Origin of the sequence: Halovibrio salipaludis, assembly GCF_002286965.1 — a bacterium.
Lineage (GTDB): Bacteria > Pseudomonadota > Gammaproteobacteria > Pseudomonadales > Oleiphilaceae > Halospina > Halospina salipaludis.
This window is the reverse complement of record NZ_NSKD01000002.1, coordinates 570875-626504: the sequence shown is the minus strand read 5'-3', so window position 1 is coordinate 626504 and position 55630 is coordinate 570875. Positions and strand designations below refer to the sequence as shown.

Sequence of the window (55630 nt, the reverse complement as noted above, 5' to 3'; positions counted from 1 at the left end):
CGCTGAAAGCTATGATAGGGAACTGAACGCCGTTAAAGGCCTGATTGCGGAAGACCCCGCACGGGTGGCGCAGGTGGTCCGTCAGTGGGTGAACGCGGATGAGTGAGGAAGAGAACACAGCCGGCCGCGCCCAGCCCTCGCGCAAACTGGGCCGCATCGAGCAGGCCGCGATACTGCTGATGACCCTGGGCGAGGAGGATGCTGCGCAGATCCTCAAGCACATGGGGCCCAAGGAGGTCCAGCGGGTGGGGATGGCCATGTCCCAGCTGCAGGACGTGCCCAAGAACGACGTGAGCTACGTTGTGGGTGAGTTCTTCGAGGCGGTGGGCGGCCAGACCGGTCTGGGCGTGGGCGCCGATGACTACATCCGGTCGGTGCTCACCAATGCCCTGGGCGAGGAGAAGGCCGGCAGCCTCATTGACCGGATACTGATCGGCGGCAACACCACTGGCCTGGATACCCTCAAGTGGATGGAACCCCGGGCGGTGGCGGACATCATCCGGTATGAACATCCCCAGATCCAGGCGATCGTGGTCTCCTACCTGGACCCGGACCAGTCCGCCGAGATCCTGGCATCGCTGGATGACAAGGTGCGCCTCGATGTGATGATGCGTGTGGCTTCGCTGGAATCCATCCAGCCCCAGGCCCTGCAGGAACTCAACAACATCCTCGAGAAACAGTTCTCCGGCGGTGCCGGTGGGCAGGCGAGCCGCATCGGCGGCATCCAGCGCGCCGCGGACATCATGAACTACATGGATCGCAGTATCGAAGGTCAGCTCATGGATTCGGTGAAGGATATGGATCCGGATCTGGGCAGCGAGATCGAGGACCTGATGTTCGTCTTCGACAACCTCAAGGACGTGGACGACCGGGGCATCCAGGCGCTGCTCCGCGAGGTTTCCTCGGACGTCCTGGTGGTGGCGCTCAAGGGCGCGGAGGACGAAGTGAAGGAGAAGATCTTCAAGAACATGTCCAAGCGTGCCGGCGAACTCCTGAAGGACGACCTGGAGGCCAAGGGGCCGGTCAAGGTCTCCGAGGTGGAAGCGGCGCAGAAGGAAATCATCACCGTTGCCCGGCGCATGGCCGAAAGCGGCGACATCGTGCTGGGTGGCTCCGGCGAGGAAATGCTCTAGATGACCCGCCACTCGCATCGCGACCGGATCCCTTCCGGCGACCTTACTGCCTATGAGCGCTGGGAAATGCCGCTGCTCGACGAGAACGGGCAGCGCCGAGCGGGCGTTGAGGACGTGGAGCAGGAAACGGTCCAGCCGCTGACCGCGGAACAGCTGGAAGCCATCCACAACGAAGCGCGTGACGAGGGCTACAATGCCGGCTTTGAGGCCGGCAAGACCGAAGGCATGGACCAGGGCGCCCGTGAGGGCTACCGGGTCGGCTATGACGAGGGGCAGGCCGCCGGGCGCGAGGCCGGGGAACAGCAGGGTCTGGAGGAAGGCCGCGACCGGGTCCGGCAGCAGGAACAGCGGCTGCAGGAGCTGATGGAGGCGCTGACCCACCCGCTGCGCCAGGAGGAGGACGCCACCGAGGCGGCAGTGCTCAACCTGGTCATGGCCCTGAGCCGGTCCGTGATCCATCGGGAACTCCAGCTCGACAGCTCCCAGATTGGCAGCATCGTGCGCCGGGCCATCCAGACCCTGCCTGACAGCGACAGTGACATGCGTATCCGTGTGCATGCGGACGACGCGGAGATGGTGCGCCAGGCGATTGACGGTGTCGCCGGTCATGCCACGGTGGCGCCGGATGAACAGATTCTGCCGGGGGGCTGTATCGTTGCCAGCAGTCGCAGCCTGGTGGATTACACCGTGGAGAAGCGTTTCCAGAAGCAGGTCCAGCGGATGCTCGAAGCCCAGCTCAGTGACGGCGGGGATGGGGATCACGCGGAACTGGACGCGGTCATGGGCGAAATGAGCGATTACCACCGGGACGTGCTGGAATCAGGCGGGGAGCCTGACGACGGAAACGGTGACGGCGATGACACTCTCTGATCGGCTGGGCCGGTTTGCGCAGGCCCTGCCTGAAGCCAGTGCTCCTGAGCTGAGCGGGCGTCTCACGCGCATGGTGGGGCTGACCCTGGAATGCGTGGGCTGCCCCATGGAAGTCGGCGACCGCTGCCTGATCCAGGCCGAGGACGGCAACCAGGTGGAGGCCGAGGTGGTGGGCTTCGAGAACGACCGGCTCTACCTCATGCCTCTGACCGCCATCAGTGGTCTGCGGCCCGGCGCCCTGGTCACGCCCATGGAAAGCGCCAGCCGCGTGCCCGTGGGAGAAGGGCTTCTGGGCCGCGTTGTGGACGGCGCCGGAGAACCCCTGGACGGCCAGGGCCCGCTGGAGGCCACGCACTATGTGCCCTTTACCGGCGCCGTTATCAATCCCCTCAACCGCACGCCCATCCGCCAGCGCATGGACGTCGGCATCCGAGCGATCAACGGGCTTCTGACCGTGGGCGAGGGCCAGCGCCTGGGGCTCTTTGCCGGCAGTGGCGTGGGCAAGTCCGTGCTGCTGGGCATGATGACCCGCTTCACGGAAGCGGACATCATCGTGGTCGGCCTCATCGGTGAGCGGGGCCGTGAGGTCAAGGAGTTCATCGAGGAGATCCTCGGTGAAGAGGGGATAGCGCGCTCCGTGGTGGTCGCTGCCCCGGCGGACGATTCGCCGCTGATGCGCCTGCGTGCGGCCATGCTGACCACCCGCATCGCCGAGTACTTCCGGGACCGTGGCCGCAAGGTGCTGCTGCTGATGGATTCACTCACCCGCTATGCCCAGGCGCAGCGGGAGATCGCACTGGCGGTGGGCGAGCCGCCTGCGACCAAGGGCTATCCGCCGTCGGTGTTCGCGCGTATTCCCCAGCTGGTGGAGCGCGCCGGCAATGGCGAGCGTGAGGGGGGCTCGATCACAGCCTTCTATACCGTATTGACCGAAGGCGATGACCAGCAGGACCCGATTGCGGACGCGGCCCGAGCCATTCTGGATGGCCATATGGTGCTTTCCCGGGAGCTGGCCGAGGAAGGCCACTATCCGGCGATTGACGTGGAAGGCTCCGTGAGCCGGGTCATGCCCCACGTGGTCTCCGCGGACCATCTGCGCCAGGCGCAGCGCTTCAAACAGCTTTATTCACGCTACCAGCAGTCCCGGGATCTGATCAGTGTCGGTGCCTACCAGAAGGGCGCGGACCCGGAGACGGATCTGGCTATCGACAAAATGCCGGAAATGCGTCAGTTTCTACAGCAGGGACTGGATGAAAGTGCGGGCTTCACGGAAGCCGCACAGGCTCTGGAGGCGATTGTTGGCGGGCAGGGGAATGGCAACGGTGATGCGGCAACAGGTACGCAGTAATGGGTGATTCATGAAGCGGCGTTCGCAGCGGCTGCAGGTGGTGCTCGATATGGAGGACCGGCAGGAGCAGGCGGCCCGGGAGCGGTTCCAGGCGGCGCAGCAGGCGCTGGCTGAGCAGCAGCAGCGGCTCGACGAGCTGGAACGCTACCATGAGGAGTACCAGCACCAGATCCGTGCCGAGGCCTCGGGAACCACTTCCGCGGCCAGGCTCCAGGCGGGGCAGCAGTTCATCAGCCAGCTGGTGGCGGCGATTGCCCAGCAGCAACAGCAGGTGGACCGTTACCGGGCCACGGCTGAGGAGGCCCGGGAGCAGTGGCAGGCGGCGCGCCAGCGGCGTGAGGGCATGGCGCGCTACATTGAAACCTGTCGCCGGCGTGAGGCGCGCGAGGACGAGCGCCGGGAACAGAAGGCGCTGGACGAGGCCGCCAACCAGCGCTTTGCCCGTGCCATGCAGCGTCAGGGATAGTGGCAATCGGTCACGTGACATCAGGGTATGTTGATCTATGCTCTGATGGATGACGTGGTCGTGCACGACAGGGGGAACAATGTCGATTACCACAGAACGTTCCGGGGATGGTTCCGAGCTGACCATCCGGATTGAAGGGCGGTTTGATTTCAGCTCACATCAGGCGTTCCGTCATGCTTACGAGGGCGAGGGGCAGGGCGTTTCCCGGTACGTGATCGATATGCGGGACACCACCTACCTGGACAGCTCGGCCCTGGGCATGCTCCTGCTGCTCCGGGACTATGCCGGTGGTGAGAAGGCCGATGTCCGGATCATCAACTGCAACGGGGATGTGCGCCGTATCCTGACGGTTTCCAACTTCGAGCAGCTTTTCCAGATTGACGACTGATGCCGGTTCCGTAACGCCGCTCAGGATACTGATCGCGGACGACAACCAGACGGATCGCATGATCCTCAACGCCATCCTGACCCGGCAGGGCCATGAGGTGATCATGGCCGAGGATGGTGCCCAGGCGGTTGAAGCCTTTGAGCAGCAGCGGCCGCAGATGGTGCTTCTGGATGTGCTCATGCCCAACATGGACGGTCTGGAAGCCGCGCGGCGGATCAAGGCGGCTGCCGGTGAGGATCTGGTTCCCATCATTTTCCTGACCTCCCTCAGTGACGCCGAATCACTGGCTTCCTGTCTCGAGGTCGGGGGCGACGACTTCCTTTCCAAGCCCTACAACCGCGTGATCCTCCGGGCCAAGATCAATGCCTTCCAGCGCATGCGGGATCTGCACCAGAGTCTGCAGCAGGAGCGTGACCGGACCGATCAGCGTAACCGCCAGATGATGCGCGAGCAGGCACTGGCCCGCCGTGTGTTCGATAACATTGCCGATCGCGGCTGCCTGGGAGCGGACAACATCCGGTTCGAGGCCTCCCCCATGTCCATCTTCAACGGGGATGTGCTTTTCGCCTCGCCCAAGCCGTCCGGTGGTATGCACCTCTTCGTGGGGGATTTCACCGGTCATGGTCTGCCGGCGGCCATCGGCGCCCTGCCCATGTCCGAGATCTTCTACGGCATGACCGCCAAGGGGTTCGCCATCGGCGACATCCTGAAGGAGATCAATCGCAAGCTCTGCAACATCCTGCCGACCGGTTTCTTCTGCTGTGCGGCAATGGTGGATCTCAACCTGCGGTCGGGCCACGCGGAAGTCTGGAACGGAGGCCTGCCCACGGCCTGGATACTGCGCCATGATGGCACCCGGGATGAGCTCCGGTCGCGCCATCTGCCGCTCGGGATTCTTTCGGCGGAACGCTTCTCCGCGGCCTGTGAGCGCCACACCCTGGCGCTGGGTGAACACATGCTCCTGGCCACGGATGGAGTTATTGAGAGCTCCAACCGCGAGGGAGAGCTGTTCGGGGAAGAACGGGCGATTGCAGCCATCAACCAGCGTTCCGGGCCACACGGCGGCTTTGAGTGCCTGCGTGAGGCGGTGCACCGTTTCGGGGAAGGGGTGGTGAGCGAGGACGATATCACCATCCTCGATCTGGCGATGGTCCCGGAGTCGGCGCTGAACACGGTGGAACACGAGGTGCTTCCGGACACCGGTGCCGGCCCGGAACAGTGGCGACTCCAGTATGACCTTGAGGATCGGACGCTGGCCCGGTTCAACCCCGTGCCCCTGCTGCTTCATGTGTGCATGGACGTGCCGGGGCTGCGCCTTTGCAGTGGGGATGTCTATACCATTATCGCGGAGCTTTTCACCAACGCCCTGGAGCACGGCGTCCTGCGCCTGCCGTCGGGGCTCAAGGATTCGCCCAGTGGTTTCTCGCGCTACTACAGCGAACGGGAACGGCTCCTGGGGCAGCTTGCCAGCGGCTGGGTCTCCATCACCCTCTCCCACAGGCCCCATGATGACGGTGCCGGCGGTACCCTGCTGGTCACGGTTGCCGACAGCGGCCCCGGGTTTGATCCGGGTGAGACCGCTTCCTCGCTCGATCATGAGCGCCTTTCCGGGCGCGGCATCGCGCTTGTGCAGACGCTCTGCCATGACGTACGCTGGAACAGTACCGGCAACCGCGTGGAAGCGGAATACATCTGGCGTGCCGGGTAGGTCCCTGGCAGAAGCTGATCACGGTAGCCGCAATGAGTGAACACCAGCACATTGACCATGATGCCCTCGCGGAGCTGCGGGATGTCATGGAGGATGAATTCGTCATCCTCGTGAACACCTTCCTTCAGGATGCGGATGACCGCCTGGAGCAGCTGCGTGCGGGGGCCGCCTCGGAGGATGCCGAGGAGGTCCGGAAGATGGCGCACAGTTTCAAGGGCAGCTGCATCAATATAGGCGCGCCGGAACTGGCCGAGCGCTGCCGGACTGCGGAGCAGCGTGGCCGTTATGGCGATCTCTCCGACATCCATGACTGCATCAGTGCGATTGAGGCGGAACTGGGAGCAGTCCGCCAGGAACTGGCGCATTTCCGGGATGGATAATACCCCCGCATTTCCAATCTGGCCTCCAAATTGCTTGCATGGCGTTAAGTCTTGAACTGATCCATTCAGGAGGCAAGGTTCTGCCATGCAAATGCCCGATATTCTCTCCCCCGAGACCGCGTCCGTTTCCGGCCGCTCCGGTAATGGTGCCGATGGCAAGGGTGCTGACGCATCCGCCTTCGGCGAACTCCACCGTGACCTCATGGGCAGCGGCGGCAGTGAGGGCCTGAAGCCCGGCGACGTGCTGCGCAACGCGGAAGGCAATGTTGTGGGCCGTATTGTCAGGGGCGACGGTGGCGACCTGCGCCTGGCACTTGAGGGCCGCGAAGGGGAAGGGATTCCCCTGGAGAAGCTGTCGAGCCTTCTGGAGAATCAGGAGGGCAGTGGCCTGGAAGCGCTGCAGGCGCTGTTCTCGGGCGAACTGGACGTCAGCCCCGATTCCGGGGGGGAGGCGGATTGGCTGCAACAGCTTGAGAATCTGACCAGCGGCGAGCAGCAGGGCATTCTGGCGGCGCTGGCCGGGGTCAATGGTCTGCAGGGCGGTAACCAGGCCAAAGGCGGGGGCAATGCTCCGGGCAATGGGGGAGGCAATGGGTTGCCGCTGGGTGAGCTCCTGGGGCAGGGGACCGGTGCACCCGGCTCCGGTGATGGCAGTCCCCGCAACAGCACCAGCAATTTCCTGCAGAACCTGCTGTCCGGCATGGCACTGAACGGCCAGAATACGCAGGGCCCTGAGTCCGGCAGCACCGATCTGCGTTTTGAGGGGCTGCGCCTGGTGGCCGTGGAGAACAGTGGTGGCCAGGAGTCAGGGAGCCGCGGCAGTGAGACGGCGGGGCTGACCCAGCAGACCTTTACCCGTGCCGAGGCGGCCCGTGATGCCACCCTGCGGCAATACACCACAACCGTGGAAACCCCGGTGCAGAACCAGAAGCAGTGGAGTGAGCAGGTTGCCGGCAAAATCGCCTGGCTGGCCGGGCGCAGCATCCAGTCCGCGGATATCCAGCTGAATCCGCCGGACATGGGGCCGATCGAGGTCCGGGTCTCGGTCCAGAACGATCAGGCCCAGGTGACCGTCAATGCCCAGAACGCCCAGGTACGGGAGATGCTGGAACTCAACAGCAGCCGGCTCCGGGACATGCTTGAACAGGAAGGGCTTAATCTGGCCGACTTTGATGTCTCCGGCGAGGCCGCAGGGGGTGACGGTGAAGAAGCCACGGAAAGGGAGTCCGGTGAGGGCGACGGCTCCGGTCCGGCCAGCGGCACGGATGAGAATGTTGTCACCGGTGAGTCCACCATCACCCTCGACGACGGCATTGATACCTATGCGTGAGACCGGGGCTGGCCCTGACCCGACCCGGTCAACTATATTGATGGCACACGAATTGCTGCCCCTGGGCAGCTGTCACTGAGCGACGGGATTACGGCATGGCCGGGAACGGTAAAGGCGGCAAGCTCAAAACCATTATCATCGCAGTTCTGGCTGTGATTCTGGCGGTTGGTGTGTCGGTAGCCGGTACCCTCTGGTTTCTGGGTGAATCCAGCTTCGGGGGCGCCAACGGTGAGCAGGAGCAGGAAGAAGTCCATACGCCGGCCAGCTATTTTGAGCTTGAGGATCCGCTGGTGGTGTCGGTCAGCGGGAATCAGCAGCGTTATCTGCAGCTGCACCTGGCGTTTGTCATGCGTGGGGAGGATGTATCGGACGCGCTTGAACGCCATCGCGCGACCGTACGCAGCCGGCTCAGGGGGCTGCTGCAGGAGCAGTCCTTCGAACAGCTCCGGACCCGCGAGGGCAAGCAGGCACTGCTCGAGGATATGCGCGATGCCGTGAACGGGGTGCTTGAGGCTGAGAACGCGTCCTCGATCGAGCGGGTACTGTTCACCAACTTTGTCATGCAGTGACCCGGGGATACGGACCCGGGCTGGGGAATAATCATGCAGGATCTGCTGTCGCAGGATGAAATCGACGCGCTGCTCCACGGTGTTGACGACGGCGACGTGGACACCGATGACGAAGAGGATACGGGGGAAGCCAAGACCTTTGATCTGGCGACCCAGGACCGCATCGTCCGCGGTCGCATGCCGACCCTGGAGATGATCAACGAACGGTTTGCGCGCTACACCCGGATCAGTCTGTTCAATCTTCTGCGGCGCAATGCGGATGTGGCGGCCGCCGGCATCCAGATCATGAAGTTCGGGGAATACATCCACACCCTGTTCGTGCCCACGAGCCTCAACCTGGTCAAGATGCGCCCCCTGCGCGGGACGGCGCTCTACATCATGGACGCCAAACTGGTGTTCAAGCTGGTGGACAACTTCTTCGGCGGTGAAGGGCGCCACGCCAAGATCGAGGGCAGGGAGTTCACGCCCACCGAGACACGCATTGTGCAGATGGTGCTGGAGCAGGTATTCCAGGACATGAAGGAAGCCTGGAGCGCGGTGTTCAAGGTGGACTTCGAGTACCTGTCGTCGGAGGTGAACCCCTCCATGGCGAACATCGTCAGCCCCAGTGAGGTGGTGATTGTCAGCACCTTCCAGATCGAGCTGGATGGCGGCGGTGGCGAGATGGATATCGCCATTCCGTATTCAATGGTCGAGCCCATTCGTGAGCTTCTGGACGCCGGCGTTCAGAGTGATGTGGACGAGGTTGATGAACGCTGGGTCAACGCCCTGCAGGAGGACATCAAGGAAGTCGAGGTGCCGGTGAACGTGACCGTGGCCGAGCGCCAGATTTCCCTGCGTGAGGTCGCGCAGTTCGAGGCGGGGGATATCATCCCCATCGACATGCCCGAGGACGCCACTATGACCGCCAACGGTATTCCCATCTACAAGGGGAATCTGGGCACCCGTGACGGCAATTTGGCGCTGCGGGTCACGGAACAGATCAAACGGCCCGAGACCACCAACAAGCTGAAGGTTCAGGACAATGGCTGAAGACGAACACAACGGCAACGGCGAGGAAATGACCGAGGATGAGAAGCTCGCCGCCGAATGGGAGCAGGCCATGGGTGACGCCGGTGAAGGCGAGGCCGCAGGCGGTGAGGATGACCGGGGCGATGAGTGGGCGGCCGCCATGGCGGAAGCCGGTGGCAGTGACGAGGGCGGTGCCAGTGGCCGCGGAGAGGATGTGCGTCAGGCGCCCATGCAGGACTTTACCCATGAACCCGAGCCCGGTGGGGAGCAGCACCCGGATCTGGATGTGATCCTGGATATTCCGGTGACCATCTCCATGGAAGTGGGTAATACCAGCATCCCGATCCGAAATCTTCTCCAGCTCAACCAGGGCTCGGTGATCGAGCTGGACCGGCTGGCCGGGGAGCCGTTGGATGTGCTGGTCAACGGCATGCTGATCGCCCATGGTGAGGTGGTGATGGTGAACGAGAAGTTCGGTATCCGCCTCACGGATGTGATCAGCCCCTCCGAACGCATCCGCAAGCTGTCCAAATGAAGGGCATCCCTGTTCCCGGTCGCTGGGCACTGGTGCCGCCTGGTCTGATGCCACTGCTGGTTTCGGCCCAGGAGGCCCAGCAGGAGAACGGTGGTGGCATCGGCGCCAGCACGCCGGACACCATGACCACCGCGCTCACCCTGGGGGCCGGGTTGATCGTGGTGCTTGCGTTCATTCTCTTCAGCGGCTGGATCGCCCGTCGCGTCCAGGGGCTGGGCGGCGTCAATACTCAGGCGCTGAAGGTGGTCGCGGTCCTGTCCGTCGGCCAGAAAGAGCGTGTGGCGCTTGTTGAAGTTGGCGATAAACAGATACTTATAGGCATTACGCCACAATCGGTACGAACCCTGCATGTCTTTGATGAACCCGTTGTCACCGGGTCGCAATCCGCGGCCAGTGGTGACTTCGCCCGTAAGCTCCAGCAGGTGATGGGGCGCGGCGCAACGGGAGGTTCCAATGACGTGTAGGGGGATCATCCATGACATCGAGGTACGCCTGGATAACGGGGGCACTGCTGCTGTTCGCCCCCTTACTGGCTCAGGCCGCGCCTGAGGGCATCCCGGCGCTCTCGCTCACCACCACCGAGGACGGCGAACAGCAGTACTCCGTAACCCTGCAGATCGTGGCGCTGATGACGGCGCTGAGCTTTCTGCCGGCGGCGCTGATGATGATGACGTCGTTCACCCGCATCATTGTCACCTTCGCCATTCTGCGCCAGGCCATCGGGCTCCAGCAGACCCCCTCCAACCAGATCCTGATCGGGCTCGCGCTCTTTCTCTCGATCTTCATCATGTCGCCGGTTTTCGAGCGCGCCAATCAGGAGGCGCTGCAGCCCTATCTCAGTGGGGACATGGCCGCGATCGAGGCGGTTGAGAGCGCCAGCCAGCCCTTCCGTGAGTTCATGATCGGCCAGACCCGGAAGACGGACCTGAATATGTTCGTCCGGATCGCGGGGGAGGAGGACAGCTACGAAGGGCCCGAGGACGTCTCCTTCTGGATCCTGATGCCGGCCTTCGTGACCAGTGAGCTCAAGACCGCGTTCCAGATCGGGTTCATGCTGTTCATTCCCTTCCTGATCATCGACATGGTGGTCGCGAGCGTGCTCATGGCCATGGGCATGATGATGCTCTCGCCGATCATCATTTCGCTGCCGTTCAAGATCATGCTGTTCGTGCTGGTGGACGGGTGGGCCATGGTGATGGGCACGCTGGCGGCCAGCTACGGGCTATAGAGGGGAGGCGCTGATGACACCGGAACTGGTTATAGAACTGATGCGGGATGCCCTCTGGCTGATCGTGACCATGGCACTGGCCATTATTGGCCCCGGCCTGCTGGTGGGGCTGGTCGTGTCCACCTTCCAGGCCGCGACCCAGATCAACGAGCAGACCCTGAGTTTCCTGCCGCGGCTGATCGTGACCCTGCTGGTGCTGATCGTGTGGGGGCCCTGGCTGCTGACCCTGTTACTTGATCACACCAATGAGTTGATCAAGAACATTCCGAACATGATCGGGTAGGGCCATGCCGATAGAACTGGGACCGGATGCAATCGGGCAGTGGCTGGGGCAGTTTCTCTGGCCGCTGTTCCGCATTGGAAGCTTCCTGATGGTGATCCCCATCTTCGGGACCCAGCTGGTCACCGCCCGCATCCGGGTCGGGCTCGCGATCGTCATGACCATTCTGGTGATGCCCATGCTGGGGGACGTACCGGTCCTTGATTCCATTTCTCCGGAAATGGCGGTGATCTCGATCCAGCAGGTGCTGATCGGCAGCGCCATGGGGTTTGCGGTCTACATGCTGTTTCAGCTGTTTGTGGTCGCGGGCCAGATGATCGCGATGCAGATGGGTTTGGGGTTCGCTTCCATGGTGGACCCCGCCAATGGCGTGAACGTGCCGGTGCTCTCCCAGTTCTATCTCAACGGCATCACACTGCTTTTCCTGGCGATGAACGGGCACCTGGTGCTGTTTGATGTGCTGGTCGAGAGTTTCAACACCATACCCATCGCAACGGACGGCCTGGCCATCGAGTCCTTCCGCCAGCTCGCCCATCGCATGACCTGGCTGTTCGCCAGCGCCATGCTGCTGGCACTGCCGGCGATGGCAGCAGTGCTGATCGTCTATATCTCGTTCGGCGTGATGACACGTGCGGCACCCCAGATGAACATCTTCGCCATCGGCTTCCCGATCGCGCTGCTGTTCGGGCTCTTTGCCAACTGGGTCCTGGTGCGGGATCTGGCCCCGCATTTCCAGGAATTCAGCCGCGAGACATTCATCTTCCTGCGTGAGATGCAGCAGACCTGATCCGGAGGGCACGCCATGGCGGAAGGTGGTGGCGACGACAGCCAGGAAAAAACGGAAGACCCGACGCCCAGGCGGCTTGAGAAAGCCCGGGAAGAAGGGCAGGTTCCCCAGTCCAAGGACCTGGGCACCGCACTGGTTCTGATGGCCGGGGCCACCGGGCTGCTGCTGTTCGGTGGTGCCATCGGCGGGGAACTCAAGCAGATGTTCGAGTTCAATTTCGCGCTGGAGCGGGGTCAGATTTTTGACACCTCCCAGATGCTCCAGCACCTGGGGCAGTCCGCCACCACCGCCGCGGTCGCACTCACGCCGCTGCTCCTCGCCCTGGGCGTTGCCGCCTTTCTGGGCCCGATCATGCTCAGTGGCTTTCTTCTCTCCGGCAAGGCGGTGGCGCCGCAGCTCAGCCGCATGAGCCCGATCAAGGGGCTGGGGCGGATGTTCGGCATCCGCTCCCTGGTGGAGCTGGGCAAGAGTGTGGCCAAGGTCTCGCTGGTGATTCTCATTGCCGTGGCGATCCTGGACCTCCGCACGGAGGACCTGCTCGCCATCTCCAGCGAATCCCCGAACCGCGCCACCGAGCACACGCTCTGGACGCTGGCATGGAGCTTCTTTCTGCTGTCCTGCTCGACCATCATCATCGCCGTGATTGACGTGCCCTTCCAGATCCACGACCACCAGAAGAAGATGCGCATGTCCAAACAGGAGGTGAAGGACGAATTCAAGGAGACCGAGGGCAAACCCGAGGTCAAGCAGAAGGTCCGCCAGCTGCAGCAGGAGATGACCCAGCGGCGCATGATGGAGGATGTGCCGAGCGCGGACGTGGTGATCACCAACCCGGAACACTACGCCGTGGCCCTGAAGTACGACGGCAAGAGCATGGCGGCGCCAGTGGTCGTGGCCAAGGGGGCGGACGAGATCGCCACCAAGATCATGGAGATCGCGCGGGAACACCGGGTGGATGTGCTGCGCACACCGCCGCTGGCGCGGGCCGTTTACCACAATACGGAGATTGGCGATAACATTCCCGAAGGCCTCTACATGGCCGTGGCCCAGGTTCTGGCCTACCTCTTCCAGCTCCGCCAGTACCGTCGCAATGGTGGTAAGAAACCGGTCATGCCGAAACTGCCGATTCCCGATGACCTCAAACGCGATGAATGACCGATGTGGTATGGCGCTTGCACTAACCATTCTGTAACCCGGTTTGGCGCCAGAAAAACGGCGCCCTGATCATTCATCAGTGCTTGGAGGTACCGGACGGTCATGGATCGGGCGGTGGCAATCGACCAACTCAGGGGCCTGAAGGGCATTCTGGACGGGAACGTCGCGATCCCGTTCATGCTCATGGTGCTTCTGGGCATGATGACCCTGCCCATTCCGGTCTTCCTGCTGGACGTGGCCTTCACCTTCAATATCGCCCTGTCGCTGGTGATCATCCTGGTGGCGATCTACGCCATGCGGCCCATGGATTTCGCGGCCTTCCCAACGGTGCTGCTGGTCGCCACACTGCTGCGGCTGGCGCTGAACGTGGCCTCCACCCGGATCGTGCTGCTGCACGGGCACGAGGGCGGTGCAGCCGCGGGCAAGGTCATCGAATCCTTCGGTGAAGTGCTGATCGGCGGCAACTACGCCGTGGGCCTGGTGGTGTTCGCCATCCTGATGATCATCAACTTCATTGTGGTGACCAAGGGCGCCGGCCGGGTCTCCGAGGTCAGCGCCCGCTTCACCCTGGACGCCATGCCCGGCAAACAGATGGCCATCGACGCCGACCTCAACGCCGGCCTGATCAGCCAGGACGAAGCCCGGGACCGCCGGGCCGAGGTGGCCGGTGAGGCGGATTTCTACGGTTCCATGGACGGCGCGTCCAAGTTTGTGCGTGGCGACGCCATTGCCGGTCTTCTGATCCTGTTCATCAACATCGTCGGTGGCGTCAGCATCGGCATGTTCCAGCACGGGCTGGTTTTCGGTCAGGCGGTTGAGAACTACGCGCTGCTGACCATTGGTGACGGCCTGGTCGCCCAGATTCCCTCGCTGCTGCTCTCCGCCGCTGCCGCCATCATCGTGACGCGGGTGGGCAAGTCCCAGGAGATGAGCTCCCAGGTCGTCGAGCAGATGTTCTCCTCTCCGAATGCCATCGGCATTGCCGGCGGCATCCTGATTGGGCTCAGTCTGATCCCGGGCATGCCCACGGTGGCGTTCATGGGCCTGGGGGGCATGGCGGTGGCTGTCGCCTGGTTCATCTGGAAACGCGGCCAGCAGGTTGTTGAGGAAGGTGCCGGCGCCGCGCCGGTGGCCCGTCAGGCCGCCGGCGGCGAGGGTGGCGGCGCCCAGCAGCGGACCATCACCGAGGACCAGCAGCAGGCACTGCCCGGTGGTGGAACCGGGGAAACCAAGGAGCTGGCCTGGGAGGATGTGGTCAGCGTGGACATTGTTGGCCTTGAGGTGGGCTACCGGCTGATTCCGCTGGTGGACAAGAACCAGGGTGGTCAGCTGCTGGCGCGGATCAAGGGCGTGCGCAAGAAGCTTTCCCAGGATCTGGGCTTTCTCATGCCCTCGGTGCACATCCGCGACAACCTGGATCTGATGCCCAATGTCTATCGCATCACCCTGATGGGTGTGACGCTGGCGGAGGCCGAGATCCACCCGGACCGGGAGCTGGCCATCGACCCCGGCCAGGTGTTCGGCAAGGTCGAGGGGATTGCCGGCAAGGATCCGGCGTTCGGCCTGGACGCCACCTGGATTGAGCCCGCCCAGCGCGATCAGGCGCAGACGCTTGGTTACACCGTTGTGGATGCTTCCACCGTGGTCGCAACCCACCTGAACCAGGTGCTGCAGGAGCATGCCCATGAGCTGCTGGGCCACGAAGAGGTCCAGAAGTGGCTGGATCAGCTCGAGAAGGCTTCTCCGAAGCTGGCCGAGGAACTGGTGCCCAACACCGTCTCCATCAGCCTGCTGCTCAAGGTGCTGCAGAACCTGCTGCTGGAGGAGGTGCCAATCCGGGATATGCGCAGTATCGCCGAGGCCATCGTCAATGTTCAGCCACGCAGTCAGGACCCGAGCGTTCTGACCACGGCGGCGCGCAAGTCGCTCAAGCGCATGATCGTGCAGAAGCTGGTTGGCAATGAAAACGAGGTGCCGGTGATCACGCTGGATCCGCAACTGGAACAGATGTTGCTTAAGTCTGTACAGCAGGGTCAGCAATCCGGCACGGCCGATGACATCGGCATGATCCTGGAGCCCAACATGGTCGAGAAGCTCCAGCGCTCACTCTCGGATGCGGCCCAGAAACAGGAGGCGGTCGGCAAGCCCGCCATCCTGCTGGTATCGGCTCCCCTGCGGCCGGTGCTGGCAAGGTTTGTCCGGTACGGGGTGGAACGGCTGCACGTTCTTTCCTACCAGGAGATACCGGAGAACAAGCAGGTCACGATTGTGTCGTCCATAGGCCAATAAACTGACGGCGGCGGAGGTTCCCTGCCATGCAAGTCAAACGCTTTTTTGCTCCCACCATGCCCGAGGCGCTGCGGATGGTCCGCAGTGAAATGGGTGATGACGCGGTGATCCTCTCGAGCAAGCGGGTGGAAGACGGCGTCGAAATCGTGACGGCACTGGATTACGACGAGGGTGAGGTCCGAAGCCAGCTGGGCGTGGCCGACGAGGACAAGGCCAATGCCGCGCGCCTGGCCGAGCTGCAGGCGGAGAAACACCGCAAGCTGGAGGAGGCCATGGCGAAATCCCGGGCCCACATCAGCGAGGTGCAGCAGCGCTCGCACCACGGCCAGGAGCCGGTCGGGCCGGCGGCTGTTGGCAGTGCCGAGCCCGAGGGGGAGCCGGAAAACACTCCATCGCCGGGCGGGGAGGGCGATGCGTTGAGCTCCATGCGGGCCGAGATCCATTCCCTCAGGGATATGCTTCAGCAGATGAACGGCCAGCAGGGCACCACGAATCCCGGTGAAAAGACCCAGGGCGTGGTCGAGCAGCGGCTGTCGGACCGGCTCCAGGATCTCGGGCTGCCGCGCGATCAGGGCCGCGAACTGGCGGCTGAACATGGCCAGGGGCGGCTGGACGCCGGATGGAAGAGCGCGCTCAAGGCTCTGGCGGCCCGGGTGGAAACCGTGCGGGAGAACCCCCTGGAGCGTGGCGGGGTCTATGCCCTTCTTGGGCCCACGGGCTCCGGCAAAACCACTACCATTGGCAAGATGGCGGCGCAGTTTGTACTGCGTCACGGTGCGGAACAGCTGGCGTTGGTGACCACGGACCGCTATCGTGTGGCTGCCCATGAGCAGCTTTTCGTGTTCGGGCGCATTCTGAATGTGCCGGTGCGGGTGGTGGACGAGGCCAACAGCCTGGATGCCATTCTGGATGATCTGTCGGACCGCAAGCTGATCCTGATCGATACGGCCGGGCTCACGGCGGCGGACCGTGGCTGGCAGGAGCAGATCGAAGAGCTGGTCAGCAGCCGCCACCCGGTGCGGCCCTACCTGCTGATTTCGGCGACAAGCCAGCCGCGCATTATGCAATCCACGTGGCATTGCTATAATGCCGTTGGGCTGGCGGGCTGCATCCTGACCAAGACGGACGAGGCCCTGACTCTTGGCGAAGTGGTGGGCTTTGCGGCGCAGAGCCGGCTGCCGGTCGCGTTCTACACCAATGGTCAGAAGATTCCCGACGACCTGCACCGCGCGGGCGCCGGGGATCTGGTCAAGCAGGCGGTGCGCCGTCACCAGGCGCTCAATCGCGGTGAAAGCGCCATGGCCGAAGGCGCCTGACATGGGATCGGGCGTCTCCTCACAATGCAACAGCAACAGGACGGGAGAGCCCATTCCGCATGAGTAAACCGGTACAGGTGATCGCAGTCACCGGGGGCAAGGGCGGTGTCGGCAAAAGCAACGTCTCGGTCAACCTTGGTATAGCCCTCTGTGAGATGGGCCAGCGGGTTGTGGTACTGGATGCCGACCTCGGCCTGGCCAACATCGATGTGCTGCTGGGCATCAGTGCCACCTACAATATTTCCGATGTGCTCGCCGGGGAGTGCGAACTCAGTGACATTCTCGTCGACGGCCCCGGTGGGATCCGTATCGTACCCGCCTCTTCCGGCACCCAGCGCATGACCAACCTCAGCCACATGGAGCATGCCGGTCTCATTTCCGCCTTCAGTGAACTCGGTGACGATGTCGACGTACTTATTGTGGACACTGCAGCGGGAATCTCGGAGGCAGTGGTCAGCTTTCTGAGGGCGTCCCAGGAAATCATGCTGGTGGTGAATGATGAGCCCACTTCCATCACGGACACCTATGCCCTGATCAAGCTGATGAACCGGGACTATGACACCCACCGGTTCCGGGTACTGGCAAACATGGTGCGCACAGAGCAGGATGGAAAGGCTCTGTACGACAAGCTTTACCGGGTCACCGAGCGCTTTCTGGACGTTGCCCTGCAGTATGTCGGCAGCATTCCCCTGGATGAACAGGTGAAGAAGGCGGTGCGACGGCAGAAGGCGGTCATGGAACTGTACCCGAATGCCAAGGCATCCCAGGCATTCCGGGATCTGGCGAAGAAGGTGGACCAGTGGCCGCTGCCCTCATCGCCAAGGGGGCATCTTGAATTTTTTGTTGAACGGCTTGTGCAGGACTGACAGGGCGTTCCATCCTTTGAGCAGGGGCTTACGGGAGTGGCCAAACCATGACGCAGTCCGGGCCGCTGGATCTCTACACACAGACGCGCCGGGCGGATGTGGATGAGCTCGTCGAGACCCACATGCCGCTGGTCAAGAAGATCGCGCTGCACCTGATGGCGCGCCTGCCGGATCATATCCAGCTTGAGGATCTGATGCAGGCGGGCATGATCGGGCTGCTGGAGGCGGCACGTCGCTATGAGTCCGGCCAGGGCGCGACCTTCGAGACCTATGCGGGCATCCGGATCCGGGGCGCGATTGTGGATGAGATCCGGCGTGGCGACTGGGTGCCGCGCTCAGTCCACCGCAATGCCCGCCGTATTTCCGAGGCCATCCAGACGGTTGAGGCCCGGGAAGGACGCGATGCGAAGGACGCCGAGATTGCCGATGAGCTGGGCGTGTCCCTGGACGATTACCACAGCCGTGCCAGTGACGCGACCACAGGCCGCCTGTTCAGCCTGGATGAGCTGACGGAGAAGAACGAACACATCAATGACCAGGCCCCGCAGGAAGGACCCGAGGGCGAGCTCCAGGATGCGGATTTCCGCCGTGCCCTGGCCGGTGAGATTGATCAGTTGCCGGAGCGCGAGCGGCTGGTACTGTCGCTCTACTATCAGGACGAGCTCAACCTGAAGGAGATCGGTGCCGTGCTGGAGGTCAGCGAGTCACGGGTGAGCCAGATCCACGGCCAGGCCGCGGCCCGCTTGCGGGCCCGTATGCTCGAGCGTACCGGTGGCTGACTGGTGAGATGGGAACAAACGTCTAGACTGTGGAAGTAAGTGTTGGTGCACGGGCCGGTCAGGCAGACGTGACAACAACCGGAGTGTTTGGAGGCTGTTTTGGACAAGAACATGAAGATTCTTGTTGTGGATGATTTCTCCACGATGAGACGGATCGTGAGGAACCTGCTGCGCGACCTCGGCTTCAACAACATCGAGGAGGCGGATGACGGTAATACCGCGCTGCCGATGCTGCGCAATGGCAAATTCGACTTCCTGGTAACCGACTGGAACATGCCGGGAATGAGTGGCATGGAGCTGCTCCAGGCGGTCAGAGCGGATGAGAACCTCAAGCACCTGCCCATTCTGATGGTGACCGCTGAGGCGAAGCGGGACCAGATCGTGGCCGCCGCCCAGGCGGGGGTGAACGGCTATGTGGTCAAGCCGTTCACGGCCGCGGTGCTCAAGGACAAGATCGAGAAAATATTTGAACGCGTCGAGTGAACCAGGTGCAGACGGCATGAGTGAGCTCAACCGGGAAGACATTACCGAGGAAGTGGCCGAGGAGCTCAAAGCGCACGCCACTGGCCTCAAGGAAGCCCTCGATCAGGGCAACATCAGTGATGCCATGCAGCGCATCGCTGAGCTGGGCGAAGTGCGTGACCGCAGCCTGTACCGCGAGGTTGGCCGCCTGACACGCAGCCTCCATGAAGCCCTGCGCAATTTCGAGATCAAGGCGGAGAACCGCGAGCAGCAGGAAGAGCTCTCCAAAATGGCGGATGCGTCGGACCGCCTGGATTACGTGGTTCAGCTGACCAGCCGCTCGGCCAACAGGACCATGGACCTGGTTGAGGACACCATGCCGGTGGCCTCCAACCTGCGCGAAGAGGCCAATGCCATCCGCGAGGACTGGGGAAGGCTGCGCCGCCGTGAGATGAAGCCGTCCGAGTTCCGGGAACTCTACCAGCGGATCGATGCCTTTCTGGATCGCATTGTCTCGGACTCGGACCGGCTGCATGGCAATCTTTCCGAGATTCTTCTGGCACAGGATTTCCAGGACCTCACCGGCCAGGTGATACAGCGCGTGACCTCGCTGGTGAAGGAAGTGGAGGATCACCTGGTGAAGCTGATGGTCATGGCCAGTGATGTGGACCGGATTACCGGTGTGGTCCACGATCAGGGCGAGGGCAGTCAGGAAGATGGTGTGAGCAGCAGAGGCGAGGGTCCCCAGATCGACGACTCGCAGCAGGATGTGGTTTCCGGACAGGACGAGGTTGACGACCTGCTGTCCAGTCTCGGCTTTTAAGGAGACGTTGCATGGCGTTGGATGCGGACGAAGAGATCCTCCAGGACTTCCTGGTTGAGTCCGGTGAGATACTGGAGCAGCTCTCTGAACAGCTGGTTCAGCTTGAGAACAACCCCCATGATATGGATCTGCTCAATGCCATTTTCCGGGGGTTCCATACCGTCAAGGGCGGCGCGGGCTTTATGCAGCTGGACGCCCTGGTGGACTGCTGTCACAAGGCCGAGAACGTCTTTGACACACTGCGTAACGGCGAGCGCACCGTCGATTCGAACCTGATGGATGTGGTGCTCAAGGCGCTGGACGTGGTCAATACCCAGTTTGACGAGGTCCGCAGCCGCGAGGCGCCAACACCCGCCGATCCACAGCTTCTTGAGCAGCTGGCCCGGCTGGCGAAACCGGAAAGCGAGGATACTGGTGGTACCGGATCCGCCCAGCCGACCGGGGGGCAGCAGGCAGGCCAGCAGGCCGAGGGCCAGGAAGGGGATATCACCGACGCTGAGTTCGAGCAACTGCTTGATGCCATTAACCCCGGGGACCAGGAGGCTTCCGGCGATGCCCCTGCGGGTGAGTCCCGCGGGGCGGGAGATCCAGGCTCATCGGACGATGATGACGAGATCAGCGAGGATGAATTCGAGGCCCTGCTGGATCAGCTTCACGGTGAGGGTAAACATGCGGGGGCGCCGCCGGACCCGGAGGCTGTCAGCAGCACCGGGGGTGGCGGTGCTGAGGCCGGCGGGGAGTCAGGAGCGGTAGACTCGGCCCGGTCCAGCGGCGATGACGATGAAATCAGTGAGGATGAATTTGAATCCCTGCTGGATGAGCTGCACGGTCCCGGCCAGTTCAAGCCGGATACGGCGGAAACCGCCGGCCAGGGTGGCGCCTCTGGAAGCGAACCGGAAGCGCCCGCCTCGGCGGCTCCCGAGAGAGCGAACGCCGCCCCTTCAGCTGATAATCGCCAGCCGGCCAATGCCGGGAGCGCTGAGCCGGCGGCACCGCCGGATGAACCGGCCCGGTCCGCGGGCGGTGGCGCCGGCGGGGGGCAGAAAGGCGGAGACCAGAAGCCCGCTTCCGGCGGTGGTGGGGGTGGCGGCAAGGACCAGGCCGCTGTTGCCGCCGAGTCCACTGTCAGGGTTGATACCCGCCGTCTCGATGACATCATGAACATGGTGGGTGAGCTGGTGCTCATCCGTAACCGGCTCAAGCGCCTCAGTGATGAACTGGAAGACGGGCGCGTTCAGAAGACCGTGTCCAATCTGGATGTGGTTACCGGGGACCTGCAGTCCTCCGTGATGCAGACCCGGATGCAGCCGATCAAGAAGGTGTTCGGGCGCTTCCCCCGCGTTGTCCGGGACCTGGCGCGCAGCCTCGAGAAGGAAGTGAACCTCAGCATGAGCGGCGAGGACACCGATCTCGACAAGAACCTTGTCGAAGCCCTTTCCGACCCGCTGGTGCACCTGGTCCGCAACGCCGTGGACCATGGCGTCGAGATGCCGGATGAGCGCGAGCGCAACGGCAAGCCGCGCGTCGGTCGAGTGGCGCTGTCCGCGGAGCAGGAGGGCGATCACATCCAGCTGGTGATCGAGGATGATGGCGGTGGCATGGACCCCGAGGCCCTGCGCCGCAAGGCGGTCGAGAAGGGCGTGTACGAGCAGGAAGCGGCTGACCGCCTGACGGAGAACGAATGCTACCAGCTGATCTTCGCCCCGGGTTTTTCCACCAAGACCGAGATTTCAGACGTCTCCGGGCGTGGTGTGGGCATGGATGTGGTCAAGACCAAGATCAACCAGCTCAACGGCTCCATCGATATTGACTCGGAGCTGGGCCGGGGGTCGCGCATCGTGATCAAGGTGCCCCTGACCCTGGCGATCATGCCGACGCTGATGGTCAAGCTCGAGGATCAGCCGTTCGCGCTGCCCCTTGTGAACGTGGTGGAGATCTTCCATCTGGACCTGAGCAAGAAGAACATCGTGGACGGGCGTGAGTGCATCGTGGTCCGGGATCACGTATACCCGCTGTTCTACATCAAGAAATGGCTGGTCGAGGGCGCCTCCGTGGAGGCCGACGATACCGATGCCCATGTGGTGGTGGTTGCGGTCGGTACCAAGCGAGTGGGCTTTGTGGTTGATCAGCTCATCGGTCAGGAGGAAGTGGTCATCAAGCCGCTGGGCAAGATGCTCCAGGGAACGGCGGGTATGGCCGGGGCCACCATCACCGGGGATGGTACGATCGCGCTGATTCTTGACGTGCCCAGCCTCCTCCAGCATTACGCCTGACAACCGGTCCGCCTCACCGGCGCAGCAGCACCGCGGGCCGGACCCAGTGATTGGAGTCTTGGATGACGGTTTCCGTCCTTGTTGTTGATGATTCCGGGTTTTTCCGAAAACGCCTGAGCGAGATCCTCTCCGCCACCGGAGAGCTTGAGGTCGTGGCCACTGCCACCAATGGGCAGGAAGCCCTGACCCTGGTTGAGAAGCACCGCCCGGATGTGATCACCATGGACTACGAGATGCCGGTCATGGACGGCATCACCGCAGTCCGCAAGATCATGGAAAGCCGTCCCACCCCGGTTCTGATGTTCTCCTCGCTGACCTACGAGGGCGCGCGCGTGACCCTGGACGCGCTTGAGGCGGGGGCGGTGGATTTCCTGCCCAAGAACTTCGAGGAGATCGCCCGTTCCTCGAGCCGTCTCCAGGAGATTCTGCGCAAGCGTCTGCTTGAGGTGGCCCGGAGTCACCCCGGCCGCGGGGGACGTCCGAGTACCGGTTCGGCACCGGCGAGCGGGAGCAGCGGTACCACCGCCCCCGCGGCCCGCGAACAGGCCCCCAGCCGGCCGGCGGCGCCGGAACGGCGGGAGCGGCCTGAGTCCCGCCAGTCAGGTACCGGGGCTGGCGAGCCCGCCGAAAGCAGTGGTGGCAGCCAGCGTCGCACGTCGGCACGTCATTACGACGTTGTGGCCATAGGCACCTCCACGGGTGGCCCCATTGCCCTCCAGAAAGTGCTGGCCGAGCTGCCCGCCAGTTTTCCGGCGCCCATCATCCTGGTCCAGCACATGCCGGCCAGCTTTACGCTGGCTTTTGCGGACCGGCTGGACAAGCTCTGCCGCATCAAGGTGCGCCAGGCTCAGGATGGCGATACGCTTGAGCCCGGCGTGGCGCTGCTTGCGCCGGGCGGCCAGCAGATGCTGGTCGAGAAGAAGGGGGGAACCGGCCGCATCCGGGTGATACCGGACGATGGCCGCCTCAACTACAGGCCATGCGTGGATGTCACTTTCGGTTCCATCGCGCGTGGCTATCCCGGAAAGACCCTGGCAGTGATCCTGACGGGCATGGGCGCGGACGGTAAGGAGGGCTGCCGTCTGATGAAGCAGTCCGGCTCCGTGGTGTGGTCCCAGGATGAGAAAACCTCGGTGATCTACGGGATGCCCATGGCCGTGGCCAAGGCGGGGCTGACCGATGAGGTGCTGCCGCTGGACCGGATCGCGGCGCGGCTGATCGAGGGTGTCACCTGATGGATCCGCTCAGCCTGCTTGGGGTCATACTGGCCTTTGCCGCGCTGCTCGGGGGGACTGTCCTCGAGGGTGGCACCCTGGGCTCGCTGATCAACCTGCCCGCCGTGGTGATTGTCATTGGCGGCACGCTGGCGGCCATCACCCTGCAGACGCCGAGCGGTGTGCTGCGCCGGGCCACGGTGCTGCTGCGCTGGGTCTTTTCGCCCCCGGACGTCAGTATGGGCGACGGCGTCGAGAAAGTGGTCGGCTGGAGCATGAAATCGCGCAAGGACGGCATTCTCGGCCTTGAGTCGGTGGCCGAGCAGGAAACCGAGCCCTTTGCCCGCAAGGGGCTGCAGCTGCTGGTTGATGGCCTTGAGCCGGAAACCATCCGCTCCATGCTTGAGACCGACCTGGAATCCCGGGAACAGGGCGACCTGGAAGCCGCACGGGTGTTTGAGTCCATGGGGGGATATGCGCCTACCATCGGCATCATCGGCGCGGTCATGGGCCTGATCCAGGTCATGACGCACCTCGAGGATCCGGCCCAGGTGGGAACGGGGATCGCCACCGCCTTTGTGGCCACCATCTACGGCATCGCACTGGCAAACCTGCTGTGCTTTCCGGTGGCCAGCAAGCTCCGGAGCCTGGTCCATTACCGCAGCCGCTATCAGGAGATGATGATCGACGGCCTTCTCAGTGTGCTGGAGGGAGAGAACCCGAACACCATCGAACTGCGGCTGCAGGGCTTCATGCACCGCTGAGGAGCCCACCATGAGACGCCGCCGCAGTGACAGCGAGGGACCAAGCAACGACCGCTGGCTGGTGTCCTATGCCGACTTCGTCACGGTGCTTTTCGGTTTCTTTGTCTTTCTCTATGCCATTTCCACCGCCGAGCAGGACCAGGTCCGGAAGCTCTCTGATGCGGTCCAGGGTGTATTCACGGGAACGCCACGGACCGTGAAGCCTATTCCCATCGGTGAACCCATCACCGCCCCGGCTGGATCGGACAGCACTGACCAGGGGTTCTCCGACCCGGGGCTGCGCGAGGAGCTGGGCAGTGCGCTGGAAGGGCTGGTGGGAAGCGACCAGATCCGTTTCCGGGAAGGCGCGAAGTGGATGGAAGTGACACTGCCCGGGGATCTGGTGTTCCGCAGCGGCGGCGTGTTGCCCGGCCCCGAGGCGCAGACCGCAATTGTGCGTATCGCCGGCGTGCTGGCATCGCAGGATAATGCCATTGTGGTTGAGGGCCATACCGACAACTTGCCGATCCGAACCGGCCGGTTCCCCTCCAACTGGGAACTCTCCGCAGCGCGTGCGGGGGCCGTGGTGCGCCTGCTCGAGGACAGCGGGATCGACGGCGAACGGCTGGCAGCGCTCGGTTATGGCGACAATCATCCGGTGGCGCGCAATGACACTGAACGCGGGCGGGCGCGTAACCGCCGTGTCACCCTGGTTATTGGCGCGGAGGGGAGTATCCCGGCGGCACCGGGGCAGCGCTGAAGCTGGCATGGAATCTGCTTTTACGTCGTCAGCAGTCAAATGGACGGCGACGCCCGGTAATGAAGGGGCGGCGTCGGCACGGAGCCGCCGCAGCGGGTTTCCGGCGGCAAGGGTTGGCCGCGGCAGGACCATGAACGTCAGGGGAGTAAAGGGTGCGAATCTGGACAGTGGCGAATCAGAAGGGTGGCGTGGGCAAGACCACCACCGTGGTTGCACTGAGTGGATTGCTTGCCGATGCGGGGCATCGCGTCCTGATGGTGGATCTGGATCCCCATGGCTCGGTGACCACCTATTTCGGCCATGATCCGGATGCGATTGAGCATTCGGTCTACGACCTTTTCCAGAACGAGGGTAAGGTCGCGCCGGGGCTGCCAGCGCAGCTGATCACCGAGACCGCCCACCCGGGGCTGCACCTGATGCCGGCCTCCAGTGCCCTGGCCACGCTCGAGCGCCGCAGTGTTGGCGTTTCGGGCATGGGGCTGGTGATCTCCCGCTCGCTGTCCACACTCTGGGACGATTACGACTATGTTCTGCTCGACAACTCCCCCTCACTGGGGGTACTGATGATCAATGCGCTGGCGGCGGCCCAGCACCTGCTGATGCCGGTGCAGACCGAGTTCCTGGCGCTCAAGGGGCTGGACCGGATGCTGCATACGCTGCAGATGGTGATGAAGAGCCAGAAGAACGAACTGGGCTATACCATCATTCCAACCATGTACGACCGGCGGACCCAGGCCTCGGTTCAGAGCCTGAACCAGCTGCGACGGGATTATGGCGACGAGCTGTGGCGGTTCGCCATTCCGGTGGACACACGCTTGCGGGATGCCAGCCAGAAAGGCGTGGTGCCGACGGCTGTCTCCCGGGATTCCCAGGGGATACGCGCGTATCGCCGCCTGCTTTCCGATCTGCAGGAGAAGCTGGGCGATGACGGGCGTAGCCGCCAGAGCGCGGAGGCGCGGTAGATCCGCGGAGGAGACCGGACAGTGGCAGGGCATGGCAGTAACAGACCGGATTCCATCATCGGGGATTACCTTGATGAACTCCTGTCGCCCGGTGATGACAGCCCCTGGGCAGAGGAGGGTGATGGGGGTGCCCCGGAGCGGCGGCGGGCCCGTGCGCGCCGCGCCCAGCCCAGCTCCCGGCAGTTGGCCGAGGCGGAGAGACCGGTTCTCAACCAGGCGCTGGTGAGTCCGGTCATCCGGAGTCTTGAGCAGACGCCCGAGGACCCCCCGGAGCCAGAACCGGAACCGGACGTTGAAGCACTGTCCGAACCTGATACGCTTCCCGAGCCCGAGCCCGAGCCCGAGCCCGAGCCCGAGCCCGAGCCCGAGCCCGAGCCCGAGCGGCAGCAGGTCGTTTCCGAGGCGGTGGAGGCCCCCTCTGAACCCGTGGCGGAGACGGGGGCATGGCGTAATGGCCGTCCGCCCTGGGCCCAGGAAGGGTTTGAATGCCTGATTTTCCGGGTGGCAGGGCTTCAGCTGGCGGTGCCGCTGGTGCTGCTGGGGCAGGTACACCGTCTTGAGCGGGAACTCACCCCGTTGTTCGGCCGGCCGGACTGGTTCATGGGGTTGCTGCGCGTGGGCGGGCATACCATCAGGGTTGCGGATACAGCACGCTGGGTCATGCCGGAACGCTACCGGGATGAGTTCCGGGACGGCTACCGCTTCGTGATCCAGCTCGGGGACAGCGCCTGGGGGCTGGCCTGCGACGACGTGGCCCAGTCCTTCCACGTCCAGCCGGACGAGGTGAAGTGGCGCAGTGAGGGTGGCCGTCGGCAGTGGCTGGCAGGCACCATAAAGAAGGAAATGTGCGCCCTGTTGGATGTGTCCCGGATGGCGGCACTCCTGCAGAAAGCGGAAACCGAACGCAATCCGGATCTCGACCGCTGAGATCAGCGGGGAGTGGCACAGTTTGTGCTCTGTTCTATAGTGCAGGGTGCGCAGTGATGAAATATTGACAGTTGCCCGGACAGAGAGGCGGATATGGCGACCCAGAGCATTCAGAACGCGGCCCAGCAGAGCAGTGATGACCCGGTGCTGCAGTATGTAACCTTCCGGCTGGCGGATGAGACCTATGGCCTTAACGTCATGCAGATCCAGGAAGTGCTGCGGTATACAGAAATCGCGCCGGTGCCCGGGGCGCCCGATTACGTGCTTGGCATCATCAACCTGCGCGGCAATGTCGTGACGGTGATCGATACCCGGCGCCGCTTCGGCCTGCCGGACGGTGAAGTCACGGATTCAACGCGCATTGTGGTGCTCGAAGCCGAGGAGCAGGTGATCGGCATCATGGTGGATGCGGTGGCCGAGGTCATCTACATCCGCCAGAGCGAAATCGAGAGCGCACCCAATGTGGGTAACGAGGAGAGTGCCCGCTTCATTCACGGTGTCTGCAACCGTGAGGGTGAACTGGTGATTCTGGTGGCATTCGAGAAAATGCTGACCGACGAGGAGTGGGCCGAGATCGAGGCGCTCTAGGCGGTCAGCGACAGGAGGCTGGCATGGACATGATCGACACACTTCTTCCCTGGGCTGTTACGGCTCTGGCCATTGCACTGGTGGCGGCGCAGGGCGTCGCCAACCGGGTCCGGATGAATCGTATGGAGGCACACTGGCGTCAGCGCTGCGATGACCTGGGCCGGGAGCTGCACGCAGTCAGCAGTGGCAGCATGGGGGTAGGGCGTCGTCTGGTGGCCTGTGAGCAGTCTCTGCACCGCCTCAGTGGTGCCCTGGAGGAAATGCGGCTTAATGACCCTCTGCGGGTGCCCTATGACGAAGCCTCCAAGCTGGTGGAGCTGGGTGCCGGTACCGAGGACCTGATGAACTCCTGCGGCATTTCCCGCCCGGAGGCGGAGCTGGTGTCGGCTCTGCGCAAGGGCCAGACACGGGGCCATGAGCATGCCGGGACAGACGAGATCGTCTAGCCTTTCCGCCTCCCATCCTGGAAATCCTCCGGGGTGAATCCCTGGAGGTAGAAGCTGTAGGCCAGGATTTCGGCAATGACCCGATAGAGGGTTTCGGGAATCGCCTCACCGAGATCCAGCCGGCTGAGCAGTGCCGCCAGGTCCGGATCCTCATAGAGCGGAACCCCATTCTCCTGCGCGACGCGGATCATCTCCCGGGCGAGTTCGTCCTGGCCGGTGGCCGAGACCGTAGGGGCGTTCGCACCGTCATAGGTCAGGGCGATGGCCGCCTCGTGATCGCTGTTGTCAGGCATGTTCGTCCACCAGTTGCTGTGTCAGTCGGGTGATCCGGGCCGGCGGTTGCCCCTCCCTGCATTCCACCGGTGCCACGTCCAGATCCAGTTTCGAAAGCGCTGTTTCCAGCCGCTCCCGGGTGTTTTCGATCAGCTCAGCGGTGGCCGGTTTCTCGGCCCAGACCTGGGTTCTGAGCTGGCGCCCACGGAGGTTGATCTCAAAGTACAGCGGGCCCGTGGTCTCGAAGGACAGGGCCAGCGTCAGCTGCCATTCCCGCTCCAGGGATCGGCTGTCGCTGGCCTCGTCCGGGTCCGTATCCCGTGGCCCGTACTCCTCCAGCCGCCCCTGAAGGATCCGCACTTCCTGGTTGCCTGAAACCCAGGGCAGTTCCAGTATCCAGGTCTGGTTGGGCGCATTGGCATCGGCCCCGGTGCTGGCGGCCTGCGAGTGGAGCTGGTTCACCGTAAGCCGATTGATCATGCCCGCCAGAAGCCGGAGCATCTCCCCGGCTCCCATGGAGCTGCTGTTGCCTGCGTTGCCCGCACTGGCGCTGGAGGTGGAGCTGGTGGGCGGCGAAGTCGGGAAGCGCAGGGTCCCGGTGTCGTCCGTTGACGAAGTGGTCATGGCCCCGAACCGGCTGACCAGGCGGTGAAGGCTGTCGCCGCTCTGTTCGGACGAGGCGCCGGTCACCCGTGGCAGAAGCTGGGCGGCCAGCTGGATCAGCTGGCTCTTGAGGTCGGCGCGGGGTTGGTTGGGGTTTTCCGTGGCACCTGATGGGGGCTGGCGCAGCATGCCGGCCTCCCGGAAGAGCCCGCTCTGGCTTATCCATTCACGGACCTGGGCGCCGCTCATGCTGTCCAGGGCCGGGGGCGGTGCTGAGGGGACATTCAGACCGCTGCTGCTGTTCGGGGCGGAGGTGATGGAACCGTTGGGCTGAGCCAGTCCGGCTGGCGTTGGGGATGGGGTCGCCGGTGTCGGGGCGGCGGGCATCAAGCGTGTCAGCTGGGCCAGCCCCTGACGGATCTGCTGGGGCAGGGCCGGGTCATTGGTCTGGGCGGCGAGCCGGCTGAGGCCCTGCCCCAGGTCATGCTGGAACGGAATCCGGTTGGCCAGTGACTGGCTCAGGGTGCTGCGGGAGGGCTGTTGAAGGCTCTCCAAAAGGCGCAGTTCATTGCCAGCCCGCATGACCTTCACCATGGTGCCCGTATCCAGCGGCTGGTCGCTGCGCACGGGCAGCTTCTGGCCTCCCACCTCCAGCAGCAGGCGGGTGCCGGGGGCCGTCCGGGTGCCGTCACCGGCGGCCCGGCTGCCACCCTCGGCCTGCAGCAGCCGGGCAAGTCGGGGCTCGCCCTCGCGCAGCCCCGCGCGCTCGAGCTGTGTCGCCAGACGGGCGGGGTCGGCTCCGGTGGGCTGACTGCTGCTGGTTCGAGTGAGCAGCGAAAGAACAGGCACTTTCACGACGGTATTCCCCGTGGCCGTTGAAGGCGGCAAAAGCCGGCCGTTTTCTATATAATAGGCGCCCGCCGGGGGCAGACCCAACCCGCAGAACCCACCGGCCGGATGGACCATGACCAGTACCCTGCTCGAAGCCCGGCAGATCCACTGTGAACGCGATGATCGCCCGCTGTTCAGCGGCCTTGACTTCAGGGTCGGCAGCGGTGAGCTGTGGCGGATCGCCGGCCCCAATGGTGCGGGCAAGACCACGCTGCTGCGGATACTGGCAGGCCTGAATCCCGCTTTCGAGGGGGAGCTGCTCTGGCAGGGTGAGCCCGTGCACCGGGTCAGGACCCAGTACCAGGCGAATCTGCTGTTCCTGGGGCACAGTGCCGGCGTTTCATCTTCCCTGACTGCCTATGAGAATCTCGCCGGATGGCAGGCCATGCGCACGCCCGCGGTGCCCGAACAGGTGATGGCGGCGCTGGCGGATGCGGGGCTTGGCGGGTACGAGGATCTCCCGGCGGCGCAGCTCTCCGCGGGGCAGCAGCGGCGGGTGGCACTGGCGCGCCTGTATCTTTCCAGTGCCCCTCTTTGGATCCTGGACGAGGCCTTCACGGCCGTGGACCGGGAGGCCGTGGCCCAGCTCGAGGCCCTGCTCGCCAACCGGGTGCGGGCCGGGGGGGCGGTCATCCTGACAACCCATCACAGCCTGGCGCTGGAGGGGGTTCGGGTACTGACACTGGGGGAGGGCCATGATGCGCTCTGAACCCAGAGTTCCGGTAAGTTTCCAGGAGCAGGAGGGCGGCGGCTGGCTGCGCGCGGCTGTCGAGACCGTGCGCCGGGAGTGGCTCATTGCATTCCGCAACCGCCAGGATCTGATCAATCCGCTGGTGTTCTTCGTGCTCATTGTCTCGCTGTTCCCGCTGGGGGTAAGCCCGGAGCCGGAGTTCCTGCGGCAGGCCGGGCCGGGCATCATCTGGGTGGCGGCGCTGCTGTCCATCCTGCTGTCGCTGAACTTGTTGTTCCGCAATGACTATGCGGATGGGCATCTGGAACAATGGGTGCTGTCACCCCAGCCGCTGGCGCTGCTGGCTCTCGCGCGGGTTGGCGCCGTATGGGTTACCACGGTGCTGCCGCTGGTACTGCTGGTGCCCGTTCTGGCCGTCATGCTGCACCTGCGCCCGGGCACCGGGCTGGTTCTGGTTCTGACGCTGCTGGCGGGCACGCCCGTTCTGGTTCTGGTCGGGGCCATCGGTGCCGCGCTGACGGTGAGCCTGCGTGGCAGTGGCGTGCTGCTGGTGCTGATCATGACCCCCTTCTATGTGCCGGTCCTGATCTTCGGCACCGGCGCGGTGACGGCCGCCGTGGAAGGCGCTTCCATCACCGGGCATCTGGCGCTGCTTGGGGCCATGCTGTCGCTGGCGGTGGTGCTGGCACCGCTGGCCATCGCCGGAGCGCTGCGCATCAGCGTTTCCAATGGGTGAAATGAACTGAGGATCGCCACATGTGGCAATGGTTTCACAAGCTGGGCTCCCCCAAGTGGTTTTTCGGCATCGCCGGCCGGCTGATGCCCTGGCTGGGGTGGTCGGCACTGATTGTCCTGACAGTGGGCGTGGTCTGGGGGCTGCTGTTCGCGCCCGCCGACTACCAGCAGGGTGACAGTTACCGCATCATCTTCATCCATGTGCCCTCGGCCTATCTCGGGCAGTCACTCTATGTGGCCATGGCTGTCGCCGGGGTGGTGGGGCTCGTCTGGCGGATGAAGATGGCGGACACCTTCATCGCCTCCGCCACGGCGGTGGGCGCGGCCATGACATTTCTTGCGCTTCTCACCGGGGCGGTCTGGGGCAAGCCCACCTGGGGCACCTGGTGGGTCTGGGATGCGCGCCTGACCTCCATGCTGCTGCTGCTGTTCCTGTACCTGGGGGTGATGGCGCTGCGTGGTGCCATGGAGGATCCGGACGTGCGTGCGCGCGCCAGCGCCATCCTGGTGATCGTGGGGGTGGTGAACATCCCCATCATCAAGTACTCGGTGGAGTGGTGGAACACGCTGCACCAGCCGGCAACCATCAAGGTGACGGAGGCGCCCTCCATGCCGGCCAGCATGTGGGTGCCGCTGCTGATCTGCCTGCTGGGATTCCACCTGCTTGTGGCCTGGCTGATTCTCTGGCGGATGCGTAATGACATTCTGTTAAGAGAGCGGCGCGCACGCTGGGTTCGGGACTGGGTTCTGGCACAATAGGGGCCTCGGAGGCGATATATGCAGTTCGATTCATTCCAGGCACTGATCACGATGGGAGGCCACGGGGCCTACGTCTGGTTCAGCTATGGTGCCTTCCTGCTGGTGACCCTGGGGCTGGTTCTTGCCACCGTGATCCAGCGTCGGCAGGTCATCGCCCATCATCGCCGCCTCATGCGCAGTGAGGCACAACGCCATGGCAGTGGAGGAAAGACACACAATGCATCCGGTGCGTAAACGCCGTCTCGCCATCATTCTGGCCCTGTTCGCGGGCTTTGCCGTGGCCGTATCGCTGGCGATGGTCGCCCTGCAGGAGAACATGAACCTTTTCTACAGCCCTGCCGAGATTGAAACCGGCAAGGCGCCGGTTCAGCAGCGGATCCGGGCCGGGGGCCTGGTGGCGGAGGGGAGTCTGGAACGGGATCCGGACTCGCTGAAGGTCCGCTTTGTCATCACGGACAACCAGGGTCGGGTACCGGTTGAATACAAGGGCATCCTGCCGGATCTGTTCCGCGAGGGGCAGGGCGTGGTGGCCCTGGGCGAGCTGAACCAGGATGGCATGCTCAGGGCGGACCAGGTGCTTGCAAAACATGACGAGGATTACATGCCGCCAGAGGTCAAGAAGGCCCTGGAGAAGTCCGGACGCCTTAAGGAAGGAGGCGATTACCCGAATGAAGGCATTGATCACGGTAACGGTGACAGCGGCACCTGAGGTGCTGGTGGCAGTGACTCTGACGCAGGAGAGATAATGGTTCCTGAACTCGGCAATTTCGCGCTGATCCTGGCGCTGCTTCTGGCAGTGGCACTGGTGGTGGTGCCCATGATGGGGGCCACCATCCGTCACCCGGGCCTGATGGCCTTCGACCGGCCACTGGTGGCGGGCATGTTCGTGATGCTCGTGCTCAGCTACGCCTGCCTTACCTGGTCCTTCATGGTCGATGATTTCTCTGTGGGCTATGTGGCCAACAACAGCAACAGCATGCTGCCCTGGTACTACAAGTTCAGCGCCGTCTGGGGCGGCCACGAGGGCTCGATGCTGCTCTGGGTGCTGATCCTGGGAGCATGGACGCTGGCGGTCGCCCTGTTCAGCCGCAATCTCCCGGACGAGATGCGGGCCCGCGTGCTGTCCATCATGGGGTTGATCGGGGTCGGCTTTATGCTGTTCACCCTGCTCACCTCCAATCCCTTTGAGCGCATGTTGCCGAATGTGCCGCAGGATGGCGCTGACCTGAACCCGCTGCTGCAGGATTTCGGTCTGATCGTCCATCCGCCGATGCTCTACATGGGCTATGTGGGCTTCTCGGTGGTATTCGCCTTTGCCATCGCCTCGCTGCTGGGCGGTCGCCTGGATGCCGTCTGGGCCCGCTGGTCCCGGCCCTGGACCACCGTGGCATGGGCCTTTCTCACCCTGGGCATTGCCCTGGGCAGCTGGTGGGCCTACTACGAGCTGGGCTGGGGCGGCTGGTGGTTCTGGGACCCGGTCGAGAACGCCTCGTTCATGCCCTGGCTTGTGGGCACGGCCCTGATCCATTCACTGGCGGTGACCGAGAAGCGTGGTGTCTTCAAGAGCTGGACGGTGCTGCTGGCCATCATGACCTTCGCGCTGAGCATACTGGGGACCTTCCTGGTGCGCTCCGGGGTGCTGACGTCGGTGCATGCGTTCGCCACCGACCCGGAGCGGGGTTTCTTCATACTGATGATGCTGGCGGTCACCGTGGTCGGCTCGCTGTCCCTCTACGCGATCCGGGCGCCGGCGGTGCAGGGCCGTACGGGCTTCACCCTGTTCTCCCGGGAGGCGCTGCTGCTGCTGAACAACGTCTTCCTGGTGGTGGCGACCTTTGTGGTTCTGCTCGGGACGATTTTCCCGCTGATCCAGGATTACATGGGAGGCGGGACCCTGTCCGTGGGGGAACCCTACTTCAACATCACGTTCGTACCCATTGCCCTGATGACGGGGGTCATTCTGGGCTTCGGGGTGGTGACACGCTGGAAACGCACGCCCGTGGACACGGTGCTGCGCAAGCTGCTGGTGCCGGCCGTGCTGAGTGCCATCGTTGCGGTGGTCACGCCCCTGCTGATGGTGGGGGAGCTCAGTGCCCTCAGCGTCATTGGCCTGATGGTGGCGGCCTGGGTTGCCTTCACCACGCTCAGGGACGTCTGGGACAAGACCGCCAGCCGCCAGGGCCGCTGGCATGGCCTGCGCCGGCTCTCGCGCAGCTACAACGGCATGGTCCTGGGCCACGTGGGCCTGGCCATGTCGATCGCGGGCGCCACCATGGTCTCCATCCACGGGGTGGAGCAGGACCGGCGGATGGCTCCCGGGGACCGGCTCGAGATAGCCGGCTATGAGTGGCATTTTGCGGACCTGGGGGAACGCCAGGGGCCGAACTTCACGGCACAGCGGGCAACCTTCGACATCTACCGGGAGGGTGAGAAGGTGACCACCGTCTACCCGGAGAAGCGCCACTATCCGGTTCGTGACAGTGTCATGACCAATGCCGGCATCAGTGCCGGGGTCCTGAAGGATCTGTTCGTGGCTCTGGGCGAGAATGTTGAGGGGCAGACGGCCTGGAGCGTGCGCATCCAGTACAAGCCCATGGTGCGCTGGATCTGGGGCGGCGCCATTTTCATGGCGCTCGGTGGTGCCTTTGCGGTCAGTGATCGGCGTTACCGCGTGCGCCAGAGGCAGACGGTCACCGTGGCCGAAAAGCCCAGGGCCAGCCAGCCCGTGGCTGAAGGAGCGGCGTCATGAACCGGATCTGGCTTTTCCTGCCGCTGGTGCTCGCGGTCACACTGGGCGTGGTTTTCTATTGGGGCCTCGGTGAGGATCCCAGTGAGCTGGATTCCGCGCTGGTAGGCCGGGAGGTGCCGTCCTTCGATCTGCCGATGCTGGGTGATAAGGAGGCCTCTGGCGGGCCGGAGATCCTGAAGGGCAAGGTGCAGCTGCTGAATGTCTGGGGCACCTGGTGTGCCGCCTGCCGGGTGGAGCATCCCCACCTCAACCGGCTCGCGGAGCAGGGTGTTCCCATCGTCGGGCTCAACTACAAGGATGAGCGTGGCGCCGCCCTGGAATGGCTGGAAGAACGTGGCGACCCCTACACCCGGGTGATCTATGACCCGGAAGGCAGCCTGGGGTTTGATCTGGGCGTCTACGGGGCGCCGGAGACCTACCTGATCGATGCCGAGGGCATCGTCCGCCATCGCCATGTGGGCGTGGTGGATCAAGACGTCTGGGAGTCTGATTTTGAGCCGCTCTATGAACGCTATCGTAAAGACGGCTGAGGCCGTACTGGTGCTGTTGGCGGTGGCGCTGTTTGCCATGCCGGCTACGGCCCAGGAGCGCTTTGAGGACCCGCAGCTGCGTGAGCGTTTCAGTGAACTCACGCGGGAGCTGCGGTGTCCGAAGTGCCAGAATGAATCCATCGCCGAATCCGGGGCTCCCATCTCTGCGGATATGCGCGAGCGCGTCCGGAAGATGATGCGTGAAGGCGCCACGGACGAGGAGATCCGCCAGGCCATGGTGGATCGTTTCGGCAGTTTCGTGAGCTACCGGCCGGTGTTCGCCCCGCACACCTGGGCACTCTGGATCGGGCCCTTTGTGGTGCTGGTGATCGGCGTCGGGGTGGTGCTTGCCCTGGTGGCGCGTAATCGCGCGCGCCGGGAACTTGATTCAACCCCGCTGTCCGAGGAAGAGCGTCGCCGTGCGGAGCAGTGGCTGCGCGATGAATGAATCCCAACCCGAGTGAGCTTTCATGCCCCTGAATTTCTGGCTTGCCGTCCTACTTCTGATCATCCTCGCGCTGGTCTTTGTCATCTATCCAATGCTGTTCGCCCGCCGCTCCAGGCCCGTGGTGCAGTACCGTGAGCAGAACCTGGCCACCTACCGGGCCCGCCTTGCCGAGCTGGAACGTGAGCGGGATGAGGGTGCCCTGGATGAGTCAGGTTTCGAGTCCCTTAAGGATGAGCTGGAAATGCGTCTCCTGCGCGATGTTGAGTCGGAAGACACAGCAGGTGAGGCCAGCTCCGGAGGGCGCGCAGGTATTGTGGTCACAACGCTGGCTCTGGTTCTGGCGCTGCCGGTGGGGGCTTTCCTGCTCTATGATTCGCTGGGCGCCAGCGATGAGGTGGCGCAGTTCCGTGAGCGTCAGCAGATGATGCAGGACGGTATGGATGCGTCCGATGTGGATGCCATGGTCCAGCGCCTTCAGACCCGACTGGAAGCGGACCCGGATAATCCCCAGGGGTGGGCCATGCTGGGGCGCAGCTACATGCAGCTCGAGCGCTTCCGGGAGGCTGCGGAAGCCTATGGCGAACTGGCCCGCGCCATTGAGCGTGCCGGTGATGGGAACCCGGCGTCGGCCCTGGGGCTGCGTGCCCAGGCCCTGTTCATGGCCAACCGCGGGGAGGTGACCGCTGAAGTGGATAACGCCATCAGCCGCGCCCGCGAGGGTAACCCGGATGAGGTCAACAGCCTGGGCCTTCTCGGCGTTGAGGCGTTCCGCAATGGGGACTACCGCGAGGCGCTGGATTACTGGGAACGCATTCTGGAAATCGCCCCGGATCACCCGCAGGCCGAAAGCATCCGGCGGGGGGTGGCGGCAGCCTACTCCGAGCTCGGAGAGCCGGTGCCCGACGACCTCCTTGAGGAGGGCGGCGGCCAGAGCGGCGAATCCGGCAGCTAGGATCCGTTGCGGGGGCGGCCGGCGAGCCGCCTCAGTACGCCCACCAGTTCATCCCCTTCCCACACCTCGCGTTCATCCGGATTGGCAAACAGGTGGCGCTCCAGTGCCTGGAGCTCCCGGGTGAGCTGAGGGTCATTCAGGTAGGCGGTGACATCGCCCACGGTTCGCAGAGAGGGGCGGTTGAAATGCACTGCCGCCCAGTGGGGCAGCAGTGTCAGGGTATCCGCTTCACCCCTGCGGGCGTGCTCGCACAGGGCGTGGAAACGCTCCCGGTTGGCTCTTTCCTCGGTGCTCAGTGCCAGCGTTTCGCTCCTGGTGTGGCGGTTGCGCCACCAGGCGATGCCCGTGATCAGCCACCCGGAGGCGAGCACCACCGCCAGCCAGAACCACAGCGGCGGCAGGGTGGTACTGCCGGGGCGGGAGAGGTTGATCCTGGAGAGCGCCTCCCTGACGTCCTTCTCGGCACTTTCGTTGCCTTCGGCGCCGGCAGCGGGCTCAACCTTCATTTCATGGGCCTGCAGCACAGCCTCGCGCTGCTCATTCGCCTCCACGTCCCACCAGGGAATGCGGACTTCCGGCAGGGTGATCCGACCCGGCTCAATGGGAACCAGGCTGGAGCGCTTGCGCAGCCGTCCCTCGATGCTGTCTCCGGTGAGCCGTGATTCCGATTTCCAGGGGCTGGGGTACTCCCTCAGGCTGTCCGGGTAACCGATGGTGAGCCGGGGCAGGGACTCGGGAGCCACGCCCACGGCCCGGATCTGGATGTCACGGCGTATGCTGTCGCCGGCGCGCACCGAATCCGGGGAGTCTGACCACTCCTCGGTGAGCTCCAGGTTGCGCGCGGGCAGCCAGATGTCGCCGCTGAAGGATTCCGGTGGTGGATTCACCTTGATGCGCTGGGAGGGCGCGGTGGCGATCACGGGCACCAGGTCGCCGCCTTCGGTCTGTTTGCGTGCCTCAAAGCGCTGTTCGGGAAGGATCAGGGTGCCTGCGGACTGGGGAACGATCACAAAGCGCCGTTCCGCCACCTGCCATTCACGGCCGTCCCTTTCGGCCCGGTATTCGCGCTGCTCACCCAGGGGCTTGACCATGGCATCGGGAATCGTGGGCGAGGACAGGTTCGCCTGCGCCAGGGGCGGCTCATAGTAGACGCGCTGGGTCAGGATGATCTGTTGCTGTACATAGACTTCATCCTCACTAAGGCTGACGTCCAGCCGGGCTTCCGGTTCGGCGCGTTCCGCGGGCGCTACGCCGGGCATGACGGTGACATCGATGGCGCTGCTCTGCATGTCCTGGAACCGCAGCGCGGGAATGGTCAGTTCGCCGGCTCTTCGGGGAGCCAGGAGAAAGGTCCAGGTGACCTGGCCCCGGTTGACGCCGTTCTTGGACTGGATGGCCATGCGCTGGTGGCGGTCCAGAATCCGGAAGTCATCCTCCAGCGGGTCTGTATCAGGATGGGGGATGTCCATCTCCGTGGGATTGAGCAGCGAGCCCAGACTGAAGTCGAGTTCGGTTTCGGTGTCGAGGGTGAGGGTGATCAGTTCATTGGCATAGAGGCGTTTGGGATTGGCCGAGGCGGTAAGGTCCGCCAGCGCGGTACTGCTCCAGCCGCCCAGCATCGCCAGCAGGGCAAGGGTGCACAGGGTAATCCGACAGATCCGCATGACAGCGCAGTTGCTCCTGGTCCGGGTGGGCAATCCGTGTGACATCCTCGCGCACCCGGCGGCGCGGCTCAAGCCACGGAACGGGACACAGTTCCGTATCAGGCGGGTTATTTCCAAATCGTAATTGAATGCGGCCATCCATAAGGAGTTACCGCAAATCCATGGGCCATAGGGCGTGGTTTTGTCTATGCTGAGGGAACGCAGACCGACGGCCACAGGATGCCATCATGAATGAGGAAACCTTCTCCACCATGGCGGAGTTCCAGCAGAAGCTCGACGGGGCGCTGAGAGAGCGTCTTCCAGCAGACCAGGCGGATCGTATCAGCGACTTCGCCCAGCGCTATTTTGAACACATGCCCTTCGCTGAGCTCGTCCAGCAGCGCTTCCTGGATGCCTACGGAGCTGTGCTCTCAGCCTGGGAGTTCGTCCAGCAGGGTCCCGGCCAGGAGTCGCGGGTCTGGGTCTTCAATCCGGATCTCGAGAAGGATGGCTGGGAGTCCAGCCATACGGTGATGTTCGTGCTGCATCCGAACATCCCCTTCCTGATCGACTCCATGCGCATGGAGGTCAATGCCCGGGAATTGAATATCCATACCATCCATTACACCATCCTCAATCCCGAACGTGATGGGAAAGGCGATCTGGTGCGGCTCAACGAGGCCGTGAAGAAGCCGCTCGAGCCGGGCGAGGAAGCCCTGATCGTGATGGAAGTGGATCGCCACTCGGACAGCGCCGCCCTGAGTGCCCTGCGTGCCGACGTGGAGCAGGTACTGGGAGAGGTCCGGATTGCGGTGTCGGACTTCCCCCATATGCGCGACAAGGCAACGGCGATACTGGATGAGCTGGCGGACCCGCCGAAAACGCTGTCGTCGGAGGAGGTCAGCGAGGCCAGGGCCTTTCTGGAATGGCTGGTGGATGACCGTTTCACCTTCCTGGGCTATGACGAGTACGACTTCGTGCGTGAGAACCGGCGCACGGAGATCCGGCAGGTGCCGGATTCCGAGCTGGGGATTCTGCGGACCTACAACGAACGGCCCAGCAGCATCCGCATGAAGGACATGCCGCGCCAGACGCGCGAGGCCATGACCGACAGCAGCAGTCTGTTCATTTTCGGCAAGTCCGCCCAGCGCTCACGTATCCACAGGCCGGCGTATCCGGACTACATCGCCATCAAGAAACTGGATGAGAAAGGGCGTGTCGTGGGGGAGCGGCGCTTCCTCGGTCTCTATACCTCGCGGGTTTACCACGAGCGCCCGGATGAGATTCCGCTGCTGCGGCGCAAGATCGAATACGTGCTCAGCCAGTCAGGGTTCCCGCGTGAGGACTACGCGGGCAAGGAACTGGATCAGATCCTGACGGTCTATCCCCGGGACCAGCTGTTCCAGATCGGGGGGGATGAATTGGTGGATGTGGCCAAGGCCATCCTCTATATCCAGGAACGGCGCAAGATCCGGTTGTTCATGCGCGAGGACGTCTATGGCCAGTTCGTGACCTGTCTGGCATTCGTGCCGCGCGAACTGTATTCAACCCAGCTGCGGGTGAGCATGCAGAATGCCATCGTGCGGGCGCTGGATGCCGAGGGCATTGATTTCACCACCTATTTCTCGGAATCCGTGCTGGCGCGCACCCAGTTCACGGTACGGGTTCAGCCCCAGGAGAACCGGGTTCTGCCGGTGGAGGAACTGCAGCAGAAACTGGTGGAACTGGCGCGCTCCTGGCAGGACACCCTGCAGGAGGCTCTGGTCGAGCACCACGGTGAAGAGATCGGGACCCGGCTCTCCGCCTGCTATGAGAATGCCTTCCCGGCGGGCTACCGGGACATGTTCTCGGCACGGCGTGCCGCGATTGACGTGGAATACCTGGACCGGATCCATGAAACCGGCCGGATGGCCATGAGCTTCTACCGGGATCCGGAGGAGAGCGCCAACACGCTGCACTTCAAGCTGTTCCATCCGCATCAGCAGCTGCCGCTGTCCGACGTGATTCCGGTGTTCGAGAACATCGGTTTCCGGGTGATCGGCGAGCATCCGTTCGAGATCACGGACCGCAGCGGCAATACCCACTGGATCCATGATTTCGCGCTGCGCTCACGCTCCGGCGAGCCCATCGACATCGAACGCATCAGGCCCATCTTTGAATCGCTGTTCACCCGCGTCTGGCATGGCGAGGGGGAGAACGACCACTTCAACCAGCTGCTGCTGGCCGGCTACCTGGACTGGCGTTCCATCTCGCTGCTGCGGGCCTATGCGCGCTACATGCAGCAGATCCGCATCAGCAACAGCCAGACCTTCATCGCCGGAACCCTGGCACGACATGACAAGCTGGTATCACTGCTTCTGCAGTTCTTCGATGTGCGCTTCAACCCGGAGCGTTACCAGAGCGAACGCCAGTGCGAGGCGGCCCAGAAAAAGATCGCCATTGAGTTCGGCAGTGGCCTGGATGAGGTGCCGAACCTGAGCGAGGATCGGGTTCTGCGACTGTTCCTTGAGCTGATGCAGGCCACAACCCGGACCAATTTCTACCAGGAGGGGAGCAACGGGGACGGCAACTGCATCAGCCTGAAATTTGATCCTTCCCAGCTTGCCGACCTGCCGCGCCCGCGGCCGGTCTATGAGATTTTTGTGTACTCGCCCCAGGTGGAAGGCGTTCACCTGCGCGGTGGCAAGGTGGCACGCGGGGGGCTGCGGTGGTCGGACCGGTTCGAGGATTACCGCACCGAGATCCTGGGGCTGGTGAAGGCCCAGCAGGTCAAGAACGCGGTGATTGTGCCCGTGGGGGCCAAGGGCGGTTTCGTCGCCAAACAGATTCACCGGGACGCTGACCGCCAGGAGGTGCAGGCCGCCGGGCGTGCCGCCTACAGCTGCTTCATCCGGGGGCTTCTGGATGTGACGGACAACTTTGTTGATGGCGAAGTGATCCCGCCCAAAGGTGTCATCCGTCACGATGAGGACGACTACTACCTGGTGGTGGCGCCGGACAAGGGAACGGCGACCTTCTCGGATCTGGCCAACGAGATCTCCAACGAATACGGCTTCTGGATGGAGGACGGCTTCGCTTCCGGGGGCAGCTATGGGTATGACCACAAGAAGATGGGGATTACCGCCAAAGGGGCCTGGGTGTCCGTGGAACGCCACTTCCGCGAACTGGGCGTGAACACCGATACCGATGAGTTCAGCGTCGTCGGGATCGGTGACATGGCCGGCGACGTGTTCGGTAACGGCATGCTGCTGTCCAGAAAGATCCGTCTGGTGGCGGCCTTCAATCACCAGCACATCTTCCTGGACCCGGATCCGGACACCGAGGCGAGCTTCCGTGAGCGTGAGCGCCTGTTCGCACTGCCGGGCTCCTCGTGGGAGGAGTACGATACCGGGGTGATTTCCGAAGGCGGTGGCGTGTTCAGCCGGGCCTCCAAGTCGATTCCGCTGAGCCAGCCGGTCAAGGAGATGCTCGGCACCCGTTCCGATCACATGCCGCCGAACATGCTGATTTCCCACCTGTTGCAGATGCGGCATGACCTGCTCTGGCTTGGTGGTATCGGCACCTTCGTCAAGAGCCGCCAGGAATCCCATGGTGATGTGGGCGACAAGGCCAACGACGGACTGCGTGTGGACGGGGCCGAACTGGGCTCGCGTGTTGTGGGCGAGGGCGGCAATCTGGGCATGTCCCAGGCCGGGCGCGTGGAGTTCGCGCGCCATGGCGGTCGCTGCAACACTGATTTCATTGACAACTCCGGTGGGGTGGACTGCTCCGACCGGGAGGTCAATATGAAGATCCTGCTCAACCGGCTGGTGGCCCAGGGAGACCTGACCTTCAAGCAGCGCAATGAGTTCCTCACCAGCATGACCGAGGATGTCTCCCGCCTGGTGCTGGAGAACAACTACCGCCAGACCCAGGCGATTTCCATCGCTAACTCGGAGGGGGCCGAAAGGCTTGAGGAGTACCGGCGCCTGATGGTCCGTTACGAGAACCGGGGCCTGCTCGATCGTGGGCTCGAGAATCTGCCCGACGAAGAGGCGCTGAGTGAGCGCCAGCTTAACGGCCAGGGGCTGACCCGCCCGGAGCTGTCGGTGCTGATCGCGGTGGTCAAGGCGGACCTCAAGCAGGTGCTGGTCGCCAGCGATCTTCCGGAGGATCCCGGGATCAAGCCCATGATCCGGGAGATGTTCCCTTCACAGCTGGTGGAGCGTTTCGACCAGGCGCTTGAGCAGCATCAGCTGCGGCGCGAGATCATTGCCACGCGGGTGGCCAATGACCTGGTCAATCACATGGGCATGACCTTTGTGGAACGGCTCCAGCAGTCCACCGGCGCGGCGCTGCCGTCCATTGCCAGGGCCTATCTGATCTCCAAGAGGATCTATCGCCTGGATTACTGGTGGCAGCAGGTGGAAGCGCTGGACTACCGTATTCCGAGCGGCCTCCAGATTGAGCTCCAGAGCGAGCTGATGCGGCTCGTGCGGCGGGGCGCGCGCTGGCTGCTGCGCAACCGGCGGAGTGAAATCGACATGCCGACCCAGGTCGAGCGCTTCCAGACCCGCCTGGATGCCATGGCCGCTGACCTGAAGTCCTACATTGGTGAACGGGCGCTGGATGTCTGGCAGCAGGAGCGCGACCGGCTCACAGGCGAGGGCGTTCCCGAGCCACTGGCCGGGGTTGTCGCCGGCTCCGGCCACCTGCTCTCCGGGCTTGGGATCATCGATGCCCGCGAGGAAACCGGTCTGGACCTCAAGGAGGTGGCGCATCTCTATTTCGCCGTGGGCGACGAACTGGAACTGGACTGGTTTGCCAATGCCATATCCGCGCTGGTGCCACGCAGCCACTGGGAGGCACTGGCCCGGGAAAGTTTCCGCGAGGACCTGAACTGGCAGCAGCGGGCGCTGACCACGGGGATACTGCGGTCACGCACAGCGGATACGGATCTTCAGACCACACTCCAGGCCTGGGCCAGTGAGCATGCCGGTCTGATCGAGCGCTGGCACGGCATCATGGGTGAGCTGCGCAGCCAGAGCACGCCGGAATACGCCATGTTCTCAGTGGCCCTGCGGGAACTGCTGGACCTGGCGCAGAGCACCGTGCACGTGGGCGTCAGTGGCTGACCGGGTGCGGGTTCTGTGCAAGAGCGATCTGATTGCGGCCATTGTCCTTGGCCGCATAGAGTGCTTTATCGACCTGTGACAGCCACTGGTGGTGATCGGCCATGGTGCTGCTCACCTGGGCGACGCCGAGGCTGATCGTGCATTGAACAATGCCGGCCTCGGTTGTCACCTCCATGGTGCTGATCGACTGGCGCAGCCGTTCGCCCAGTATCTCCCCGCCCCCGATATCCGTTTCCGGCAGTATCACGACGAATTCCTCGCCTCCGTAGCGACCCGCGATGTCCGTCTGTCTTAGGCGCTCCGATATCATGGCCGAAACGGCACGGATCACATCGTCACCGACCTGGTGTCCCCAAGTATCGTTAATGGGCTTGAAATGATCAATGTCGAGCATCAGCAGCGTTCCGATGCTTCCGTAGCGGCGGAATCGTTCAAATTCGCTGGCCAGCAGTGACTCCCAGGCACCGCGGTTGAGCAGCCCGGTCAGGCCGTCGCTCTGGCTCTGCTGCTGCAGGCGGGCGTTGGCGCGTTCCATCCGGAGGCGTGCCGTAGCACTGTCCGTCACGTCGTAAACCACCAGGCAGACATGGTCCACCGCCCCTGACGCACTGGTGAGGGGGCTGAAGGTGATGTTCTGGTACATATAGGGCTCGGTGCCCGTAATCGGTCGCGCGTTGCGGAACGGGAAGGGATGGGGACGCTGCTCCCAGGTCGAGAAGGTGCGCATGTTCAGGGTCAGTGCCGTTTCCACCTTGCGCCGGAGCCAGCCTTCGGGAATATCCGGGAAAACCTCGAACAGGGAGCGACCCTGGAGGCGGGTGGCACTGAGCCCGCTGTGGTTTTCCATGAAGCCGTTCCAGAGCTGAATGCCAAACCCGCTGTCCAGAACAACCAGACCGACCTCGATGGTCTGGAGCATGTCCATGATCCAGTGGAACTCATGCAGTTCATTCCGTGATTCCGTCATGCTGAAACTCCTGGTGTGGCGTCGGAAAGCCAGCTCAGGGCTTCGCGCAATGGGGGGATGGACTCCTCACTGAACAGCAGGAGCAGGTCGCACTCGATATCATGGGACTCAATGGTGTAGGTGAGCTCAATGGCCAGGATCTGCTGCCAGGTATACTGGCTTCCGTCCAGAAGGTCGCTGATGTCGAGGTGCGTGCCCAGAACAACCGGGTGGCTCAGTCCGAACTGCCTGTCCATCTGCTGCCCGAAGCCGCGCAGGAACGCGCCCACCATGATGCTGGACAGATCCATTAGAGGTTCGGTGTTGTTGCGGGTGCTGGCCTCCTCCGGCTCACCCAGCAGTTGGGACAGTGTCTCCACGCGGGCATTATTGAAAAGCAGCAGGGCCTCACCGGCGATACCCGCCCCGTTGAACCCCTGGCACACGCCCGACCAGCTGGAAGTGGAGTCCGTGATGTTCAGCGCCATCCGCAGCTCCGATACCGCCAGCGTGTTGACGCGTGGCACGGGAAGTCTGATGAAGACATTCAGCAGCCGTGCCAGAAGGTCACCGGCCTGGCCCATGGCGATATTGGCGATCTCCTGAAGCGCGTCCTGCCAGGGCACTTCCTGATCGGAGCCAGCCGCAGCCGGCGCTGGCTCCACTTCCGGCTGATGCTCCGAGGGACTGTAAAGTCCATACGCCTTCAGGGTCTGCGCCAGAACCTGCGGATCAATGGGTTTGCGGATGAAGTTGAGAGCGCCCAGCCGGAGGACCCGCCGGTAAGCCTCGGGCTGGATGTCCCCGGAAACAACAAGAACAAGTGCGGGCAATTCTTCCCGGTGCACCTGCTCGAGCACCGTGTATCCATCGGAGCCGGGCATGTTGAGGTCCAGGAAGACGACGGACCCCCTGCCGTCACGGATGGCCTCAAGGCAGGCATCGCCGTCCTCGACAAAGGTCAGCGTGGTGTCCCAGTCCGCGGGCAGGGCCCGGGCCATCTGTTTGCGTGCCATGGAGGAGTCGTCGCAGATGATCACGCCTGTGGACATCGATGCTCCGGAAAGTTGTGTTGGAGAGGTATCAAGCCTGAACCAGTGACATATCCCAGAAAGGTAGCAGGCGCAACGGATTTTTCACGTGGATGGGGGCGGGGAAGTCAGCAGGGCCTGTTCGTGATAGTATGGCCATACGTGATTGCGCGGGAGAACCGCAGATGGCGGATGCCGACAGGTGTTCACTGATTCGGGAAAAACTGACCCTGGCGGGCCAGCTGGTGCGTCTCTCGGAGGACTCCGGTTCTCCGAAAACAGTGGTAACGGGCGAGGCACTGCTTCAGGGCGCTGTGGCTCTGCTTGCCGAGGCCAGGGGCATCCTTCTGAAGCTGGTGGCTGAAAGCGCCAGTGATGAGGCGGGTGATGTCGATTCCCTGGCGACCCTGCGCGCTAGGGTTGGCGACCAACCCGGTGAGGTTCAGGTGCTGTCAGCTGCTGCCGCGGACGGTAACAGCTGGTGGTCGAGGCTGGAAGTACTGCTGACGCGTCAGCAGGAGCCCGGCAGGCGTGCATCGCGACCGCGTGACGAAGCACTGATCGCTGTTGCAGCGGCAGGGCCGGACTGCTCTCCCGACGCCCTTCGATCACTGATCAGTGACTTCAGGGATTATTTTGAGACGTTCGTGGAACGTCATGACCAATGGTAAAAGGCGTTGTCTATGCCCACATCCTTTCTGGAAATCATTCAGCTGCCCACCGGTGAGTACGCGCTGCGCCGGGCGGATGATGAAAGTACCCCCCTAGTGCGGATCCGTTTCTCAGACGAAGCCAAGGAGATGCTCCAGGACAATGACCTGAACGTGGCCAAGGCTATGATCACCGCCGGCCTGGAGGCAGCGGGGTCCACCACCGATGACATCGGTGACATGGAGATGGAAGAAGAAGACACCATGCCCCCCGCCTACAACCAGACCGTTCACTGAGAACGCGTCTGTCTCTGCCGCAGTATGACTCCATGGCTGTGACCGCGTACGGAGGCGTTCTCCAGGCGGCCATAGCTGTGGCGGCTCAGCCCCGAGGTCCACAGCACCACGGCATGGCAGGTTCCCGCTGACAGCGCTTTTTCCGCCAGCGTCTCGGCGCTGTGCTGGGCCGAGGAGCGCAGGATCAGCAGCTGGTGCTGGATGATGCCGTGATGCTGCTGCCACTTGCCGACCAGTCCTGCCGGTGGATCGATCCAGGCCAGCCAGCGTTCCTCCTGGTTGAGCTGGGTCAGCATCGGCAGAAGCAGCTGGAAATTCTCGATCTGCTCCTCCGGCAGGATGATCTCCGTCACGTTGGCCTCCGGGGCAGGACTCCCGCCGCCTTCGCCGGTCCCCGAGACGGTCTCGGTGGCAGGGGTAGTCCTCTGTTCCTGTGGGGTGAGATCCAGTTGTTCCATGATGGGGCTCCTGTCAGCTTCTGTGGGGTGGGTCAGTGCAGATCACCGCGGCGGATGACGCCCACGCCCAGCCCTTCGATATCCAGCGGTGTGTCAGTTAGATCCACCTGGATGGGGTCGAACTCATCATTCTCGGCAATGAGCCAGACGGTACTGCCCTCCCGGCGGAAGCGCTTGACGGTGACCTCATCCTCCAGCCGTGCCACAACGATCTGGCCATTGTGGACGTCCGTGGTGCGGTGAACGGCCAGCAGGTCGCCATCGAGGATGCCCACATTCTCCATGCTGGTCCCGCGCACCCGCAGGAAATAGTCTGCTGCCGGGGTGAAGAATCCGGGCTCCAGAGTGCAGTGATCCTCGATGTTCTCCTCGGCGAGGATGGGGTTGCCGGCGGCAACCTGACCGACGATGGGAATGCCGGGGCTTTCCTCGACTTCCGGGAGCCGGATGCCGCGGCTGGCGCCCTTGACCATCTCAATGGCGCCCTTGCGGGCCAGGGCCCGGAGGTGTTCCTCCGCCGCGTTGGCGGACTTGAAACCCAGGGTGCTGGCGATTTCAGCCCGAGTGGGCGGGTAGCCCGTGGAATGCACGTGCTCGCGGATCAGGTCGAGAATCTGTTGCTGTCTTGGCGTCAGGTTCATAGTCAGGGCCACTGTTGTTCCGTACAGGTACTGTTAATGTATACAGTCTGCGTGGCCCTGTCAAAGGGGATCAGCCGATGGTGAAAGTGCCCGGGGGCTGGGCGTCACTGGGGTGGGTTTCAACACGGCTTACGGAGGCGGCGGGTGGGCCCTGGTGGAGCCAGTCCACGAGCTGGTTGACGGCGTTCTCGCCGCCGCAGGCAAGTACTTCCACACTGCCGTCAGGCTGGTTGCGGGCGTAGCCGGTGACGCCCAGCCGCTGCGCCTGGGCGCGGGTGTTGTCACGGAAGCTTACGCCCTGAACGCGACCCTCCACCCGGGCCAGGATACAGGTCTCTGCCATAGCGTTGTCCTCCTACCAGCGGGCCTTGTCCCACATCTCGGGATTGGCCCAGTTCTCCGGATTATTCCATTCGCGCACGTAATTGTAGGTATCCAGGTCATAGGCGAACAGTGTGGCATTCACGGGATCGGTGTAGTGGTAGAGGCGGGTGAACCCCATGCCGATGAAATCCTGGAATCGCCAGGGGCTGCCGTCGCGGACATAGACGGCGATCCGGGTAGCGCCCATGTTCCGGAGCTGGCCGAGCAGCTTCTGGCCCTGCTGCTGGGGTAGTTCCTCCAGTGTGTCGGTGACCAGGGCCAGGTCGAACAGCCTTGGCAGCGGAAAGGCACTGTTGGGGTCTTCGAAGGGAAGACGCAGGCACTCGGCCTCTGCCGGTCGCTCCGGCCATTCCTGCAGGCACTGTTCGGCCAGACCGGCGCTGTGTACGACGGACGTGGGCTGGTAATGCGCCAGGATCATGGTCAGGTCCTGTTCGGGATTGTAGCCGTTGGCGTCGGTGGCCATGGGCGCCTCGCGGAAGTCGGGAATTACTGGAAGTCTCGGCTTCTGACGTTGAGCCTGTCAATGAGATGGCTGAGGTCATCCAGGCGCCCGGCAATCACGTGGATAACCCCTTCCTGACGCTCCAGGGTGCCACGGACCTGCAACAGCCGGGCGTTGAGCAGGGGGCGGCGCTGACAGCGGGCGGTGTCCCGCCAGACGATCACATTGATGTTGCCGGTCTCGTCCTCAAGGGTCACGAAAGTAACGCCGGCGGCGGAACCGGGGCGCTGTCGGCCGGTGACAAGTCCTGATACAGCCACGGGCCGGCTGCTTTCGGCGTTCTCCAGATCCACGGCCCGAAGGCAGTGACGGAGTCGGCCCCGGTCCCGCAGCTGGGCCAGTGGATGGCGTTCCAGTGTGAGCCCGAGACTGGTGCAGTCCTCGAGCGTCCGCTGGGCCTCGTCGGGGGCCGGCATGCGGGAGCGGGAATCCCGCGGCGGTTGCCCTCCATCCCCCGCCAGTGGCAGGGGATGATCCGGTTCCAGCAGGTCCCAGCGGGCCTGGTGGCGGTTGCCGCTCAGTGGCTGCAGGGCACCGCTGGCGGCCAGGGCTTCCAGATCGGGGCTGGCGAGCCCCGTACGCCGCCGCAGCTCCTGCAGGCTGGTGTAACCGCCACAGGGGCGGCATTCAACCACGCGCAGGGCGGCGTCCCGGCCGAGGCTGTCGATCAGCCTCAGGCCCAGACGCACGGCGGGGGTGTCGCCGTCGTCCTCCAGGCGGTGTGCCTCATGGCTCTGGTTGATGTCCACGGGCCGCACCTCGACGCCTTCCCGCCGGGCGTTCTGGACCAGCTGCGATGGCGAGTAGAACCCCATGGGCTGGCTGTTGAGCAGGGCGCACAGAAAGGCCGCCGGGTGATGGCACTTGAGCCAGGCGCTGACGTAGACCAGCAGGGCGAAGCTGGCGGCGTGGGATTCCGGAAAGCCATAACCGCCAAAGCCCTTCATCTGACGGTAGAGATTTTCCGCGAATTCAGTGCTGTAATCGTTACTGTTCATACCATCGATGAGCTTTTCCCGGAACCGGGAGAGGTCGCCGTGACGCTTCCAGGCGGCCATGGCCCGGCGCAGCTGGTCAGCCTCACCGGCGCTGAAGCCGGCTGCCACCATGGCGAGCCGGATGACCTGTTCCTGGAAGATGGGCACCCCCAGAGTGGGCTTGAGCACCTCGCGGATGCGGTCGTCCGCGTAGGGCACGTTGTCCGGCGCATTCCGGCGCTGCAGGTAGGGGTGCACCATGTTCCCCTGTATGGGGCCGGGGCGGACGATGGCGACCTGTACCACCAGGTCGTAATACTCGCGGGGCTTCAGGCGCGGCAGCATGCTCATCTGGGCCCGGGATTCCACCTGGAATACACCCATGCTGTGCCCTCTCTGGAGCATGCGGTAGACCGCCGGGCATTCCGGCGGGACGTCGGCCAGGCTGGCCGGGCCGCCACGCTCGCCCACCATCGCCAGGGCCTTGCGGATAACCGTGAGCATACCCAGGGACAGCACATCCACCTTGAGCAGGCCCAGGGCTTCCAGGTCGTCCTTGTCCCACTGGATGACGGTGCGCCCGGCCATGGCGGCGTTCTCCACCGGGACCAGATCGGCGACCCGTTCCGAGGCGATGACGAATCCCCCTACATGCTGGGAGAGGTGGCGCGGGAAGCCGATGAGTTCGCGCGCCAGTGGCAGCAGGTGACGGGCAGGGCCCTGATCGTCCAGCAGGCCCTTGCGGCGCAGCTGCTGCTCCCAGTCATCCTCGCCGTCGCGCCAGTCGATACCCTGGACCAGCTGTTCGATGTGCACCGGATCCAGTCCCAGGGCCTTACCGGCATCGCGCAGGGCGCTGCGCGGGCGGTAGCAGATGACGGTAGCGGCCAGGGCGGCGCGTTCGCGCCCGTACTTGCGGTAGATGTACTGGATGACCTCCTCGCGGCGCTCATGCTCGAAGTCCACGTCAATGTCCGGGGGCTCGTCGCGCTCTTTCGAGATGAAGCGTTCCAGCAGCAGGTTGATCTGCCGGGGGTCCACCTCGGTGATGCCCAGACAGTAGCAGACCACGGAGTTCGCGGCCGAGCCCCGTCCCTGGCAGAGAATGCCGCGCTCGCGGGCGAACCGGACGATGTCATGGATGGTCAGGAAGAAGGGCTCGTAGGCCAGTGACTCGATCAGCTCAAGCTCATGGCTGAGCTGGCGCTCAATGGTATCCGGAACGCCGTCCGGGAAGCGCCAGTGACGGCCCTGTTCAACCAGTTCCCGCAGCCAGGTGGTGGGTGTATGGCCCTCGGGCACCAGCTCGCCGGGGTATTCGTAGCGCAGTTCGTCCAGACCGAAACGACACTCCCGGACCAGGTTCAGGGTTTCACGGATCCAGGCAGGGGGGAACAGGCGCGCGAGTCGCTCGCGTGGGCGCAGGTAGGCTTCGGCATTGCCCTGCAGGTGGTCGGCGGCCTCCGGCAGGGGGCGGCCCAGGCGGATGGCGGTGACCAGGTCCTGCAGGGGTTTGCGCCGGCGCCGGTGCATCAGGACATTACCCGTGGCCACCACCGCACACCCCAGTCTCACCGAGAGCTGTTCCAGCCAGTGCAGGCGCTGGCGGTCGTTCTGGGCCAGGGGGCGTTCGGCCATCAGCCGCAGGCCGGGAAACAGCGCCATGAGCTGGCGGCCGTGCTCGTCGTCCGCCTGGTTGAAGCCGGGGCGCCACAGGGCCAGGCACTGGTTCCGGCAGAGTTCCAGGTCATCGGACCAGAGCCGGTAATGGCCCTTGTTGCTGCGCCGGCGCCCGCGGGTGATGAGCTGGCTGAGCGCGGCGTAGCCCTGGCGGTCCGGGGCGATCAGCACCAGGGTGCCGGGCAGGTCCTGCAGCTGTATCTCGCTGCCGACCAACAGGGTCAGCGCCAGTGAACGGGCCCTGGCATGGGCCCGGACAACGCCGGCCAGTGAGCATTCATCGGTCAGCGCCAGGGCCTGATAGCCCAGCCGGTCGGCTTCCTCGACCAGTTCCTCCGGATGGGAGGCGCCGCGCAGGAAGCTGAAATTGCTGAGGCAGTGGAGTTCAGCGTAATCAACCGTCATCCGAACCAGCCGTGAATGAACCACTGATCCTGCTGGTTGCGGAACAGCCAGGCGCGCTGACCGTTGTCCAGCAGGGCGATGTAGTAGTCGCGGCGTACATAGTCGCCGTCCCACCAGCCGCCCTGGATGCGCTCGGGGCCGTTGAGCCAGCGGACCGGGGGGTGCTGCAGGGGTTTTGGTGGCTGCTGGAGCCAGAAGGGGCGTGCTGGGCCTGAACGCGGGGGTGTGCTGGTGCCCCGTTCCCGGGCGGGCTGCCAGTGGGCGCAGCGTTCCGGGCGCGGGTCCGGGTTCCGGCCAGGGGACTGGATGCTGTCCCGCCCCAGCCGGGCCCGCAGCCGGTAGAGCAGGGTTTCACGGGCGCTCTGATGGCCTCCACCGCTGTCGAACAGGTCACGGCTTTCGGTGGCATCCAGGGCAACAGTGCGTTCTGTCGCCAGCGACAGGGCATTGACGTCGTCGGGCAGGCGGGTCGCGGCCAGTCGCAGCAGGGCCAGCTCCAGGAAGGCCTCTGCCCTGATCTCTCCCCGGCTGGTTTCCAGCTCCAGGGAGGTGGGTGCCCGGTCGGGGTGGTGAAGGGTGAGGCTGAGCCGGTCACAGCGGCACTGGCGCTGGCGCAGAAAGGCCTCGAGGGCTTCCAGAAGATGCGACAGTGGGGCCTTCAGATGGTCGGTATTCCGGGTTTCCCGGGTCAGCGCCAGGCTCTGATGGAATGTTGCCGGGGGATGGAACTCCTGAACGGGATCGCCGGATCGCCCGAGTATCCGCTGCAGGTCCTCGTACAGTTCCGGTCCCAGGCGGGTGGTCAGCTCCGCGGGGCAGCACGCGAGCAGATCCTCCAGGTGCTGCAGGCCCATTCGGGTCAGCCTCTGGCGGACCCTGGCCGGCCAGTCCGTGGCCGTGACCGGCAGGCGGCGCAGGGCATGGTGCATGGTTTCCGGATCGTCCGTGCATACAGCGCTGCCGTGGCGAGCCAGAAGCCGGGCCATGCGCGGACTGGTGCCGGTGGCCATGTGGCCGTTCAGTCCATGCTGTGACAGGTGCTGTGCAAGGACTGTCGCCAGATCCTGTGGTTGCGGGTAGAGGTGGCGCAGCCGGTCGGCGTGGATCAGAAGGCCATCCGGTGGCCACAGGGCCAAGGGGGAGGCCAGCTGGTAGAGTGCCGTTGCCAGCTGCTCCAGCAGTTCCGCCTGGCGGGCGTCGCTGAAGGGGATCAGAGCGAGTTGCGGGCACAGAGCACGGGCTGTGGCCATGGACTGGCCTGCCTGGATACCCGCCTGTCGGGCCTGTTCGTCCGGCTGCTGGATCACCGGGGGTGTGCCTGTGCTCAGTGCCACCGGCACATCGTCGCTTCGGTGGTGATCCAGCAACAGCGAGGGCAGATGGAGATACAGCCACAGCACTGGATCACACCGTCTGACGGGGGATGACGGGAGGCAGTGTCAGGGTCCGGCTTCCCGCCTGACCGCCGCGCTGGCGCAGCAGTGTCACCCGCAGCTGGTTTGCCCCGGGCACCGCTTCAAGGCTCAGGCGCATGGGGGCGGGGGAGGCCTGGCTGGTGCCTGTTTCCGGGGTGATCAGGACGCCCAGGGTGCGGCGTTCTTCCAGAGCCAGCTGAAGTCGCCGGAGTGCGGCGGGATCACGCCGCCGGCTCCACCCCATCACCATACCCACCGCATTGTTGCCCAGGAGCTGCTCCAGGGCCCAGAGGTGGTCCGAGCGGCTGCCGGTGCGCACCAGAAAGCAGTGCTCCGGAGGCAGCCCCATGCCTTCCAGGGCCGGCGGGTAGGGCGCATGGGGAGGATCCACCCAGAACAGGGCTGTTTCATTGCGCACGCACTGGCGCATGGCATGGGCAAACAGCTGCAGTTCGCCAATGCCGTTGAGGGCGCTGTGGCATTCAATCAGAGCTCCCTGTGGCCAGCCGCTGGTGGCCAGCAGCTGGTCGAGGGCTTCAAAACCGCTGGCAACCCCCTGGGAGTGGCCGGTCTTCTGCTGGCTTGCCCGCCACAGGCGGGGATCCTGTTCAAGCTGTGTGCGGGGATGAACGGACATCGCCACCTCGTAACTGTTTATATATACAGTATAGGAGCTGTGGCGATGCCCGGCAATGCGTGGGCTGTATCAGCCCGGGACAGGAATCGATGGATCCCCTGAGGGCTGGACGTAATCCGGGCTTCCCAGGATCCCGGTGCCGCGCAGCAGGCTCCAGGCCACCTTGAGGGTGCTGGTCTCTCGGGTGGCCAGATACCACCGGGATTCCTCACCGCGATACCGGGTCTTGTGGTAGGCCAGCGACCGGAAGGCATAGAGGCGGTTGCCATGTTGGTACAGATACTGGGCCACACGCCGTATCAGCGGATTGTCGCCGGGGACGGCCTCGATGTTGTGCAGGGGGGATATCCCAAGGGACAGGTACTCGATACCTTCCCGGTGAAAGCACTCCATGGCCTCCAGGATGATGAAATCGAGCAGACCGCTGGGGCTCTGCTCCATGTCCTGGCGCAGGATGTTGGCGGTGTATCCAACGACGTTACCGTTCTCGAAGAAGGGATCAAAGAAGACGTAACCAAGCAGCCGGTCGTCCCTGTCGTAGGCGTAGAAGCGGCGCACCCCCCATTCGTCACTGAACACCGGCGGTCGCGTGAGCAGCCGGAGCTCGTGGTTGCGCACCCGCTTGTGCTGGCGCCAGTGCCGGGAGATGCGTTCCATCTGCCGGGTGTCCACCTCGCGGGCCTGCTGTTCCCGCACGCGCAGCTGACAGCGCCTGCCCAGATTGCCGGCGTGGCGGAGCTGCTTCTTGTCGCGCCCCACGGTGTCGAATGCCGGGATGCGTACCCGGAACTCCGTGCCCATGGCATTGATGGTGAAGCCCAGTGCCTCTAGATCGCCGGTCACTCTGTCATCGATGCCGCTGAACAGAAACTGGCCCGGCACCTGCTCCAGGCACTGCTTCAGAAGCAGTGGCTGTATGGAAGGCGCGCAGACGGGGTTGGCAAAGACGATGTTGACGCGCCCGAACAGGGTGCTGACGGGCGCATAGGCGACAAAGCCGAGTCGCGGGTCCCCGAAACGGCGCACGTCGGACTGGAGATTGAAGTAGGCGCTGGACTGGCGCCCGTAATGCTGGATCAGCGGGCGACACTGCGCGGCGCTCAGCCCTTCACGCCAGTCGCCCAGGAATTGCTGTTTCATGAGAATTGTCATCGCCACTGATCCCCGGTTGCGGTATAAAGAACAGTCTGTCCAGACTCATCATGAGCGGCTTTCGTGAGGGTTAAGAAGGGGCTGATGATCAAATTGTGATCCAGGCCTTAAGCTGGAGTCGGGATCCATGACCGGTCTCACAAAATGTCTCTAAACAGCTGAAATTGAAGGACATTTGATTGTTCTACACTGTTCAGTAAAGGCTTATTTTTTGACTTTTCCGGTCCTTCATTGAGGATCCCCGAACCGGTTCCATTCAGGCGGTATCAGTGGAGCAGTCTATGCGGGAGTGGGTCGCCAACCTGGTTTTCCGGATGATGGCCCTTGTCGGCCTGAGAACCTTTAATGCCCAGTTTCTTGTTTCCTTCATCCTGATTTTTGTGCTGCTGGCGGGGCTGGCGGTGGCTCTCTGGCGCAATCTCGTTCCGGAGCCCGGGGCCATTGCCGCCGCGGAGACCGCCCAGCAGCAGCTCACGGTGGCCAATCAACGGGTTTCCGGTGGTGGTGGCGCGGGTGAGCCGCTGTCAGAGCTGGAGCGCACCCTGGGGCCACTGATTGACAACCGGGCGGCGTTCAGCGCGCTTGAGGGCCCCTGGCAGGATTACCAGCGCCTGGTCGGGCAGGCCGGTAGCGGGTCCGCTCCGGAAGCGGCGGCCGTCATGCAGGCCTCGGACAGAATGCGGAATGCCCTCATCGAGGGCGTGGCCAAGGTCAGGCAGGCCGATCAGAGCGCCCGACGGCAGGCCGCCATGGCGGGCATGATTCTGCTGGTGATGATGGTTGGCATGCTGGCGATCGGCCGCATCTACGGCAATTTCCATTTCATGGAGCAGGTGGAACGGCTGCGGCAGAAACTGCGTCAGGTGGCTGACGGCGACTTCTCGGAGACTCTCAGTATCGAGATCCGCGAGAATGAAGTGGGTGAGATGCTGGAGGCCTACAACCTGATGGTGGCCCATGTAGGCGATCTGCTGGGCCAGATCGATGCGGCGACGGCCTCGGCGGAGAGCAGCGTGCAGCAGGTGCTGGATGTCACGGCCAAGACCCACGAGGGAGCGGACCGCCAGAGCCGCGATGTCAGCGAGGCGGCGACCGCGGTCAATCAGATGGCTTCATCCATCCAGGATGTTTCCGGTAATGCCCAGAACGCGGCCAGCCATGCCCATGAAGCGGCGGATTCCGCGAACGAGGGGGACAGCGTGGCACGCGAGGCGCGCCAGCGCATCGATCACCTGGATACCCGGTTTGCGGAGACGGCACGCACCATGGAGAGCCTGGAGCAGGACGCCCAGGACGTGAGCAAGGTGCTCGGCATGATCCGGGAGATCGCCGACCAGACCAACCTGCTGGCGTTGAACGCCGCCATCGAAGCTGCCCGTGCCGGTGAGTCGGGGCGCGGTTTCGCGGTGGTGGCGGATGAGGTCCGCA

At 63.8% G+C, this 55630-nt stretch carries 57 protein-coding genes (2 of these 57 cut by a window edge); 44 read left to right on the top strand and 13 right to left on the bottom strand.

Features of this window, described 5'->3' with window-relative positions; all coding sequences use genetic code 11:
• The 31 genes from fliF to CK501_RS07535 form a co-directional block, all read left to right on the top strand.
• Window positions 1–106: the 3' end of a flagellar basal-body MS-ring/collar protein FliF gene (fliF, locus tag CK501_RS07685; protein ID WP_095617135.1), read on the top strand. 1613 nt of this gene lie to the left of the window's left edge; 106 of the gene's 1719 nt are visible here — the last part of the coding sequence; its start codon lies off the left edge, out of view; it ends in the stop codon at window positions 104–106.
• A complete protein-coding gene (gene fliG / locus CK501_RS07680; protein WP_095617134.1) occupies window positions 99–1133 on the top strand; it encodes a flagellar motor switch protein FliG in 1035 nt (344 codons plus the stop codon). The genes fliF and fliG overlap by 8 nt, the downstream gene beginning before the upstream one ends.
• Complete coding sequence (locus tag CK501_RS07675; protein ID WP_095617133.1) at window positions 1134–2003, top strand: flagellar assembly protein FliH; 870 nt, start codon at window positions 1134–1136, stop codon at window positions 2001–2003.
• On the top strand, window positions 1990–3351 hold the full coding sequence (gene fliI / locus CK501_RS07670) for a flagellar protein export ATPase FliI (protein ID WP_095617132.1): 1362 nt from the start codon (window positions 1990–1992) through the stop codon (window positions 3349–3351). Before CK501_RS07675 ends, fliI begins: the two co-directional genes overlap by 14 nt.
• 10 nt (window positions 3352–3361) lie before the next feature.
• Window positions 3362–3817: a flagellar export protein FliJ gene (gene fliJ / locus CK501_RS07665; protein WP_095617131.1), complete on the top strand. Its 456-nt coding sequence runs from the start codon at window positions 3362–3364 to the stop codon at window positions 3815–3817.
• Window positions 3818–3896: 79 nt separating this feature from the next.
• Complete coding sequence (locus CK501_RS07660; protein WP_095617130.1) at window positions 3897–4205, top strand: STAS domain-containing protein; 309 nt, start codon at window positions 3897–3899, stop codon at window positions 4203–4205.
• Complete coding sequence (locus CK501_RS07655; protein ID WP_233128860.1) at window positions 4195–5913, top strand: ATP-binding SpoIIE family protein phosphatase; 1719 nt, start codon at window positions 4195–4197, stop codon at window positions 5911–5913. Before CK501_RS07660 ends, CK501_RS07655 begins: the two co-directional genes overlap by 11 nt.
• A gap of 32 nt (window positions 5914–5945) precedes the next feature.
• Window positions 5946–6293, top strand: coding sequence for an Hpt domain-containing protein (locus CK501_RS07650; protein WP_095617128.1), 348 nt, complete (start codon window positions 5946–5948; stop codon window positions 6291–6293).
• 85 nt (window positions 6294–6378) lie between these two features.
• Window positions 6379–7623, top strand: coding sequence for a flagellar hook-length control protein FliK (locus tag CK501_RS07645; protein WP_095617127.1), 1245 nt, complete (start codon window positions 6379–6381; stop codon window positions 7621–7623).
• A 95-nt stretch (window positions 7624–7718) separates the two neighbouring features.
• Complete coding sequence (locus tag CK501_RS07640; protein ID WP_095617126.1) at window positions 7719–8192, top strand: flagellar basal body-associated FliL family protein; 474 nt, start codon at window positions 7719–7721, stop codon at window positions 8190–8192.
• Between the two features lie 33 nt (window positions 8193–8225).
• The gene (gene fliM, locus CK501_RS07635; protein ID WP_095617125.1) at window positions 8226–9224 is read left to right on the top strand and encodes a flagellar motor switch protein FliM; all 999 of its coding nucleotides are present in this window, start codon (window positions 8226–8228) and stop codon (window positions 9222–9224) included.
• Window positions 9217–9738: a flagellar motor switch protein FliN gene (gene fliN / locus CK501_RS07630; RefSeq protein WP_095617124.1), complete on the top strand. Its 522-nt coding sequence runs from the start codon at window positions 9217–9219 to the stop codon at window positions 9736–9738. The genes fliM and fliN overlap by 8 nt, the downstream gene beginning before the upstream one ends.
• Window positions 9735–10202 (top strand): flagellar biosynthetic protein FliO, encoded by a 468-nt coding sequence (gene fliO / locus CK501_RS07625; RefSeq protein ID WP_095617123.1) that lies wholly within the window; start codon window positions 9735–9737, stop codon window positions 10200–10202. The genes fliN and fliO overlap by 4 nt, the downstream gene beginning before the upstream one ends.
• 11 nt (window positions 10203–10213) lie before the next feature.
• Window positions 10214–10966, top strand: coding sequence for a flagellar type III secretion system pore protein FliP (fliP, locus tag CK501_RS07620; RefSeq protein ID WP_095617122.1), 753 nt, complete (start codon window positions 10214–10216; stop codon window positions 10964–10966).
• A 13-nt stretch (window positions 10967–10979) separates the two neighbouring features.
• Window positions 10980–11249 carry a flagellar biosynthesis protein FliQ gene (gene fliQ / locus CK501_RS07615; protein ID WP_095617121.1) on the top strand — a complete coding sequence of 90 codons (270 nt, stop codon included), beginning with the start codon at window positions 10980–10982 and terminating at the stop codon, window positions 11247–11249.
• Window positions 11250–11253: 4 nt separating this feature from the next.
• The gene (gene fliR, locus CK501_RS07610; RefSeq protein ID WP_095617120.1) at window positions 11254–12033 is read left to right on the top strand and encodes a flagellar biosynthetic protein FliR; all 780 of its coding nucleotides are present in this window, start codon (window positions 11254–11256) and stop codon (window positions 12031–12033) included.
• A gap of 15 nt (window positions 12034–12048) precedes the next feature.
• Entirely contained in the window at window positions 12049–13188 is a 1140-nt protein-coding gene (gene flhB, locus CK501_RS07605) for a flagellar biosynthesis protein FlhB (RefSeq protein ID WP_095617119.1), read from the top strand.
• A gap of 102 nt (window positions 13189–13290) precedes the next feature.
• Window positions 13291–15477, top strand: coding sequence for a flagellar biosynthesis protein FlhA (gene flhA, locus CK501_RS07600; protein WP_095617118.1), 2187 nt, complete (start codon window positions 13291–13293; stop codon window positions 15475–15477).
• Window positions 15478–15503: 26 nt separating this feature from the next.
• Window positions 15504–16793: a flagellar biosynthesis protein FlhF gene (gene flhF, locus CK501_RS07595; protein WP_095617117.1), complete on the top strand. Its 1290-nt coding sequence runs from the start codon at window positions 15504–15506 to the stop codon at window positions 16791–16793.
• A gap of 59 nt (window positions 16794–16852) precedes the next feature.
• Window positions 16853–17659, top strand: a complete 807-nt coding sequence (locus CK501_RS07590) for a MinD/ParA family protein (RefSeq protein ID WP_095617116.1) — start codon at window positions 16853–16855, stop codon at window positions 17657–17659.
• A gap of 47 nt (window positions 17660–17706) precedes the next feature.
• On the top strand, window positions 17707–18438 hold the full coding sequence (locus CK501_RS07585) for an RNA polymerase sigma factor FliA (protein ID WP_095617115.1): 732 nt from the start codon (window positions 17707–17709) through the stop codon (window positions 18436–18438).
• A 111-nt stretch (window positions 18439–18549) separates the two neighbouring features.
• A complete protein-coding gene (gene cheY, locus CK501_RS07580) occupies window positions 18550–18921 on the top strand; it encodes a chemotaxis response regulator CheY (protein ID WP_425356591.1) in 372 nt (123 codons plus the stop codon).
• A 16-nt stretch (window positions 18922–18937) separates the two neighbouring features.
• Window positions 18938–19723: a protein phosphatase CheZ gene (locus CK501_RS07575; protein WP_095617114.1), complete on the top strand. Its 786-nt coding sequence runs from the start codon at window positions 18938–18940 to the stop codon at window positions 19721–19723.
• Between the two features lie 11 nt (window positions 19724–19734).
• Window positions 19735–21996: a chemotaxis protein CheA gene (locus CK501_RS07570; protein ID WP_095617113.1), complete on the top strand. Its 2262-nt coding sequence runs from the start codon at window positions 19735–19737 to the stop codon at window positions 21994–21996.
• A 62-nt stretch (window positions 21997–22058) separates the two neighbouring features.
• Entirely contained in the window at window positions 22059–23231 is a 1173-nt protein-coding gene (locus CK501_RS07565) for a protein-glutamate methylesterase/protein-glutamine glutaminase (RefSeq protein ID WP_095617112.1), read from the top strand.
• On the top strand, window positions 23231–23974 hold the full coding sequence (locus tag CK501_RS07560) for a flagellar motor protein (protein WP_077531619.1): 744 nt from the start codon (window positions 23231–23233) through the stop codon (window positions 23972–23974). The genes CK501_RS07565 and CK501_RS07560 overlap by 1 nt, the downstream gene beginning before the upstream one ends.
• A gap of 10 nt (window positions 23975–23984) precedes the next feature.
• On the top strand, window positions 23985–24713 hold the full coding sequence (locus CK501_RS07555; protein ID WP_095617111.1) for an OmpA family protein: 729 nt from the start codon (window positions 23985–23987) through the stop codon (window positions 24711–24713).
• A gap of 152 nt (window positions 24714–24865) precedes the next feature.
• Window positions 24866–25675, top strand: a complete 810-nt coding sequence (locus CK501_RS07550; RefSeq protein WP_095617110.1) for a ParA family protein — start codon at window positions 24866–24868, stop codon at window positions 25673–25675.
• 21 nt (window positions 25676–25696) lie between these two features.
• Window positions 25697–26602, top strand: a complete 906-nt coding sequence (locus CK501_RS07545; protein ID WP_198949426.1) for a chemotaxis protein CheW — start codon at window positions 25697–25699, stop codon at window positions 26600–26602.
• A gap of 93 nt (window positions 26603–26695) precedes the next feature.
• Window positions 26696–27190 carry a chemotaxis protein CheW gene (locus CK501_RS07540; RefSeq protein ID WP_077531615.1) on the top strand — a complete coding sequence of 165 codons (495 nt, stop codon included), beginning with the start codon at window positions 26696–26698 and terminating at the stop codon, window positions 27188–27190.
• Window positions 27191–27213: 23 nt separating this feature from the next.
• Window positions 27214–27636: a DUF2802 domain-containing protein gene (locus CK501_RS07535; protein ID WP_095617108.1), complete on the top strand. Its 423-nt coding sequence runs from the start codon at window positions 27214–27216 to the stop codon at window positions 27634–27636.
• Here the strand turns inward: CK501_RS07535 and CK501_RS07530 are convergent.
• Together CK501_RS07530 and fliK are read right to left on the bottom strand one after the other, a co-directional pair.
• The gene (locus tag CK501_RS07530) at window positions 27633–27929 is read right to left on the bottom strand and encodes an EscU/YscU/HrcU family type III secretion system export apparatus switch protein (protein ID WP_095617107.1); all 297 of its coding nucleotides are present in this window, start codon (window positions 27927–27929) and stop codon (window positions 27633–27635) included. The two genes, CK501_RS07535 and CK501_RS07530, sit on opposite strands and share 4 nt — an antisense overlap.
• A complete protein-coding gene (gene fliK, locus CK501_RS07525; protein ID WP_143421404.1) occupies window positions 27922–29367 on the bottom strand; it encodes a flagellar hook-length control protein FliK in 1446 nt (481 codons plus the stop codon). Before fliK ends, CK501_RS07530 begins: the two co-directional genes overlap by 8 nt.
• Window positions 29368–29476: 109 nt before the next feature.
• Between fliK and ccmA the strand changes: the two genes are divergently transcribed.
• The 9 genes from ccmA to ccmI are packed head-to-tail and all read left to right on the top strand — an operon-like array spanning window position 29477 to window position 36267.
• The gene (gene ccmA / locus CK501_RS07520) at window positions 29477–30112 is read left to right on the top strand and encodes a cytochrome c biogenesis heme-transporting ATPase CcmA (RefSeq protein WP_095617105.1); all 636 of its coding nucleotides are present in this window, start codon (window positions 29477–29479) and stop codon (window positions 30110–30112) included.
• Window positions 30099–30830, top strand: a complete 732-nt coding sequence (ccmB, locus tag CK501_RS07515) for a heme exporter protein CcmB (protein ID WP_269844184.1) — start codon at window positions 30099–30101, stop codon at window positions 30828–30830. The genes ccmA and ccmB overlap by 14 nt, the downstream gene beginning before the upstream one ends.
• A gap of 20 nt (window positions 30831–30850) precedes the next feature.
• Window positions 30851–31588 carry a heme ABC transporter permease gene (locus CK501_RS07510; RefSeq protein WP_095617104.1) on the top strand — a complete coding sequence of 246 codons (738 nt, stop codon included), beginning with the start codon at window positions 30851–30853 and terminating at the stop codon, window positions 31586–31588.
• Window positions 31589–31606: 18 nt separating this feature from the next.
• The gene (gene ccmD, locus CK501_RS07505; protein ID WP_095617103.1) at window positions 31607–31822 is read left to right on the top strand and encodes a heme exporter protein CcmD; all 216 of its coding nucleotides are present in this window, start codon (window positions 31607–31609) and stop codon (window positions 31820–31822) included.
• Window positions 31806–32297: a cytochrome c maturation protein CcmE gene (ccmE, locus tag CK501_RS07500; RefSeq protein ID WP_095617102.1), complete on the top strand. Its 492-nt coding sequence runs from the start codon at window positions 31806–31808 to the stop codon at window positions 32295–32297. Before ccmD ends, ccmE begins: the two co-directional genes overlap by 17 nt.
• 36 nt (window positions 32298–32333) lie before the next feature.
• Window positions 32334–34337 (top strand): heme lyase CcmF/NrfE family subunit, encoded by a 2004-nt coding sequence (locus CK501_RS07495; protein ID WP_095617101.1) that lies wholly within the window; start codon window positions 32334–32336, stop codon window positions 34335–34337.
• Entirely contained in the window at window positions 34334–34867 is a 534-nt protein-coding gene (locus tag CK501_RS07490; protein ID WP_095617100.1) for a DsbE family thiol:disulfide interchange protein, read from the top strand. The genes CK501_RS07495 and CK501_RS07490 overlap by 4 nt, the downstream gene beginning before the upstream one ends.
• Window positions 34842–35315: a cytochrome c-type biogenesis protein gene (locus CK501_RS07485; RefSeq protein ID WP_095617099.1), complete on the top strand. Its 474-nt coding sequence runs from the start codon at window positions 34842–34844 to the stop codon at window positions 35313–35315. The genes CK501_RS07490 and CK501_RS07485 overlap by 26 nt, the downstream gene beginning before the upstream one ends.
• Window positions 35316–35337: 22 nt before the next feature.
• Window positions 35338–36267, top strand: coding sequence for a c-type cytochrome biogenesis protein CcmI (ccmI, locus tag CK501_RS07480; protein ID WP_095617098.1), 930 nt, complete (start codon window positions 35338–35340; stop codon window positions 36265–36267).
• Here ccmI and CK501_RS07475 read toward each other — a convergent pair.
• Window positions 36264–37931 (bottom strand): BatD family protein, encoded by a 1668-nt coding sequence (locus tag CK501_RS07475; RefSeq protein WP_158223075.1) that lies wholly within the window; start codon window positions 37929–37931, stop codon window positions 36264–36266. The genes ccmI and CK501_RS07475 overlap by 4 nt on opposite strands.
• A 227-nt stretch (window positions 37932–38158) precedes the next feature.
• Between CK501_RS07475 and CK501_RS07470 the strand changes: the two genes are divergently transcribed.
• A complete protein-coding gene (locus CK501_RS07470; protein WP_095617096.1) occupies window positions 38159–43024 on the top strand; it encodes an NAD-glutamate dehydrogenase in 4866 nt (1621 codons plus the stop codon).
• Here the strand turns inward: CK501_RS07470 and CK501_RS07465 are convergent.
• Together CK501_RS07465 and CK501_RS07460 are read right to left on the bottom strand one after the other, a co-directional pair.
• Window positions 43014–43991, bottom strand: coding sequence for a sensor domain-containing diguanylate cyclase (locus CK501_RS07465; RefSeq protein ID WP_095617095.1), 978 nt, complete (start codon window positions 43989–43991; stop codon window positions 43014–43016). The two genes, CK501_RS07470 and CK501_RS07465, sit on opposite strands and share 11 nt — an antisense overlap.
• On the bottom strand, window positions 43988–45022 hold the full coding sequence (locus CK501_RS07460; protein WP_095617094.1) for a response regulator: 1035 nt from the start codon (window positions 45020–45022) through the stop codon (window positions 43988–43990). Before CK501_RS07460 ends, CK501_RS07465 begins: the two co-directional genes overlap by 4 nt.
• A gap of 164 nt (window positions 45023–45186) precedes the next feature.
• Here CK501_RS07460 and CK501_RS07455 point away from each other — a divergent pair, with 164 nt between their 5' ends.
• Both CK501_RS07455 and CK501_RS07450 read left to right on the top strand, forming a co-directional pair.
• Entirely contained in the window at window positions 45187–45672 is a 486-nt protein-coding gene (locus CK501_RS07455) for a DUF6586 family protein (protein WP_095617093.1), read from the top strand.
• 12 nt (window positions 45673–45684) lie between these two features.
• Window positions 45685–45948: a hypothetical protein gene (locus CK501_RS07450; protein ID WP_095617092.1), complete on the top strand. Its 264-nt coding sequence runs from the start codon at window positions 45685–45687 to the stop codon at window positions 45946–45948.
• Here the strand turns inward: CK501_RS07450 and CK501_RS07445 are convergent.
• From CK501_RS07445 to CK501_RS07410, 8 genes are all read right to left on the bottom strand, one after another.
• Window positions 45942–46406 carry a cell division inhibitor SulA gene (locus CK501_RS07445; RefSeq protein ID WP_095617091.1) on the bottom strand — a complete coding sequence of 155 codons (465 nt, stop codon included), beginning with the start codon at window positions 46404–46406 and terminating at the stop codon, window positions 45942–45944. The two genes, CK501_RS07450 and CK501_RS07445, sit on opposite strands and share 7 nt — an antisense overlap.
• Before the next feature lie 32 nt (window positions 46407–46438).
• Window positions 46439–47053 carry a transcriptional repressor LexA gene (gene lexA, locus CK501_RS07440; RefSeq protein WP_425356592.1) on the bottom strand — a complete coding sequence of 205 codons (615 nt, stop codon included), beginning with the start codon at window positions 47051–47053 and terminating at the stop codon, window positions 46439–46441.
• Window positions 47054–47117: 64 nt separating this feature from the next.
• Window positions 47118–47390 carry an acylphosphatase gene (yccX, locus tag CK501_RS07435; protein WP_095617089.1) on the bottom strand — a complete coding sequence of 91 codons (273 nt, stop codon included), beginning with the start codon at window positions 47388–47390 and terminating at the stop codon, window positions 47118–47120.
• Window positions 47391–47402: 12 nt separating this feature from the next.
• Entirely contained in the window at window positions 47403–47897 is a 495-nt protein-coding gene (locus CK501_RS07430) for a DUF6231 family protein (protein WP_095617088.1), read from the bottom strand.
• Between the two features lie 23 nt (window positions 47898–47920).
• Window positions 47921–50998: an error-prone DNA polymerase gene (locus CK501_RS07425; protein WP_095617087.1), complete on the bottom strand. Its 3078-nt coding sequence runs from the start codon at window positions 50996–50998 to the stop codon at window positions 47921–47923.
• Entirely contained in the window at window positions 50995–52398 is a 1404-nt protein-coding gene (locus CK501_RS07420; RefSeq protein ID WP_095617086.1) for a Y-family DNA polymerase, read from the bottom strand. The genes CK501_RS07425 and CK501_RS07420 overlap by 4 nt, the downstream gene beginning before the upstream one ends.
• 4 nt (window positions 52399–52402) lie before the next feature.
• On the bottom strand, window positions 52403–53050 hold the full coding sequence (gene imuA, locus CK501_RS07415) for a translesion DNA synthesis-associated protein ImuA (protein ID WP_095617085.1): 648 nt from the start codon (window positions 53048–53050) through the stop codon (window positions 52403–52405).
• 69 nt (window positions 53051–53119) lie between these two features.
• Complete coding sequence (locus CK501_RS07410) at window positions 53120–54190, bottom strand: DUF2156 domain-containing protein (protein ID WP_158223074.1); 1071 nt, start codon at window positions 54188–54190, stop codon at window positions 53120–53122.
• Window positions 54191–54483: 293 nt separating this feature from the next.
• Here CK501_RS07410 and CK501_RS07405 point away from each other — a divergent pair, with 293 nt between their 5' ends.
• On the top strand, window positions 54484–55630 hold the 5' portion of the coding sequence (locus tag CK501_RS07405; protein ID WP_095617083.1) for a methyl-accepting chemotaxis protein. The gene runs 386 nt beyond the window's last position; the window shows 1147 of its 1533 coding nt (coding positions 1–1147); its start codon is at window positions 54484–54486; its stop codon lies beyond the right edge, outside the window.

What these genes read in the sequence shown, in the direction of transcription:
- CK501_RS07650 (WP_095617128.1), top strand. Translation starts at nt 5,946, where the DNA reads ATGAGTGAACACCAGCACATTGACCATGATGCCCTCGCGGAGCTGCGG.
- cheY (WP_425356591.1), top strand. Translation starts at nt 18,550, where the DNA reads ATGAAGATTCTTGTTGTGGATGATTTCTCCACGATGAGACGGATCGTG.
- CK501_RS07430 (WP_095617088.1), bottom strand. Translation starts at nt 47,897, where the DNA reads ATGGCCACCGACGCCAACGGCTACAATCCCGAACAGGACCTGACCATG.
- ccmB (WP_269844184.1), top strand. Translation starts at nt 30,099, where the DNA reads ATGATGCGCTCTGAACCCAGAGTTCCGGTAAGTTTCCAGGAGCAGGAG.
- fliJ (WP_095617131.1), top strand. Translation starts at nt 3,362, where the DNA reads ATGAAGCGGCGTTCGCAGCGGCTGCAGGTGGTGCTCGATATGGAGGAC.
- yccX (WP_095617089.1), bottom strand. Translation starts at nt 47,390, where the DNA reads ATGGCAGAGACCTGTATCCTGGCCCGGGTGGAGGGTCGCGTTCAGGGC.
- CK501_RS07425 (WP_095617087.1), bottom strand. Translation starts at nt 50,998, where the DNA reads ATGACGGTTGATTACGCTGAACTCCACTGCCTCAGCAATTTCAGCTTC.
- ccmI (WP_095617098.1), top strand. Translation starts at nt 35,338, where the DNA reads ATGCCCCTGAATTTCTGGCTTGCCGTCCTACTTCTGATCATCCTCGCG.
- fliI (WP_095617132.1), top strand. Translation starts at nt 1,990, where the DNA reads ATGACACTCTCTGATCGGCTGGGCCGGTTTGCGCAGGCCCTGCCTGAA.
- CK501_RS07490 (WP_095617100.1), top strand. Translation starts at nt 34,334, where the DNA reads ATGAACCGGATCTGGCTTTTCCTGCCGCTGGTGCTCGCGGTCACACTG.
- fliM (WP_095617125.1), top strand. Translation starts at nt 8,226, where the DNA reads ATGCAGGATCTGCTGTCGCAGGATGAAATCGACGCGCTGCTCCACGGT.
- ccmD (WP_095617103.1), top strand. Translation starts at nt 31,607, where the DNA reads ATGCAGTTCGATTCATTCCAGGCACTGATCACGATGGGAGGCCACGGG.
- fliG (WP_095617134.1), top strand. Translation starts at nt 99, where the DNA reads ATGAGTGAGGAAGAGAACACAGCCGGCCGCGCCCAGCCCTCGCGCAAA.
- CK501_RS07450 (WP_095617092.1), top strand. Translation starts at nt 45,685, where the DNA reads ATGCCCACATCCTTTCTGGAAATCATTCAGCTGCCCACCGGTGAGTAC.
- CK501_RS07555 (WP_095617111.1), top strand. Translation starts at nt 23,985, where the DNA reads ATGAGACGCCGCCGCAGTGACAGCGAGGGACCAAGCAACGACCGCTGG.
- fliQ (WP_095617121.1), top strand. Translation starts at nt 10,980, where the DNA reads ATGACACCGGAACTGGTTATAGAACTGATGCGGGATGCCCTCTGGCTG.
- CK501_RS07535 (WP_095617108.1), top strand. Translation starts at nt 27,214, where the DNA reads ATGGACATGATCGACACACTTCTTCCCTGGGCTGTTACGGCTCTGGCC.
- CK501_RS07455 (WP_095617093.1), top strand. Translation starts at nt 45,187, where the DNA reads ATGGCGGATGCCGACAGGTGTTCACTGATTCGGGAAAAACTGACCCTG.
- flhB (WP_095617119.1), top strand. Translation starts at nt 12,049, where the DNA reads ATGGCGGAAGGTGGTGGCGACGACAGCCAGGAAAAAACGGAAGACCCG.
- flhA (WP_095617118.1), top strand. Translation starts at nt 13,291, where the DNA reads ATGGATCGGGCGGTGGCAATCGACCAACTCAGGGGCCTGAAGGGCATT.
- CK501_RS07590 (WP_095617116.1), top strand. Translation starts at nt 16,853, where the DNA reads ATGAGTAAACCGGTACAGGTGATCGCAGTCACCGGGGGCAAGGGCGGT.
- fliO (WP_095617123.1), top strand. Translation starts at nt 9,735, where the DNA reads ATGAAGGGCATCCCTGTTCCCGGTCGCTGGGCACTGGTGCCGCCTGGT.
- CK501_RS07495 (WP_095617101.1), top strand. Translation starts at nt 32,334, where the DNA reads ATGGTTCCTGAACTCGGCAATTTCGCGCTGATCCTGGCGCTGCTTCTG.
- CK501_RS07510 (WP_095617104.1), top strand. Translation starts at nt 30,851, where the DNA reads ATGTGGCAATGGTTTCACAAGCTGGGCTCCCCCAAGTGGTTTTTCGGC.
- CK501_RS07660 (WP_095617130.1), top strand. Translation starts at nt 3,897, where the DNA reads ATGTCGATTACCACAGAACGTTCCGGGGATGGTTCCGAGCTGACCATC.
- CK501_RS07485 (WP_095617099.1), top strand. Translation starts at nt 34,842, where the DNA reads ATGAACGCTATCGTAAAGACGGCTGAGGCCGTACTGGTGCTGTTGGCG.
- fliN (WP_095617124.1), top strand. Translation starts at nt 9,217, where the DNA reads ATGGCTGAAGACGAACACAACGGCAACGGCGAGGAAATGACCGAGGAT.
- CK501_RS07585 (WP_095617115.1), top strand. Translation starts at nt 17,707, where the DNA reads ATGACGCAGTCCGGGCCGCTGGATCTCTACACACAGACGCGCCGGGCG.
- CK501_RS07540 (WP_077531615.1), top strand. Translation starts at nt 26,696, where the DNA reads ATGGCGACCCAGAGCATTCAGAACGCGGCCCAGCAGAGCAGTGATGAC.
- CK501_RS07645 (WP_095617127.1), top strand. Translation starts at nt 6,379, where the DNA reads ATGCAAATGCCCGATATTCTCTCCCCCGAGACCGCGTCCGTTTCCGGC.
- CK501_RS07675 (WP_095617133.1), top strand. Translation starts at nt 1,134, where the DNA reads ATGACCCGCCACTCGCATCGCGACCGGATCCCTTCCGGCGACCTTACT.
- CK501_RS07460 (WP_095617094.1), bottom strand. Translation starts at nt 45,022, where the DNA reads ATGTCCACAGGCGTGATCATCTGCGACGACTCCTCCATGGCACGCAAA.
- CK501_RS07445 (WP_095617091.1), bottom strand. Translation starts at nt 46,406, where the DNA reads ATGGAACAACTGGATCTCACCCCACAGGAACAGAGGACTACCCCTGCC.
- CK501_RS07475 (WP_158223075.1), bottom strand. Translation starts at nt 37,931, where the DNA reads ATGCGGATCTGTCGGATTACCCTGTGCACCCTTGCCCTGCTGGCGATG.
- fliR (WP_095617120.1), top strand. Translation starts at nt 11,254, where the DNA reads ATGCCGATAGAACTGGGACCGGATGCAATCGGGCAGTGGCTGGGGCAG.
- CK501_RS07560 (WP_077531619.1), top strand. Translation starts at nt 23,231, where the DNA reads ATGGATCCGCTCAGCCTGCTTGGGGTCATACTGGCCTTTGCCGCGCTG.
- CK501_RS07570 (WP_095617113.1), top strand. Translation starts at nt 19,735, where the DNA reads ATGGCGTTGGATGCGGACGAAGAGATCCTCCAGGACTTCCTGGTTGAG.
- fliP (WP_095617122.1), top strand. Translation starts at nt 10,214, where the DNA reads ATGACATCGAGGTACGCCTGGATAACGGGGGCACTGCTGCTGTTCGCC.
- imuA (WP_095617085.1), bottom strand. Translation starts at nt 53,050, where the DNA reads ATGTCCGTTCATCCCCGCACACAGCTTGAACAGGATCCCCGCCTGTGG.
- ccmA (WP_095617105.1), top strand. Translation starts at nt 29,477, where the DNA reads ATGACCAGTACCCTGCTCGAAGCCCGGCAGATCCACTGTGAACGCGAT.
- CK501_RS07530 (WP_095617107.1), bottom strand. Translation starts at nt 27,929, where the DNA reads ATGCCTGACAACAGCGATCACGAGGCGGCCATCGCCCTGACCTATGAC.
- CK501_RS07565 (WP_095617112.1), top strand. Translation starts at nt 22,059, where the DNA reads ATGACGGTTTCCGTCCTTGTTGTTGATGATTCCGGGTTTTTCCGAAAA.
- CK501_RS07640 (WP_095617126.1), top strand. Translation starts at nt 7,719, where the DNA reads ATGGCCGGGAACGGTAAAGGCGGCAAGCTCAAAACCATTATCATCGCA.
- flhF (WP_095617117.1), top strand. Translation starts at nt 15,504, where the DNA reads ATGCAAGTCAAACGCTTTTTTGCTCCCACCATGCCCGAGGCGCTGCGG.
- CK501_RS07465 (WP_095617095.1), bottom strand. Translation starts at nt 43,991, where the DNA reads ATGACGGAATCACGGAATGAACTGCATGAGTTCCACTGGATCATGGAC.
- CK501_RS07575 (WP_095617114.1), top strand. Translation starts at nt 18,938, where the DNA reads ATGAGTGAGCTCAACCGGGAAGACATTACCGAGGAAGTGGCCGAGGAG.
- CK501_RS07410 (WP_158223074.1), bottom strand. Translation starts at nt 54,190, where the DNA reads ATGAAACAGCAATTCCTGGGCGACTGGCGTGAAGGGCTGAGCGCCGCG.
- ccmE (WP_095617102.1), top strand. Translation starts at nt 31,806, where the DNA reads ATGCATCCGGTGCGTAAACGCCGTCTCGCCATCATTCTGGCCCTGTTC.
- CK501_RS07470 (WP_095617096.1), top strand. Translation starts at nt 38,159, where the DNA reads ATGAATGAGGAAACCTTCTCCACCATGGCGGAGTTCCAGCAGAAGCTC.